A 57,671-nucleotide genomic window follows, 5' to 3' on the forward strand; every position below is an offset into this window, starting at 1 on the left:
ATTTCCACCACGGTCGGCAGAGGACCGTCGGATGCGACGACTGCCCGACCGTCGGCATCGTGTCCGGTCACCACGCGACGAATCGCTGGAAAGCTCATGCTGCTGCCTCCACGTCGGTGTCATCGAAAATCGCGACGGCGCGCGTCCACCCTGCCGACGCACCGCGAATCTTGTGCGGGAAGCAACTGATCGTGAAGCCGGTCGGCGGCAAGGCCGTGAGGTTGTGCAGCTTCTCCAGATGGCAATAGCCGATATCGCGCCCCGCCTTGTGCCCTTCCCAAATCAGCGACGTATCGCCCGTTTCCGCGATCTTTTTCGCGGTATAGGAGAACGGTGCATCCCAGCTCCATGCATCCGTGCCGGTCAGGCGCACGCCACGCTCCAACAGGTACATGGTCGCTTCGTAGCCCATGCCGCAGCCCGCATTGACGTAGTCGTCGTGCCCGTAGCGCGATCCGGCCCGCGTGTTCACGACGACGATATCGAGCGGCTGCAGTTCATGGCCGATGCGCGCGAGTTCCGCCTCGATGTCGGCCGCCGTCGCGACGTAGCCGTCCGGAAAGTGCCGGAAATCGAGCTTCACGCCCGGCTGGAAGCACCATTCCAGCGGCACCTGATCGATCGTGATGGACGGTCGAGCCTCACCCAGGCTCGCATCCATCGTCGAGTGGAAATGCCAGGGCGCGTCGAGATGCGTGCCACTGTGGGTCGTCAGCGTGACCCACTCCGCGGCGGCAGCTTCACCGTCGGGATAGTCCTCGGGTTTTGTACCCGGCAGCATCGCCATGAATTCGGGCAGCGTGTCGCCGTGCTTCTGATAGCTGATCCTCGGCGCGAGCGGCGGCGGATCGGAGAGAACGTCGTTCTCGAGATAGATGGAGAGATCGACGAACCGTCGAACGGGTTTCATGTTCAGACTCCTTGGGATGGGGAACCGCGATCGAGCCGCGAGAAGCAGACCGCCGCAGCGGTGGCGATCAGCACTGCAGCGAACCCGAGGCTGCCGTAGCCGGACTGCTTGACGAGCGTGCCGCCGAGCACCGGGCCGATGGCGGCGCCCGTCATCAGCATCGCCGGCGTCGCGGCCACGGCGCGGCCGGTGCGGTCGATGCGCGCCAGCATGCCGAACGCGAAGGTGTGGGTGAAGATCATCACGGCGGCAAAGACCGAGGTGGCCGCCGCGTACGGCACGAACGCCGCGCTTTGCGTGATGACCAGCGCCAGCGCGGCCTGCACAACGGGGCCCGCCTGCACGACCTTGCGGCCCGGCACGCGCGTTTCGAGCAGTCCCGCGACGGGAGCGGGAAACAGGTTGACGATGCCGAGCGCGATCAACGTCGCGATCACGGCGCTCAAACCGAATCCGCGATCGAGGCCGATACGCTGGACAAAACTGAACAGCATCGACTGCGTCAGCGCCATGCAGCCGACGCCTGCCATGCCGAACCAGACGACACGCTCGAAGCGAGGCTCGCCGCCGGTTGCCGCGCTGCCGCGCGCTTGAAGCGACGGAAACGCGAGCGCGCAGGCGATCGCGGCAACACCCATCACGCTCGCAAAAACGTGAAACAGCATCGGGCCGCCATGCGTTGCGATCAGTCCCGGCACGGTGCCGAGAAACGCGATAGCGAAGATGCCGAGCGCGAGGCCGGAGATCGCGAACAAACGATGCGGATTGCGGCTGCGCCCGACGGTGCCGTGCGTGAAGCTCAGGCCGCATCCGACAGCGACGCCCGCGACGGCATGCAGCGTCGCCAACATCAGGTAGCGATCAACCGGCACGGACGTGATGCCGACGAACGCGCCCGCCGCGATGCCGAAGCCGACGGTCGACATCGCGCGCGCCGGCAGGCGATTCAAGCGCGGCGAGAAAAAGACGCTGCTCAGCACGGCACCGGCCAGGAACAGCGTGGCGAGCAGGCCCGCCTTCTGGGGATCGAGCCGATACGCACCGATCAACGTGCCGACCCAAACCGGCAAGGCCACCAGATCGACCATGCCGGCGCAATGCGCGAGCATCAACGCAACGGTGCCGAACGCGCCAAGCCGCGTCGTGTCGGTCGATATCGACCGGTCGGCAGGTGCCGGCGTCGTGGGGGAAAGGTTCGTCTCCATCGTACCTCCGCTTGCGTCAGATAGGCCGCGCGAGACTCATATGCGTCTCGTGCATGATGCGCCGGTGTTCCTCCTTGTCGCCGCCGCCAATCTCGATCTCACCAAGCCGCCCGGAGTTTTCCACCACCATGCGGCAGCGCTCCCAACGACGCGCCTGGAATGCCTGCAAGGCAGCCTCCACCGTCGCACCGCGCCCCAGCTCTTCGGCAAGCACGATCGCATCCTCGATGCCTATGCCCGCGCCCGCCGCCATATGCGGCGTGGTCGCGTGCACCGTATCACCGACGAGCACCACCCGTGAGCTGAACCAGGGCGCCGGCAGCAGCAGGCTTTCCAGCGGACGGTAGTTGACGTGCGATTCGGTGCCGATCTGCGCGCGGATGGACCGGATCAGCGGCACGTCGAACATGGCCAGCAACTCGGACAGCATGCGCGGCCATTCGGCGGGATCGATGTAGTCGTTGGTCGGCCTGTCCTCGGTGACGAAGACGTACATTTCCTCCCGGGAAACCGGATTGACACCCGCCTTGATCCGGTGCCCCAGCCACATCGTCGCGCAAGCGATCTCCGCCGGTCGCGGCACCACGGCGCGCCACACGCCCTGGCCCGTATAGCGCGGCTTCGGCGCATCGGGAAACGCCGCTGCGCGCACTTTCGAGTAGAGGCCGTCCGCGCCCACCACGAGGTCGTAGGTACCGTGCGTGCCGTCCGTGAACGCCACGTCCACTTGTTCGCCGCGCGGCTCGATCCGCGAGAAGGTGCAGCCGAGCTTCACGCGCACGCCTGCGGCGCGTGTCGCCTTGGCGAGAATATCGGCCAGCACCGGGCGCATGATCGCGCCGCCGCCAGGAACGTCCTCGCCGGCCACTCGCGGAGTCGGCAGCACGCCGATCGACTGGCCGCCGGCCGTGTACAGATTCACGCCGTCGCCGCCGTGGCCGCGTTCGAAGAAGTCGTCGAGCACGCCGATCGTGCGCAGCGCGCGCAACGTGGGCCCGCCAATGCTGATGCCGGCACCGTACGAGCGCCAGCCCTGGTCGATCTCGACGAGGTCGACAGTGAGGCCGAGCTTCGCGCACTGGATCGCCGTCGCCATACCGGAAAATCCGCCGCCTATGACGAGGACGTGTTGAAGAGGGGCTGCCATCTGGATGTCTCCTTGTTATGCCTGGTGTGGGCGTGTCATGTCGCGATCAGCACGATGGTGCCGTCGCGCGTCACGTCGATCTCGACGGGTGTCAGCCGCTGACCGAGGCACGGGCCGAGTACGCACTCACCGCTTGCGATGTCGAACTGCGCCCCGTGCGCGTGGCAGACGATTCGGGTGCCGTCACCGTTCAGGTAGGCGTCCTTGCGCCAGGCCATCTGCGTTTCGCCGAAAAAGTGCGGACACGCATCGCGATATGCACGAACCTGCGCGCCGTACCGCACGACAAAAAGCGTGTCGTGCCCCTGCCCATCGGGATCGAAGCCGCGCGCGCCGGGATCGGGCAGATCGTCGACGCTGGCGAGTCGAATGCGATCGGGATATGTCTCGGACATGACGGAACGATGCTCGCCGTCAATCCGACTTCGCCGCGGCCGCCCCCGGCGGAGAACCGCCCGGCGCCCACTTGTCGCGATGCTGGAACAGGAACAGTTGCGACGCGTCGGCACCCATCGGCGCCTCGCGCGCGTTCCATGCATCGTCGTGCAGATCCATGTCGGCGTCGTACTCGACGTGACAGCCGAGCGGGCTGTTGAAATACCAGAACCAGTTCGAGCCGAACCGATGACGCCCCGGCCCCCAGAACGACTGGTAGCCCTTCGCGACGAACCGCGTGCCCGCCTGCAGCACTTCGGTCGGTCCGCCCATATGGAACGTGAAATGCTCGCAACCCTTCATGAAAGGCGGCGTCTGAATCATGAAGAGCGTGTGATGGTCGAGCGTGCCGGCCGGCTGCAGGAATGGCCCGACGCCCGTGAATCGGTCGGTGCAGCGAAAGCCGAGGCGCTCCACATAGAACGCTTCGGCCTTCGCCGCATCCGGCACGAAGTAGACGACGTGCGAGAGCGTGCGCGGAGTCAGCACCGCGTCGTCGCTCACGGCCACGATGTTCGGCGCGCGCTGCGCAGGCGCGCCCGGCGCATTCACGGGCTCGGCGGCCAAGGCGAGCGGACGGCGCCTGGTGACCTGGAAGCCGATCGCAAAACCCATGTCGTCGAGCGATTCGATCGATCCGTCGGCGAGCGTGCGCACTTCGCGGTCGCGGCACAGTTCCGCCGCGATCGCGTCGATCGTCGCGGCATCCGCGACGCCGTAAATCGTCTTGCGCAGCATGCTTGCCGTGCCGAGCGCAGGCGGCAATGCCGGATCGTCGCGGCGAGCGATGTCGATGCCCGTTCCGTCGAGTGCCTCGAAACGGCCGCCGGTATTGTCGCTGCGCACCGGCAGCAGCCCGTAGTCAAGCAGATATTGGCTGCAGGCGGCGACGTCGTCCACGCCGAAGACCAGCGTATCGGGTCCGATGATATTCATGAGATGTGCGTGCTTGAGATGGGTGAATGAGTCAGAGCGAGGTGCGTCCGCCGAGCGTTTCGGCGATCCAGTCAGCGATGAAGTGCCCCGCGTTGATCGAGTTGTCGAAGCTCGAATGCTGGACGCCGCCTTCGCGCTCGGTGAAGATCTTGAGCTCGCGCTTGGGGCTGTTCACGAGTTGCTCGTACGTGCGATGAGCCCAGGCGACCGGGATCTGCGAATCCTGCGAACCATGCGTGACGAGGAACGGCACTTTGATACGATCGAGCACGCCGTCGAGATGCACGTCTTCGGCGATGCGCATGAAGTCGTCGATATCCTTCGCGCCCCAGACCCAGCAGACATGCTTCCAGTAGTGCGGCACCGGGAAGTTGCCTTCGCGCTGCAGGCGTTTTTTCTGGACGTCGCGCCAGTCGTGGTTGGCGCCCCACACCACACCGCAGGCGAAACGCGGCTCGAACGCGACTGCGCGCGGGCAGTAGTAGCCGCCGAGCGACACGCCCTCCATGCCGATCCGCTTCGGATCGACGTCGTCCCGGCCTTCGAGCCAGTCGACGATCTTGCTCGCCCAGACTTCCGAGTTGTATACGGCATTCAGGCCGTGCAGCCGCAACGCTTCGCCGGTACCGGGCTGGTCGACAATCAACGACGACACGCCGCGCGCGGCCAGCCAGGCCGGCAAGCCCACGAAGTACTTCATTTCCTTGGTCGAATCGAGCCCGTTGACCTGCACGAGCAGCGGGCTGCGCGCGTTGGCGTTCTTCGCTTTCACAAGGAGTCCGGACAGATGCGTGTCGCCGGACGGAATGGCGACGCGCTCGCAGTTTTCTCCAGAGAGTGCGATGCCATTGTCGAACGTATCGAGCGAGCGTTGGTAAAGATCGATACGCCCCGGGGCATCGTGCGCGAGCATGCGCTCGGCCGTGATCAGATAGATCGCGGCACGCTTGTACTTCTCGCCCGCCGACAACCGCCGCCCCCGGGCCTCGTCGTCCTGCGCGAGATCGCAAAGGCGATCGGCCTTCTCGACCCACGCTTCGCGAAACGCACGCGTGCCGTCGGCGTCCGGTTGCCTGGCCGCTTCCTGGAGCGGCCCACACATCTCCTCGATTTCACCGATGCGCGCGCCCATTTCGATGGCGAGATTGACGGACAGATTCCAGACGTAGTTGGTAGGAAAGTATCGGAACATGCTGATTGCCTTGATTGAAATTGCGTATTGCTCGATGACGGCGCCGATGACCGGTTCTCGCGCGCAGTCCGGCGCGCGACACGATGCTCAGCCCTTGTGCCCGAAGCCGGCCCACAACGGGATGGCGATGTTCAGCCACACACTGCTGCTCTTCGCCGTGTTTGCGGCATAGATGCCTTGCTGATAATTGAGGTTGACGTTCCAGCTTCTCGCGTCGTACACGATCGACGGACCGATACCGAAGGTCCGCATGCGATTGCCAACGCTCACGCCGCCGGCCTTGTCGTCGCTGAACTGGTTCAGGTACGCGCCGACCACGCCGAGTTTCCACGGGCCGAAGTTCCAGCCTGCGTTGAACTCCGCGACATAACCGTCGCCCGAGCTGTAGTCCGTCGTGCCGTTCTTCAGATTGAGCAGGAAGCGGTTTGCGAGCGCGACGTCGATTCCGTTGGGAACGTTGTAGCGAATCGAGATCACCGGCTGCACCGAGGTGTAGCCCACCGCGACACTCGACTTGACCGGGCTATAGGAACCCGTCTCGAATGCAACGTCGATGCCCGACGCAATCGCCAGGTTCGGCGAGAGATTCCATTGCAGCAACACGGGCGTCAGCGTGATGTTGGAGAGGCCGTTCTGCGTGCTCGACTGCCCGAACACGGTGCTGTGCAATGACACAACGGGAATGACCAGCTGCGTATAGACGTTTGCGCCGAGCAGATGGAACGGATACGCCGCCAGCAGACGCGTGGTTTCCGAAAACACCGACGTATGGAACGGAATCGGCAGTTTCTTGCCGTCGTTGCCATAGAGGCCGTTCGCAAAGCTGTAGTTGAACTGTTCGAGTGCGAACAGGCCGGGGATCGGCGGCAGGTTGGCGATATTCGTCCCCACCGCGCCGGCCGGATACGGTGAAACGCCGCCTTCGAACGCCAGTGCATCCTTCATCGAACCCGTCGCCAACACGGCGCAACCGACAACGGCTGCGATCAGTTTCGTGGACATGCTGTCTCCTCTTCCTGGAGGCGCGTTTGCGCCGCCTGGCATCTCTTTTAGTAGTGGAAAGCGCGGTGCAGACGGCCGAGGTACAGCGGTACGCTCGATCCGAAAATGACCTGACGCTGGCCTCCCGATACGATGCGCGGGCTGCCGTCGCGTCGAGATGTGGCTAGGTTAGGACAGGCTGATGTATGCTAAAAATGGATTCGATCCATTGCCGCTATCGACGGCATCAATACTTTCAGGTTAAACCCTGATATCGCATACGGCGCGGCCACGCGGTAGCGAAGAGGAGAACGGAGACAGCGCGCATGCGGTTCAACAAGCTCGACCTCAACTTGCTCGTGGCGCTCGACGCGCTCCTGAGCGAACAGAACATCAGCCGTGCGGCCGAAAAGATCCACCTGAGCCAGTCGGCGATGAGCAACGCGCTTTCGCGGTTACGCGAATACTTCAACGACGAACTGCTCGTGCAGGTCGGTCGCAAGATGGAGCCGACGCCGCGCGCCGATGCGCTCAAAGACGCCGTGCGCGACATCCTTGTGCGCGTCGACGCGACGGTGGCGGCTCAGCCCGAATTCGTGCCGGCGCACGCGAACCGGCTGTTCCGCCTGTTCGTTTCGGACTACACGATGACGACGCTCATGCCGCACCTGTTCGCGCTCGCTTACAAGGCAGCACCCGGCATCCGCTTCGAGCTGCGCCCGCAAATCGCGTATCCCCACCGCTTGCTGGAACGCGGTGAAGCGGATCTGCTGATCATCCCCAAGGAGTATTGCTCGACCGAGCATCCGGCCGAGGTATTGCTCGAGGAAACCTACTGCTGTGTGATGTGGAGCGACAGCCCCCTCGCGCAAGGCGAGATGACGAACGAGCGCTACATGGCGGCCGGGCACGTCGTCGTGCAGGTCGGCGACGCACAGGCGGCGATCGAAGACTGGTTCATGCAGCGGCTCGGCGTTGTGAGGCGGGTCGAGGCGAGCACGTACAGCTTCGTGTCGCCGGCGCACCTGCTGGCCGGCACGAACCGGATCGCCACCATGCACCGGCGGCTCGCCGAAGAAGCCGCGCGCAGCCTGCCGATCGTGCTGCGCGAGGTACCGGTGCCGGTCCCGACGATGGAGCAGGCGATGCAATGGCACAAGCACCGAACCTCGGACCCCGGGCTCACCTGGTTGCGCGGGCTGCTGAAAGAGGCTGTCGCGAAGATGGACGAAGGGCGCCATGACGCTCGCTGAGCCGGCTCACGCCGGCCTGGCTTCGGCGAGAACGAAGGGATCCCCGTGATTGGCCGCGTATCGACGCGGCGCAGATGCCTGCAACCGCCCTTGTTCACGCTCGACAGCGGTTGGCGTACGGAAGTGATGCTGGCTGCGTCCACCGAGAGATAGGGCACGACAACCACTACCGCATGGGAGCCGTCTCGCTCGCCTTGGATGCCGATCCGCTCTGCCTTAGCGACAAACGACACCGGCGTGCCCATGGCCGCTCGAAAATACGCGTTTACGGAAGCTATGCAAAAATCTTTCGACCCGTAAACGTATGACCAAAGCCATGAGTGACACGCTGCAGGAACAGCATGCAGCGGCAGATCATGCAATGCGCAACTGGACCTTCGAGAGGCAAGGTCCGGTCCGGATCGGTTCCGATGCGCACATGCAGATGTTCTGCCGCATGCTGCTCGACACACACAATCCGTACAAGCCGGCAGTAATCGACTGGCCGGCGCTCACGCCCGCCGAGCTCAAACGGCTCACGTCGCTGCCGATCTGGGACATCGCGGTGCAGACCGAAGGCCGCGCATCGATCCGCGTGGCCACCTATGCGGCGACGATCGGCGATCCGCTGCTGCGCCGCGCACTCGAGATGGACGGCGGCGAGGAAGGGCGCCACAAGGTCGTGCTGTCGAAGCTCGTCGAGGCATACGGCATCCGGCTCGCCCCCGAGCCGGCCTACCCGGCGCCGAAAGATCCCGAGTGGTGGTGGATCGTCACGGGCTTCAGCGAATGCATCGACAGCTTCTTCGCGTTCGGCCTGTTCCGTTCCGCGCAGCGCTCCGGCTATTTCCCGCCCGAACTCGTCGACACCTTCGAGCCCGTGATCCAGGAAGAAGGCCGCCATATCCTGTTCTTCGTGAACTGGTACGCGTGGTACTGGCGTTCGCTCCCGTGGTGGCGCCGGCCGTGGTTCTTCGCGCGGGTCGCGGCCGTGTGGGTGCATTTGATCCGGGAGCGCATCGGCATCGCGCGCGGCATCGATTCCGACGGCGTCGCGCGTGACGCGAACTTCCCGGCGACCGGCACCGCCGATATCGGCGATGCGCTCAACCCGCGCGAGCTGATCGAACTGTGTCTCGCCGAGAACGACCGGCGGATGGCCGGCTACGACAAGCGCCTGCTGCGCCCGATGTTTGTGCCGCGCATGGCGCGGCTTGCGCTGCGGTTTCTCAAGAAGTAAAGGCCACCGCGCCGGGCGGAAGTCCGGTTGGCCCGGTTGTCCGGTCGGGCAACCGGGCAACGCCTTCGTCGACGCTCAAAACCTCGGGCCGCCGAATTCAACCGGGATCCGGGCGTCGGCAACGGCATCGCCAGCATCCGGCCGTGCAGCAAGCGATACGCGACGATCGACGCATCCGTCCCGTTCGGTGGCCCGCGCCCGGGTCGCGTTCGAACTTCGCTGCGCGGTCGTTGCACTTCCATGGCGAGCCGCGTTACTGGGCTACCCCGTCCGCCGTCCGCTCGAGGCCGCCCCATCGCATCCGGTGTGGAACCTTGCCGACTGCAGAGCCCTGCCGGATGTGGCGCGCCGGACACACTCACTCCCGCCCTTTTTTCTTCGGCGCTTGGGCGCACGCGGACAAATTGTCACACCCAGGATTTGACGATTCGGGGACATGGCCGACGGCACCGGACAGCCTCTTTAACAACCTGTCGCCGCCAGACGCACCATCGACGCAGATCACGCCTGCCTGACGGATTTGCCCCGTCGCTGAACCCCATTCGATTGTCACAGTCGCGGAAATAGTCAATAGGACAAATTCGAAAGGTGAATGCTGACGATCCGATCCACCGCGTTGTAGCACTTTTTTACAAATTCGACGCACCGACCGGCCCGAAACGCCCGTCACTCGGGCTATCGCAGCGGACCGGACGCGCAAATCAGCACAGCCCGACGTTCGACATTTCAAATTAAATTGATTTAAAGATAATCCGAAAAATCAATTAAAAGCCAACAAATAAATATTCAATTAACAAGTTAACAAGATGGGGGTCGCATTATCCAACCTAACACCAAGAAACATTACAATCTCGAAACTTCCACCCACTCCGCAAACGTTTGCTATTTCATTTGTCTTACAATTCGGCGATTCTGTTGTGTTACCCACCGCACAAAACAAACATAACACCATGATTTTTATACGAAAAATCATGAAAGGCGCCGCAGTTCAAAACCATTCACTAAACATTCTTACGTCTTACAAATACATTCTGAGTCAATGCATCAAAACACGACCCATTAACCATCCTTTAACTTTCCAAACGCTCTATTTATCACTTTTTATCAATCTGAAAAATCCGCCTCCAATAAACTCCGCCCATCAATTTTGAGATTCGCGCGAGCGCACGGAGTATTCCTCTAACAAAAGAGACCGGTGTGTGGCGTGCATATTTGGAGGTAGCTGGACATGAACCGCACATACCGCTCGATCTGGAACGAATCCCTCGGCGCGTGGGTTGCTGCATCGGAACACGACTCGGCACGGGGCAAGCCAAACAAGTCGGCCGTCGTGAAGGCCGTCGCGGCCGCGATCATGGTCGCCGGGGCGGCCGGCGGCAACGTCGCCTACGCGCAGTGCTCGACATCCGGCTATAGCGCCGGGGGCGGCAATTCGACCAGCTCGACGTCGATCGCCATCGGCTCCGGCTCCTTCGGCTCGTGCGTGCCGGGCCAAAGCCCGACCGCCTCCGCCGGCGGCGCGATTGCTATCGGCGCGAACTCACCGACCAACACGGTCGCCAGCGGGTCCAACTCGACGGCATTCGGTACGGGGTCATCGGCCACCAACACCGCATCGTCCGCATTCGGCCAAGGTACGTCGGCAACCGGTCAGTTCGCCACCGCCGTCGGCAGCGGCACGAAGGCAACCGGCAACTACGCCACCGCGATGGGTAGCACCAGCGCGGTCAACGGCATCCAGACACTCGCGTCCGGCGCCGGCTCGACGGCGATCGGCAGCAACTCCACCGCTGGCGCGCAGGCGACCGCACAGGATTCGATCTCGATCGGCGGCCAATCGTCGGTCACCTCGAGCGCAACGTCCGGCATCGCGATCGGCCGCGGTGCGACGACGAACGGCGCATACGGCATCGCTCAGGGCGATGGCGTCGTTTCCGGTGCAACCGGCCAGAACGTCGCCATCGGCTCGTCGGGCACGACCGCCGACAGCGGTTCCGCGACGGGCGGCGCCGTGGCGATCGGTCGTTCGCAGACGGCCAGCGGCGACGGCGCGGTCGCGCTCGGCACCAGCAACTCGGCAAGCGGCACGGGCGCGGTCACGCTCGGCAGCGGCAACTCGGCAAACGGCACCGGCGCGGTTGCATTGGGCAGCGCCAACAGCGTGACGGGGGCGGGTTCGGTCGGTATCGGCAGCAGCGCCAAGTCGACTTACGCGGGCTCGACCGCGATCGGCGCTTCGTCGTATGCGGGCGGCGCTTCGGCACCGGCTTCCGCTTACGGCAACGGCAGCTCCGCGACGGCGAACTATGCGACCGCGATCGGTGTCAATGCCAGCGCAGCTGGCGGCGGCAGCGTGGCGCTTGGCGTGGCCACCGCAAGTGCGCTCCAGAGCGTGGCGATCGGCCAGCAATCCACGGCTTCCCAGGCCGGAAACATTTCGATCGGTTCGTTTGCGACGGCCAGCGGCAACGGCAATGCGGTCGCGATGGGTTACCAGTCGACGGCTTCGGCCGGCAACGCGATGGCGCTCGGCTACCTGTCGACGGCCAACGTGGCCAATTCCGTTGCCCTTGGCAACAACTCGGCAACGATTGGTGCGGCGAACACGGCGACCGGCGGCACCGGTTCGGTCAGCTCCGCCACGATCGGCAGCCAGACGTTCGGCAACTTTGCCGGCGCAAGCGCTGCCAACGGCGTCGTCAGCGTCGGTACGGCGGGCAACGAGCGCCGCATCCAGAACGTGGCCGCTGGTCTCGTCACGTCGACCAGCACCGATGCGATCAACGGCAGCCAGCTCTACTCGGTAGCAAGCACGACGACGTCGAGCATCACGAGCCTGTCGACGTCGGCTTCGACCGGTTTGTCGTCGGCGAATAGCTCGATCACTTCGCTGTCGACTTCCACGTCGACGGGTCTGTCGTCGGCTACCAGCTCGATCGGTTCGTTGTCGACCGGCCTCTCGTCGACCAATAGCTCGGTCACGTCGCTGTCGACTTCCACGTCGACGGGTCTGTCGTCGGCTACCAGCTCGGTCGGCTCGCTGTCGACTGGCCTCTCGTCGACCAATAGCTCGGTCACTTCGCTGTCGACTTCCACGTCGACGGGTCTGTCGTCGGCTACCAGCTCGATCGGTTCGTTGTCGACTGGCCTCTCGTCGACCAATAGCTCGGTCACTTCGCTGTCGACTTCCACGTCGACGGGTTTGTCGTCGGCTACCAGCTCGATCGGTTCGTTGTCGACCGGCCTCTCGTCGACCAATAGCTCGGTCACTTCGCTGTCGACTTCCACGTCGACGGGTCTGTCGTCGGCCACCAGCTCGATCGGCTCGCTGTCGACTGGCCTCTCGTCGACCAATAGCTCGGTCACTTCGCTGTCGACTTCCACGTCGACGGGTTTGTCGTCGGCTACCAGCTCGATCGGTTCGTTGTCGACGGGTCTTTCGTCGACCAATAGCTCGGTCACCTCGCTGTCGACTTCCACGTCGACCGGTCTGTCGTCGGCCACCAGCTCGATCGGCTCGTTGTCGACGGGCCTTTCGTCGACCAATAGCTCGGTCACCTCGCTGTCGACTTCCACGTCGACGGGTCTGTCGTCGGCTACCAGCTCGATTGGCTCGTTGTCGACCGGCCTGAGCTCGACCAACAGCTCGGTCACGTCGCTGTCGACCTCCACCTCGACGGGTCTGTCGTCGGCTACCAGCTCGATTGGCTCGCTGTCGACCGGCCTCAGCTCAACCAACAGCTCGGTCACTTCGCTGTCGACTTCCACGTCGACGGGTTTGTCGTCGGCTACCAGCTCGATTGGTTCGTTGTCGACCGGCCTGAGCTCGACCAACAGCTCGGTCACGTCGCTGTCGACCTCCACGTCGACCGGCCTGAGCACGATCACGACCAAGACGAACAACCTGGGCACCAGCACGGCGGCGGCACTCGGCGGCGGGTCCACGTACGACCCGACGACCGGGACGGTTTCCGCGCCGGCGTACACGACCTATAACGCGAACGGCACGACGTCGACCGCCAACAGCGTCGGCTCGGCGATCAACAACATCAACAGCCAGGGCATCAAGTACTTCCACGCGAACTCGACAGGCGCCGACAGCACCGCGACCGGCACCGACGCTGTCGCCATCGGCACCGGCGCCGTCGCCGGCACGAACAACTCCGTCGCACTCGGCGCCAACTCGGCGACGGCCGCGGCCAACCCCACGAGCAGCGCAACCGTCAACGGCGTTACGTTCAGCGGATTTGCCGGCGCCACGCCGGTCGGCACCGTCAGCGTCGGCGACCTCAACAAAGAACGGCAGATCACCAACGTCGCCGCCGGTCGGGTGACCGGGACCAGTACCGACGCGATCAACGGTAGCCAGCTCTATTCGGTCGCCCAAGCGGTTGGTAGCGCGACCAGCGCCATTTCATCGCTGTCGACTTCGACCTCGACGGGTCTGTCATCGGCCAACAGCTCGATCGGCTCGCTCTCGACCGGCCTCTCGTCGACCAATAGCTCCGTCACGTCGCTGTCGACCTCGACCTCGACGGGTCTGTCGTCGGCTACCAGCTCGATCACCTCGCTGTCCACGTCGACCTCGACGGGCCTGTCGTCGGCTACCAGCTCGATCGGCTCGTTGTCGACGGGCCTTTCGTCGACCAATAGCTCCGTCACTTCGCTGTCGACCTCGACCTCGACGGGTCTGTCGTCGGCCAACAGCTCGATCACCTCGCTGTCCACGTCGACCTCGACTGGCCTGTCGTCGGCTACCAGCTCGATCGGCTCGTTGTCGACGGGCCTTTCGTCGACCAATAGCTCGGTCACCTCGCTGTCGACCTCGACCTCGACGGGTCTGTCGTCGGCTACCAGCTCGATCACGTCGCTGTCCACGTCGACCTCGACGGGTCTGTCGTCGGCCAACAGCTCGATCACGTCGCTCTCGACCGGTCTCTCGTCGACCAATAGCTCGGTCACTTCGCTGTCGACCTCGACTTCGACGGGCCTGTCGTCGGCTAACAGCTCGATCACCTCGCTGTCCACGTCGACCTCGACGGGTCTCTCGTCGGCTAACAGCTCGATCACGTCGCTCTCGACTTCGACTTCGACCGGCCTCTCGTCGGCTACCAGCTCGATTGGCTCGTTGTCGACCGGCCTTTCGTCGACCAATAGCTCGGTCACTTCGCTGTCGACCTCGACCTCGACCGGCCTGTCCTCGGCGAATAGCTCGATCACCTCGCTGTCGACGTCGACTTCGACGGGTCTCTCGTCGGCTAACAGCTCGATCACGTCGTTGTCCACCTCGACTTCGACGGGCCTGTCGTCGGCTAACAGCTCGATCACCTCGCTGTCCACGTCGACCTCGACGGGTCTCTCGTCGGCTAACAGCTCGATCACGTCGCTCTCGACTTCGACTTCGACCGGCCTCTCGTCGGCTACCAGCTCGATTGGCTCGTTGTCGACCGGCCTTTCGTCGACCAATAGCTCGGTCACTTCGCTGTCGACCTCGACCTCGACCGGCCTGTCCTCGGCGAATAGCTCGATCACCTCGCTGTCGACGTCGACTTCGACGGGTCTCTCGTCGGCTAACAGCTCGATCACGTCGCTGTCCACCTCGACTTCGACGGGCCTGTCGTCGGCCAACAGCTCGATCGGCTCGCTCTCGACCGGTCTCTCGTCGACCAATAGCTCGGTCACCTCGCTGTCGACCTCCACGTCGACGGGTCTGTCGTCGGCCAACAGCTCGATCACGTCGCTGTCCACCTCGACTTCGACGGGCCTGTCGTCAGCCAACAGCTCGATCGGCTCGCTCTCGACCGGTCTCTCGTCGACCAATAGCTCGGTCACCTCGCTGTCCACCTCGACTTCGACGGGTCTGTCGTCGGCCAACAGCTCGATCACGTCGTTGTCGACCTCGACCTCGACCGGCCTGTCGTCCGCTAACAGCTCGATCACCTCGCTGTCCACCTCGACTTCGACGGGCCTGTCGTCGGCCAATAGCTCGATCACGTCGTTGTCGACTTCCACGTCGACCGGCCTCTCGTCGGCTACCAGCTCAATCGGTTCGCTGTCCACGGGCCTCAGCTCGACGGATAGTTCGGTGACATCGCTGTCGACTTCCACGTCGACCGGCCTCTCGTCGGCGACCAGCTCGATCGGTTCGTTGTCCACGGGTCTCAGCTCGACGAATAGTTCGGTGACGTCGCTGTCGACCTCGACCTCGACGGGCCTCTCGTCGGCTACCAGCTCGATCGGTTCGCTGTCCACGGGCCTCAGCTCGACGGATAGTTCGGTGACGTCGTTGTCGACTTCCACGTCGACCGGCCTCTCGTCGGCTACCAGCTCGATCGGTTCGCTGTCCACGGGCCTCAGCTCGACGAATAGTTCGGTGACTTCGCTGTCGACCTCGACCTCGACGGGTCTCTCGTCGGCAAACAGCTCGATCACGTCGCTGTCCACGTCGACCTCGACGGGCCTGTCGTCGGCTAACAGCTCGATCGGCTCGCTCTCGACCGGTCTCTCGTCGACCAATAGCTCGGTCACGTCGCTGTCGACCTCGACCTCAACGGGGCTGTCGTCGGCCAACAGCTCGATCACCTCGTTGTCGACCTCGACCTCGACGGGCCTGTCTTCGGCCAACAGCTCGATCACGTCGCTGTCCACGTCGACCTCGACGGGCCTGTCGTCGGCCAACAGCTCGATCACGTCGCTGTCCACGTCGACCTCGACGGGTCTGTCGTCGGCCAACAGCTCGATCACGTCGCTGTCGACCTCGACGTCGACGGGCCTGTCTTCGGCTAACAGCTCGATCACCTCGCTGTCGACTTCGACCTCGACGGGCCTGTCTTCGGCCAACAGCTCGATCACGTCGCTGTCCACGTCGACCTCGACGGGGCTGTCCTCAGCTAACAGCTCGATCACGTCGCTCTCGACTTCGACCTCGACGGGCCTGTCGTCGGCCAACAGCTCGATCACCTCGCTCTCGACGTCGACCTCGACGGGCCTGTCGTCGGCCAACAGCTCGATCACGTCGCTGTCGACTTCCACGTCGACCGGCTTGTCGTCTGCCAACAGCTCGATCGGTTCGCTGTCCACGGGCCTCAGCTCGACGGATAGTTCGGTGACGTCGCTGTCGACCTCGACCTCGACCGGCCTCTCGTCTGCCAACAGCTCGATCGGTTCGCTGTCCACGGGCCTGAGCTCGACGGATAGTTCGGTGACGTCGTTGTCGACCTCCACGTCGACCGGCCTCTCGTCGGCAACCAGCTCGATCGGTTCGCTGTCCACGGGTCTCAGCTCGACGAATAGTTCGGTGACTTCGCTGTCGACTTCGACCTCGACCGGTCTCTCTTCGGCGAACAGCTCGATCACTTCGCTGTCGACTTCGACCTCGACCGGCCTCTCGTCGGCCAACAGCTCGATCGGTTCGCTGTCCACGGGCCTCAGCTCGACGAACAGTTCGGTGACTTCGCTGTCGACCTCGACCTCGACGGGTCTCTCGTCGGCCAACAGCTCGATCACCTCGCTGTCGACCTCGACGTCGACGGGCCTGTCTTCGGCCAACAGCTCGATCACCTCGCTGTCGACTTCGACCTCGACGGGCATCAACTCGCTGTCCACCGGCCTGAGCAGCACGAACAGCACGATCCTGTCGCTGTCCACGTCGACGTCGACCGGCATCGGCTCGCTGTCCACCGGCCTGAGCAGCACGAACAGCTCGGTGTCGTCGCTGTCGACCTCGACCTCGACCGCGATCAATGACGCGAAAACGCACTACTACAGCGTCAACGACAACGGCGTGCAGCAAGCCAACTACGACAACAAGGGCGCGACGGGCATCAACGCCCTCGCAGCCGGCGTGAACGCTAGCGCGGCAGGCAACAGCAGCGTGGCAGTCGGCGACGGTTCGAACGCGCAGTCGGCAGGCGCGGTCGCCATCGGCCAGAACGCATCGGCAACGGGCGGCAAGGCCGTGTCGATCGGCTCCGGCAACACGGCAACCGGCGACGGCGCGGTCGCGATCGGCGACCCGAGCATCGCTACGGGTACCGGCGCGGTGGCGATGGGCGCGAACGACACGGCGACCGGCAACGGCGCAGTGGCGCTCGGCAACGCGAACACGGCCAACGGCGCGAGCGCACTTGCACTCGGCAGCTCGAACCAGGCCACCGCGGACAACACGATCGCGCTCGGCAACCAGGCCACGGCAAGCGCCACCGGCGCGCAAGCGTACGGCTCGGCAGCGCAGGCAACCGCGGCCGACGCACTGGCCTTCGGCACGAACGCACAGGCCAACGTCGCCAACTCGATCGCACTCGGCGCGAACTCGGTCACGAGCGCCGCGAACCCGACGTCGAGCGCCACGATCGGCGGCGTCACGTACCCGTTCGCAGGCGGCTCGCCGGTCGGCGTGGTGAGCGTCGGCGCACCGGGGGCGGAACGCCAGATCACGAACGTCGCCGCGGGCCGGATCTCGGCCAGCAGCACGGACGCGATCAACGGCAGCCAGCTCAACGCGACGAACAACGCGATCAACACGCTGTCGACGTCGACCGCGTCGAACGTCGCATCGCTGTCCACGGGCATCAACTCGCTGTCCACCGGCCTGAGCGCGACGAACAGCAACGTGGCCTCGCTGTCCACGTCGACCTCGACCGCGATCAACTCGCTGTCGACGGGCCTGAGCACGACGAACAGCAACGTCAACTCGCTGTCGACGTCGACCTCGACGGGCATCGGTTCGCTGTCCACCGGCCTGAGCACGACGAACAGCAACGTGGCCTCGCTGTCGACCGGCGTGACGAACATCAACAACCAGTTGAACCAGTTGTCGACGACACTCAACAACAACACGACGCGTGCGGCGAACAACAACGGCGTGGCGGCCGACATGAATGGCACCGGCACCGACCACCCGACCGTCACCGCCGGCTCGAACTCGGTGGCGATCGGCGCGAATTCGACGGACGGCGGCCGCTCGAACGTGGTGTCGGTCGGTAGCGACACGCAGCAGCGCCAGATCACGAACGTCGCGCCGGGTACGCAAGGCACCGACGCGGTGAACGTGAACCAGCTGACGCAGGTGCAGACGACGCTGTCGACGGCACTGTCGGGCCAGCAGGCGCAGATCAACTCGCTGGGTTCGCAACTGCAGCAGACCGACCAGATGGCGAAGCAGGGTATCGCGGCCGTCGGCGCGATGGCATCGATCCCGCAGCTCGATCGCGATGCCAACTTCGGGATGGGCGTGGGTACGTCGACCTTCCTCGGCCAGAAGGCGATGGCGGTCAACATGCAGGCTCGCATCACGGAGAACCTGAAGGCGTCGATCAACGGCGGCTTCAGCGGCGGTCAGAAGGTGATCGGCGCCGGCATGCTGTACCAGTGGAAGTAACGCGTCGCGCCGCCAGGCCGCCCGGCACGCCAGCCGGACGGCCCGCGGCGGCCCCGACGGCCGGACGAGCCCGCCGCGCCACCCGCGGCGGGCTTCAGTCAACCCAAGCATTGAGGATGTAACCGTGAACAAACTCGCTCTTGCGCTCGCACTCTCCGCAACGGCCCTCGCCGCGTGCTCCACCGCATCCGGCCCGACCTTCAGCGCCTCCGAACTGCAGCCGCGCGACGGCGTGCGCACCTTCCAGGTGGACTGCCACGGCCTGCTGTCGGGCCCGGAGACCTGCATGAAGGCCGCCCGCAAGATTTGCGGCGAAGAGCCCGTGCGCGCCGTCGACTCGGCCCGCGCGCTGCGCGACAAATCGGATCCCGCGACGCTCGTGTTCCAGTGCGGCGCCGCACCGGCCGAGGCGGCTTCGGCCCCGGCCGCCGCGCCGGCGGCTGCCACCGTCGAACAGGTGAACCTGTCGGGCGACGCGCTGTTCGCGACCGACCACGCGACGCTCGCCCCGACCGCGCGCGAATCGCTCGACCGGTTGCTGAGCGAGCGCGCCGACCATACGTACTCGCAGGTGAGCGTCACCGGCTTTACGGACTCGGTGGGCAGCGACGACTACAACCTCGCGCTGTCGAAGCGCCGCGCCGAATCCGTCGCGGCGTACCTGAAGGCGCACGGCCTGAAGACCGACTCGCTGACGGTCACGGGTCGCGGCAAGGCCGATCCGGTCGCGTCCAACGCGACGCCGGAAGGCCGCGCCAGCAACCGCCGCGTCGAAATCCGCCTGCAGCACTGAGCGGGCCGCCGCCGCGCGCGGCGCCCCGGTCCGGCCGGCCGCCGGCCCCGCACCCGACCTCCGCCGGACCACCCCGGGCGCCGCTTCGCCGGTGCCCGTTTCCGTTGGCCGGCGGCTATGTCAAAGTTCGTCACGTCCCGCCAAAACCGGTGGTTTCCGTGCCACAATCGCCGCAGACAGTCGCCGGGGCAGCCTGCCCGAATCGCACGCCGTGCCAGGCGTGCCCGACGACACGCCGGATACCGGCTGCCGCCCTCGCGAACCAGGTCGCCCGATTCGCCCGCCGCGGCGCACCGGCGCACATGCAACCATGACGATCCACGGCGCGCCGCTTCCGGGCCAGACGCTCGACGCGATACCCGGACGCACGACGCCGCAGAGGAAACCAACCGGTGACGGACATCAATGAGGCCGCCTCGGGCGGCACCCGCAAGCAACGGCCGGCAGTCGGCATCTCGCTGTTTGCGCGCGACGGCCAGGCGATCTGGGAAAACGGCATACACCAGAACATCGCGTTCCTCGCGATGATGCTCAAGCGCTCGGATCGCGTCGGCCCCGTCTACTTCCTGAACGGCGGCGACGCCAGCGCGCTGCCGGCCGGCCTCGAACTCGACGGCCTCGACATCCCGCTCGTGAAGCCCTCCGACGTCACGCACGAACTCGACGTCGTGATCGAAATGGGCGCGCAGTTGCCGGTGGAATGGCTCAGGCACATGAAGGCGCTCGGCAAGAAAATCGCCGCGTTCTTCTGCGGGCACGTGTATGCCGGCCTGTGCGAAACGCCGATCTTCGGCAAACCGTCCGGGCACATCTTCAACGGCGCGCCGTTCGACGAAGTGTGGCTGCTGCCGCAATACGACAAGACGGCCGCGCCGATGCTGCAGACCATCCTGCGCGCGCCCGTCCACCTGATGCCGCACATCTGGTCGCCGTACTTCCTCGATCGCCGCGTCGCCGCGCTCGCCGCGGAAGGCGCGACGTTCGGCTATCGGCCGGGCCGCCGCCCGTGGCACCTGGCGACGCTCGAACCGAACATCTCGGTCGCCAAGTCCTGCCACTACCCGATGCTCGCGTGCGACGAGTTCTACCGCACGCGCCCGGACGCGGTCCAGCACATGTTCGTCGTGAACTCGTTGCACATGAAGGAGCATCCGACCTTCGTGCACTTCGCGAACAGCCTCGACCTCGTGCGCCAGCACAAGGCGACCTTCGAGCCGCGCCTCGACCTGCCGGGCTTCATGGCGCGCCATGCGGACGCGGTCGTTTCGCACCACTGGGAAAACGGGCAGAACTACCTGTATTACGACGTGCTGTACGGCGGCTACCCGCTGATCCACAACTCGACGCTGATCGGCGACGCCGGCTATTACTACCCGGACTTCGATTCCGCGGCAGGCGGCCGTGCGCTGCTCGAGGCCTGGCTGCATCACGACGAACGCCTCGACGACTACCGCGCGAAGGCCGGCCGGCTGCTGCAGTCGGTCTCGCTCGAAAACCCCGCGAACCTCGACGCGTTCGTCTCGCGTCTGGTCGCCTGAACCGGAGCATACGCATGTCGGACTCCAATGCCCGTCAAGCGCCCGGCGAGGGCAAGCGTCTCGTCGTCGGCGTATCGCTGTTCGTGCGCGGCGCCGGCCAGTCGCTGTGGGAAAACGGCATTTTCCAGAACTGCCTGCTGCTGATCCTGCTGCTGCGCCAGTCGCCGCTTGTCGCGGAAGCCGTGATGGTGAACGGCGGCGAACAGGTCGCCGATCCGCAGATGATGCTCGGCGAATGGGACGTGCCGCTGCTGTCGATGGACGAAGCGCTGCAGCGCTGCGACGTGCTGATCGAAATGAGCGCGCAGTTCGGCGCCGACTACCTGCGCGCGTTCCGCGAGCGCGGCGGCAAGGTCGTCACGATGCGGGTCGGCAACGACTACGTGATCGACATCGAACGCGCGATGTTCGACAAGCCGTCGGGTTTCCTGTTCTCGGGCGCGCCGTACGACGCCGTGTGGACGATCCCCGAATTCGAGCGCACGTGCCTGCACTATTACCAGACGGGCCTGCGCGCGCCCGTCACGATCGTCCCGCACATCTGGCACCCGATGCTGTTCGACAAGGCGCGCGCGACGCTCGGCGCCGGGCTGTCGTTCGGCTATGAGCCCGGCAAGCCGCGCTGGCGCGTGACGATGTTCGAGCCGAACATCTGCATGGTGAAGACGAGCGTCATCCCGATGCTGGTGGCCGAGGAAGCGTATCGCGCGAAGCCTGATTTCCTCGAGTTCGTGCGCGTGTGCAACACGCTGCACCTGAAGGAACATGCGACGTTCGTCCACTTCGCGAAGAGCCTCGACATCGTGAACCACGGGATCACGACGTTCGAAAGCCGCTATGCGGTGTACGAGTTCATGGCCGCGTACGGCGATGCGGTGGTGTCGCACACGTGGGAAAACGCGCAGAACTACCTGTACTACGAGCTGCTGTACGGCGACTATCCGCTGATCCACAACTCGCCGTTCCTCGGCAAGGCCGGGTATTTCTATCCGGACTTCGACTGCCAGGCCGGCGGCCGCGCGCTGCTGAAGGCGTTTGCCGAACATGATGCCAACCTCGAGGCGTACCGCGAGCAGTCGAGGCACGTGCTCAGCGCCGTCAGCATCTACAACCCCGAGAACGTCGCCGCCTATACGGACGCGATCGCCACCCTCTATCGCGACGCGTGACGCGCCGCCCTTTCCGGACTCCGACATGAATGCACGCACGCCCCTCACCCGCGCCAAATGGCTGATCGGCTTCGCCGCCGCTTCGATCGCGATCGGCGCGCACGCGCAATCGACCGGCCCGTCGGCCGACACGCTGCTCAGCGACTCGGCCGCGGTGCTCAAGCAGCTCGACGCCGGTCAGTTCGGCGCGGTGTGGACCGACGCCGCCCCGTTCGTGAAGGCGCGCATCAAGCAGGACCAGTTCGTCGCCGACACGCAGCGGGCGCGCCAGGGCGTCGGCCCGGTCAGCCACCGCGAGTGGACGCAGATCACGCGTATCCACTCCGTGAATGCCTCGACGACACCCGACGGTTTCTACGCGAACGTCGCGTACACCACGACGCTGGCGAATGGCGAAACCATGTTCGAGAAGCTGAGCTTTCGTCTCGACGACGGCCAGTGGCACCTGACCGGCTACGTACCGTACAAGTCGCCGAGCGGCACGCCGTAATCCGCGCATCGTCCGCACCACGGAGCACCTGATGAAACTCAATGTCGCGATAACGATGAACGTGCAACGCGACGCGACGCAGTCGATCTGGTACAACGGCGCGAATCAGCACTGCGTGTTCCTGTACATGCTGCTGAAGCAGTCGCCGCTGATCGGCGAGGTCTGGCTCGCGCACGACGACGGCATCACCGACTATCCGCAAGCGCTGATGATGGACGCGTTCGGCGACGCGCTGCGGCCGCTGTCGGCCGTCGTCCACCAGACCGACCTGCTGATCGAAATGAATGCGTTCGTCGATCAGACCCACACGGATGCCGTGCGCCGGCGCGGCGGCAAGTGCGTGTCGTACCGCTTCGGCAACGACTACGTGATCGCGGTCGAGACGATCAACTTCGAGAAGAATCAGTGGCGGCCGAACCCGAACCGCGTGCAGTTCGACGAGATCTGGACCAACCCGCAGCACATGCACACGTGCGCGGCATATTTCCAGGCCGTCTATCGCGCGCCGGTAATCGAGCTGCCGCACATCTGGTCGCCGTATTTCATCGAGCGCAGCCTCGACGCCGATCCTGAACTGAAGGCGCGCTTCGGCTATCGCAACCACGGCACCGCGAAGCGCATCGCGTTCTTCGAGCCGAACCTGAACGTCGTGAAGAGCTCGATCGTGCCGATGCTCGCCGCGAACGCGTGCTATGTCGAGCATCCGGAGCTCGTCGAGCACGTGTTCATGACCAACACGTTCGACAAGAAGGAAAACGTCGCCTTCAAGCATCTCGCGCTCGGGCTCGAGATGGTGCGCGACGGCAAGGCAACCGCCGACGTGCGCGCACCGTTCGTCGCGTGGGCCGCGCATCACACCGACATCGTCGTGTCCCATCACTGGGAAAACGGTCTCAACTACCTGCTGTACGACGCGCTGTACGGCAACTACCCGCTCGTGCACAACTCGCCGTTCCTGCGCGACGTCGGCTACTACTACCCGGACTTCGAGATCTTCGATGCGGCGCGTGCGATCGCGACCGCCGCGCAGACGCATGACGGGCGGCTCGACGACTACGCGGCCGCGGCCCGCCGCTGCCTGCATCACGTCGACACGCTCGCCGAGCACAACGTCCACGCGTATTCCGCGCAGATCCGGCAGCTGTTCGACGGCCGCGCGCTCGGCTGACCTCATTCGTCCACGCTACCTACCGTCCATGAATCAGACCGTCCGCAATTTCGTCGTGATCGATTCGATTCACGGTCCGTTCGTCATCAACCGGCACTGCGCATATCAAGCCGAGGCGCTGATCAAGACCGGACGGCCGCACATCCAGCACGAGCTCGACGCGATCCTGCAGGTGATCGACCAGTTGCCGGACGATGCGATCGCTGTGGACGGCGGCGCGAATGCAGGGCTCGTGTGCGTGCCGATCGCGCACCGGCTGCGCGCGCGCGGCGGCCGCGTGTATGCATTCGAGCCGCAGCGCACGCTGTTTCATGCGCTCGGCGGCACCGTCGCGCTCAACCAGCTCGACAACCTCCATCTGCTGAACATGGGTGTCGGGGGCGTCAACGGCACGATGAAAGTGCCCGACGTCGATTACGGGCAGGCCGCCGACTTCGGCCAGGTCTCGCTCGTCGACGCGCGCACGGAAGGCGGCACGCCGACGCCGGTCGTCACGCTCGATTCGCTCGGCCTGCCACGACTGGATTTCCTGAAGCTCGACGTCGAAGGGATGGAGATCGACGCGCTGCGCGGCGCGCGCCGGCTGATCGAGACGCACCTTCCGTGGTGCTGGGTCGAATACTGGAAAGTCGGCGAGGCGCCGATCATCGCCACCTTTGCCGGCCTCGACTACACGTTCTACCGGGTCGACCCGCTGAACCTGCTTTGCGTGCCGAACCCGCGCTGGGATCCGCAGCGGCTGACCATCGCGATCGAGCAGGTCACGATCGAAGCGACGGCCGATGACGACACGCACCACCCGCCAGCGACCGCCGCCGACACCGACGCGCCCGAAACGAACTGGAACCGCGCGCTCGACCACGAGTCGCGCTGCGAGTGGGGGCATGCCATTGCCCGCTGGCAGCGCGCGCTCGGCCGCGGGCTCGACGACGATGCGATCGCACTGCAACTCGCGTCGTGCTACGGCTTCGCCGGTGCGCCCGATGCCGGGCTGGCGGCGCTCGAACGCTTCGGCGATCCCGCCGCGCTCCCCGACGCGGCGCGCGGCCGCATCGAGCTGGCCCGTTCGGCGCTGCTGCTGCGCGCCGGCCGGCGCGACGAGGCCGCCCGTGCCACCATCTCCAGCGAAAACGTGCTGACGGCCGCGCAGTTCGGGCTGCCGACGGAGCGGCTCTACCAGGGCCAGCCGCTGCAAGGCAAGCGGCTGCTGGTGCTCAGCTACGGCGGCGTCGGCGACCAGCTCCAGTACGCGCGCTACCTGGGCGCACTCGACACGCTCGGCTGCACGAGCGTGACCGTCGTCGTGCCGGACGCGCTGACCGGCCTGCTGCGTCACACGTTCCCGCACCTCGAATTCATCGGTGCGCACGGCGCGTGGGTCGACACGTCGCAGATCGCGCACGACTACTGGTGTTCGTTCCTGGTGCTCGCTGCGCAGTTCGGCTACGCACCGGCGCCCAAAGGATCGGCGGCCGCGTACCTGTCGTGCCCGCCCGAGCGCGCGGCCGCGTGGCGCGAGCGCGTGGAGCGCGACGGCCATCCCGCCGGCACGCGCCGCATCGGGCTCAACTGGCGCGGTCGCGACGAAAGCGACGCGCGCTTCCATCGCGCGGCCAGCCTGCGCGACCTCGCGCCGTTGACGCGGATGCATGGCCACGCCGCGTACTGCATCAACCGCGACCTGTCCGCGCAGTCCGAGCAATCGGACCTGCCGGTGACGTTCCCGCACCAGGCGATCGGCGATTTCAGCGACCTGGCGGGGCTGATGCTGGCGCTGGATGCCGTGGTGACCACCTGCACCGCGCACATCCATCTCGCCGGCGCGCTCGGCGTGCCGGCCGTGCTGCTGCTCAGCCCGAAAGCCGACGCGCGCTGGGAAACCGGCTCGCGCACCGCGCTCTATCCGGGCATCCGGATCGTGCGCGCCGCACGCGTCGGGCAATGGGACGACGCGGTCGACCGCGCGATGGCGTTCGTGCTCGGCGGATTCGGGAAGGATTGATCGACGGGATGCGGATCGGGGCCGCGGCGTGCGGATGATGTCGACGCGGGCCGTGCGTCTCGCGCGGTGGCCCGTGACGGGCGTGAACAGGCGCTAGACCAGTACCCGATCGCCGCTCTGCGCGGCGAACGTACGGCCATGCCGCCGCCCCATCCGCGCGAGCACCGCGAAGCAACGCGCCACCGGCCGGCTGGCGCCGCCGGACTGCTTGACGAGGCTGTCGGATACGCCACGCGCGATGGCCGAATCGTCGCCGCACGCGCCCGCGATGACGGCCGCGTAATAGTGCCGCGCCGCCAGCTCGCGGCCACCGGCGTCGAGCGGCGTCATTCGCTGAATCCGGCGCGCAATGGATTTCAGGCCGTCGAGGTACGGCGCGACGTCGATCGGCACATCGGTCGATTCGGCGCCCAGTTGCCACAGCATGTCGGCCAGCTCGGTGATCGCGACGAGGTCGCGCGCACCGGTCGCCTGCGTGCCCGTTCCGCCTCCGGCCTTCGTGCCTGCCATGCTCAACCCCTTTGCGATTCGTCCCGGCCACGCGCCGATCACGCCCGACATCGGCGTGCATCCGGCACGCCACCTCGCCTGTTCCCGCGCCGTCACGCGACGGCCGGCGACCGCCACGAAAAACGGATGCCCTGCGCCCAGGCGACGCCCGCATCCACGATGATCTGCCGGTCGACCTCGCTCTCCACGCCCTCGACGACGACGTGCCGCGCGCCTTCATGCGCGAACGCGATCAGCCGGCGGAACTGGTAACGCCCGATCGCGTTGCGCTTGATCAGCGACAGGATCGACCGGTCGAGCTTCACGATGTCGGGATTGCCGACCACCAGGTTGTTCAAAGCACTGAAGCCGACACCGAAATCGTCGATCGCGATGCGGCACCCGGCTTGCCGGAAGCGGTTCACGAACGAACGACCCGCGACAGGGTTCAGCGGCCCCGTCTCCGTGATCTCGACCACCAGGCGCGCCGCGACCGACGGCTCGCGCTCGAGCCGCCTGAAGATGGCCAGCCACGCGTCGTCGACCACCGCGCTCGCTGCCGCCACGTTGCAGCCGTAAACGGCAGCCGGATCGGCGCGCAGTGCGTCAATCGCCCGGCCGACCACGAGCCGGTCGAACCACCGCATCAGCCCGAGCGCCTCGAGGCGCGGCAGGAACGCGGCCGGCGGCAGCGCATCGCGCTCGCCCCACCGCAATCGCGCCAGGCACTCCTGATACAGCACACCGCCCGACAGGTCGGCCCGGCACACGGGCTCCTGCGCAAACCCGAGCCGGCTTTCCACGAAACTGCGTACCGACGCGAGGTCGGGATGATCGTCGGGGGCGCCGAACACGAGATCGATTTCGTCCCGATTCACTTCCCGATTCGCCTCCAGGCGAGCTTCGACCGCATTCATCCGGCGCTCCGGCAAATGGCGAGCCGCCGATCGCGGCTCGACCTCAAGAAACATGCGGAGCATGACGTGCTCCGCCGCCTACCCGGCCCATCCTGTTATGTCGATCTTTTCCGGGAGCGTACTTTTCGCTTCGGCGCGCCGTCAAATTCGATATTTTCAACGATATTCGGTTACCTGAAATACACCATGTACGCGCGATACCGACTGTGCGACAGGTCACACTAGCGCAAATTGCGGAACCCGACGCAGATGCTGTTTATTATCTTCTTCTAAACAATCTTTCCCGAATCAATTGTCCGGCAATTTACGGGCCACGAAATCGGGATATTCTCAATTGATCAGACCAATACCGGCCCGCGAAGTACTGCCCGCTTCCGCGGCCAAGCTCATCTCGGAGGCCTGTTGCGGAGGCCTTTCGCCCGATTTTCCTTTCGCTGAAAATCGGCCGCCGTGCGCCATTCGATCACTGCAGCATTCAATTTTCCCGTTTCAAACTAATTATTAAATTTATAAACGGAATCAAGTCGCCTCGAATCGATAATACCAAGTTAATTCATATGACGATTATCAATTGAACCATTTTTAACAATCTTAAATACTTGTTAACCTTTAAAATGATTTCCGACGGACTTCCCTCGGAGCCGTCAGATTCGTGCCTTCAAAACCGTCGAACCGTTCGGGTTCGGCGGTTTCTTTTTTAACGGCACCATTTCGTCAGACATTAGGGCGGGACAATCCCGATGGCGGGATTCGGCGCGACGGTGTGCGTCGCCCGAACGATCAGGCCTCATGCGGCCGATGCGCCGACCAGGTTCGCGAGCAGCGCATCGTATTCGGCGATGAGTGCCGGATTGGCCGACGTATAGCGGCGGAGGATCTCGCGCTGGCGCCGCGTGTACGCTTCCCAGTCGTCGTCGTGCGTATGCAGCGCGCGCAGCAGCACATCGGCGCCTTGCTGCACGTCGTTGTCCGGATAGTAGTAGCCGAGATCGGGCGCGAGGCTCGCGTTGTGCACGAGCGGATAGCCCTGCCAGCACACGTCGAAATAGAAATAGTTGAGCGGGTTCGACCATTGGTGCGACACGACGATATCGGTCAGGTCGGCCAGGAACAGCGGCGTATCGAAGCGCCCGACGAAGCTCGCCTTGCCCGCGCGCACGATGTCGAGGTAGTTCATCAGCATCACGAACTCCGGGCTGTCGTGTGCGAGATGGAGGGCATTCGTCACGTGCGTGAAGCAGATCGCATCGGGGTCTCGCCGATACGCTTCGTCGATGATCAGCATCGGATACACGCAGAACTTCACCACGTCGTGGTTCGGCTCCATCACCGTCAGCCGCTTGCCGGGCTCGCTGCGCGGCCGGTATTCACCGTGCTCGGGCAGCGGCGCGGCGCGCGCACTCAGGAACATCGGATCCCACACGAACGGCACGACGCGCCCCGGGCAGCGGCGCAGCGACTGCAGGAACGGCAGCGACGAAGGCGCGATCTGCGGAATCGCCCACACCTCGTCGTAGCCGCGGTTGATGAACAGCGAATCCCACAGCCGGCGGCCGAACAGCATCGACTCCATCACGTTGATGTACTCGACGCCGCAGCAGTAGCTGACGAGCTTCGCGCCGCGCGCCTTCAAATACGCCGTCTGCTCGCCGTTGACCTGCCCGCCGAGCTCGATCACCACGTCGAGCGAATCCTTCATGTCGTCGAACGTGCGCGTGTCGAACACGTTGCGATCCCACGGCAGCGCATCGGTGAGCGGCACGTCGGTGGTGTTGACCAGCGTCACGCGGTAGCCGTGCGGCGACGCCATCAGCAGCTTCGCGAGAAACAACGCGTTCTGCTTGATGCCGTTGATCCACAGGCTTTCGTCGGGGGCGCGCAGTCCGATCGTGATACCGATGCGCAGGCCGTTCAGGACAGGAGACGTCATCGTCGGCAGGATGGAAGGTTGGATGGGGAGGGAATGGACGCAGTGTAGCGCGCGATGCGCCGCCCGCGTCAAGCGGCGCGGCGGCGGCAAGCCGGCATTCTAGCGGAGCGCCCGCCCCATACTGTCAGGGATGGTCAGCGCGCGGGGCGGCCGCGCAATTCCGCCGGATCGCTGTGCGATACTCGTGCCACCCGACGCCAGTTGGCCGGATTGTTCGGGCATTCGAACGGGCGACAGACGGGCTTGCCGAGCCGCGATCAAAAGAAGGGCTGACGAAATGGAACACAATGCCGCGCAAGTCTTCCAGAAGATCCACGACGAAAAGGGCTGGCACTCGCAGGAAAGCGTGTCCGGGTGGGGATCGGAGCTGAAAAACACCGCGCAGATCATTCGCGAGCTGCCCGGGCTGCTGGGCCGCTACGGGGTGCGCTCCATGCTCGACGCGCCGTGCGGCGATTTCAACTGGATGCGCCATGTCAACCTCGACGGCATCGACTACATCGGCGCGGATATCGTGCAGACCCTCGTGACGGCCAACCAGGCGACGTGGACTTCGCCGAGCCGTCGTTTCGTGCATCTGGACCTGCTCCGGGATCCGTTGCCGGACGCCGACCTGATCCTGTGCCGCGACTGCCTGTTTCATTTTTCCCATGCGGACGTGTTCCGCGCCTTCGAGCGCTTCTCCGCAACGAAAGCGCGCTACCTGCTGACCACGACCTTCATCTACCGCAGCTATCCGCGCAACGCGAACATCGCGACCGGCCAGTGGACGCCCATCAACCTCGAGATGGCGCCGTTCGATCTCGATCCGCCGCTGACGCTGCTGGTCGAGGGCAGCAACGAATCCGTCATCTACGGGCCCGACATCGGCACGGTGCCGATGTCCGATCGCTGTCTCGGACTCTGGAGCATGGACAGCGTTCGCGAGCGGCTACGGCGACCGCTGCCGGACCTTCCGGGCGCGCAATGATCGTCATCAGCCACTTCGGCCAGGCCGCACCCGCGAGCCTCGAGAATCACCGGCAATACGCGCAGGCGCACGGCTATCGCCACGAAATCGTCGACGCCTCCGCGATGCCGCAGGCGCTGCCGTTGCGGCCGCTCCATCGCTACGAATCACTGCTCCATGTGCTGCGCGGCGCGCAGCCCGACGAACTCGTGCTGCTGCTCAGCGAAGATGCGGCGATCATCGAGCCCGTCGCGCTCGACCGCCTGATGAGCGGCCGAGACATGCTGTTCGTCGACGCGTTCGCGCCCCCATTGCCGCAGGTCGACGTGCAGATCTGGCGCAATACGGCGGCCGTGCGGGCGATCGTGATGCAGCTGGTGCAGCGCTGCAAGCTCGGCAGCGAACCGCGGCTGACCTCGGAGGCCGCGCTGTTCGCGGCGCTCGACACGCATCACTACATGACCCCGATCGACGGGCTGTATCCGGTCATGCCGACCAGCCCCGACCTCGATCCGATGTGGAGCCGCGAACCGACGTTCGCGATCAGCATCGACGACACGCCGCACGATCCCGAACGGAAAGGCACGACGCCCCGTTTCCGCGACACGCTCGTGGCATACATCAATCGATGCCAGGCCGCCGGCCGGCCGATGTTCTCGTTCGATCACGCCGCCGCCCATACGCCGGACGAAGCCGCCGAGCGCAGCACCTACAATCCTGGCAGCCCGATCGCGTTGATGACGCTCTACACGCCGAACATCGGCAGCTATGCGCGCGTCGCCGAACGGAATTTCCGGCGGTACTGCGACACGCACGGCTACACGCTCTACGTGCATCGCGACGTTCCGGCCGAGATCGGCCTGAACGCGACCGGCAACTGGTTCAAGCCGTGGCTGCTGCATGCGTACCTGCAGCATCACGAATGGGTCGTGTGGCTCGATGCCGACGTGCTGATCGCGGACCAGCAGAAAGCGCTGGCGCCGCTGCTCGAAGGGCGCGACTGGCTGCTCGCGCACGACCTCGGCCAGTGGGCGTTCAACTCGGGCGTGATGGCATTCCGGCGCACCGGGCGCAACGACGCGATGCTGCGCGACATGATGACGACGATCACCGCGCTGCACGACCGGTCGAGCGTCTATGCGAGCGACGGCGACCAGCTGCATTTCATTCGCGCGATGGAGCGCGACGGGCAATTGCACGGCGAAGGCGTGGCCGATCTCGTCAGCTTCAACACGCCCTGGCTGTTTCGCCGCGCGGACAGCTACATCGTGCATTACTACGGAATGTGGTCCGCGATGCGTGCGCTGATGATGGCGCACGACGACGGCGTGCTGGGCTGACGCAGAGGTTCGAAGCGGCACAACCCGCTGGATGACTACAAACAATTTCCCGAGCGACGGCGCTCATCGCGTGCCGGCAAGCCGCCGGCACGCACGGCCTACGGTCAGATCGCCGTAATCGTCGGCGCGACGGCGGCCGGATCGGTGAGGCTGGGCTTGCCGGTTTCGACGTGCCCCGCGATGCGGCGCGTCCATCCGGCGTTCCCCGCCACGGCGAACTGCAGGTCGTACCAGTGGCTGCTGCACGACAGATCCCAGCGCGCCTCGACGCGCTGCCCTGCCGGCACCGTCAGCGTGCGCGGTGCGCCACCGTACGCGACATCGGTGGCCGTGACCGTGAGCGTGCCGGTGCCCGCGTTGGCGATCGTCACGTACACGTCTCCGTTGGCCGTGTCGTAGCACGGCGTGATTTCAGGCTTCGCGCCGGCATCGGCCGCGGCCGACCCCGCGAAACGCCGGAAATAACCGTTCGGCCCCCACACGCTCACCAGGTAGTTGCCGTTCGCGTCGAGCGCCCACGTATCGGTCAGCTGCTTGCCCGCTTCGACCGTATAGCGGCGCGGCATCGCGGTCGCATCCCCCGTATAGACCCAGAAGTGCGCGCCCTGCGTGCCGGTATTCGCGAACGTCAGCGCGTAGCCCTGCGCCTGGAGCTGGCCGGTCACATGCAGTTCGTACGGCAGCGCGCGCGCCGGCCGCGTGCCGGGTTCCTGCGCGCTCACGACCTGCTGCGCGGTGCTGGCCGGCGCGGTCTGCGACGACGCACGCGAGCACTGCAGGTCCGCCTGCGCGACATACGCTTGCGTGCTCGGCAGGGTCGGCAGCGTGGCATCCGATTTCGAGAAGTCGAGCGCCGACGTCAGGTCGCCGCAGATCGCGCGGCGCCACGGCGAGATGTTCGTTTCCATCACGCCGAAGCGCTTCTCGATGAATTGCAGCACCGACGTGTGATCGAAGACCTGCGAGCAGACGAAGCCGCCCTTCGACCACGGCGAGACCACGAACATCGGCACGCGCGGGCCGAGGCCGTACGGCAGGTTGTCGGCCGTGTACGTGCCGGTCTGCGTCGAGGTCACGACGTTGTGCCGCTCGAGCGACACGTCCACCGTACTCATGCCGGAGCCCGGCAGCGTCGGCGCCGACGGCGGCACGACGTGATCGAAGAAGCCGTCGTTCTCGTCGTACATGACGAGCAGGACCGTCTTGCTCCAGACGTCCGGATTCGACGTCAGCGCATCGAGGATCGTCGACAGGTAGTACGCGCCGTACAGCGGCGTGAACTTCGGATGCTCCGAATACGCGGCCGGCGGCAGCAGCCACGATACCTGCGGCAGCGCGTTCGCCTGCACGTCGGCCTTCAGCTGCGTGATCGGGCGCGTGCTCATCCCGCGCGTCTGCAGCGACGAACCGGCCGGCGCATTCACGAAGTTGTCGAAGCACGCGAGCATGTTCGTGCCGTAGTTGCCGGTGAAGTTGTCGAACCCGGTGCCCTGCTGGTAGATCTGCCACGAGATACCTGCTTTCTCGAGGCGCTCCGGGTAGGTCGTCCAGCTGAAGGGCGGCAACTTGATCTTGTCGAACTGGTTGTCGATGTAGTCGGTGTTGTCGAGCAGCGGGCCGCCGCCCGTGCCGAGCGGGTCGACCATGCCCGTCATCAGGTACATGCGGTTCGGGTGCGTATTGCCCGGAATCGAGCAGAAGTAGTTGTCGCACACCGTAAACGCATCGGCGAGTGCATAGTGGAACGGAATGTCGTCGCGGACGTGGTAACCCATCGTCATGTTCGACTTCTGCACCGCCCATTGATCCGCGCGGCCGTTGTCGATCGCGCCGTGCGCCGTCGCCCACGTATGCGGCAGGCCGCCGATACATTGCGCGTTGACGCCCGGGTCGGTCGTGTCGTAGCGGAACGGCGCGATCACGCTCGTCTTGTCCTCCTGACGCGGCTGGAACCATACCGGCTTGCCGTTCGGCAGCGTGACAGGGAAGCGGTCGTTGTAGCCGCGCACGCCGCTCAGGTGACCGAGGTAGTGGTCGAACGAGCGGTTTTCCTGCATGAACACGACGATGTGCTGGACATCCTGGATCGTGCCCGTGACGGAATTCGGCTCGATCGCCAGCGCCTTGCGGATCGATTCGGGCAGCAGTGCGGTGGCGGCGGTCGCACCGGCGAGGCCGGCGGAGAACTTCAGAAAGTCGCGTCGCGAATGGATGGCCATGCTGGTTGCTCTTGATTGGATTTCTGGTGGAAACGGCCGGGATCAGGAAGCGGGCGAGGAAGCAGGTGCGGTGAATCCGGGCGGGCAGTGCATCTGCGCGGTGGCGACCACGCCGCCGCCGCAAGCGGCCTTCTGCTGTGCGACGGGTGCGGCGGGTGCCGTCACGTCGTCGTTGCAGGCGCCGAGGAGTGCGGTCAGCGCGATCAGACCAGCGACCGCGAAGGGCCGTAGGGCCGAGTTTCGCATAACGTCTCTCCGTGGAGGTGACGACGTGACCCAGGCGCGGGTGCGCACCGGTCATATCGACGGCGAGATGCTAATTTCAGCGTGTTACACGACGGTGTCGCGTCAAGAGGCGGGCGGCGTGCACGCAAATAGCGGCACGTGTCGGGGCGGAAGAGAGTGCGAAACGTAATGCAATAGAAAGATTCGCATTACTTCGTTTTGCCGTAGCGATCGAAGCAGGTCCGTCGCCATCCCGGTTGTGAAACGAATCGCGAAGCTTCCTTGACGGGCCGGCAACCGCAGCAGCCGGCCCGCATACGGTGAAACAGGCGGCGCTCAGCCTTCCGCCATCATCAGCAATTGCGCGCCATCCGAAACCTGGTCGCCGACGCCGTACAGCACTTCCGCGACCACGCCCGCGCTCGGCGCGCCGATCGTGTGCTCCATCTTCATCGCTTCCATCACGATCAGCGGCGTACCCGCTTCGACCTTCTGGCCGGGCTCGACCAGCACGGCGATCACCTTGCCGGGCATCGGCGCGGTCAGGCGGCCACCACCCTGCTCCGCGTCACCCGCATGCGCGAGCACGTTGCGCCATTCGAACGTCTCGGCCGCGCCCTGCGTGAACACGTGGAAGTGGTCGCCGTCCGCATACACGCGGCCGCTGCTGCGCACGCCGCCGAGCGTCACGTCGAAATCGAGCGGCGTGGCGCCCCGCGTCCACACGAACGGTTGCGCGGCGGCGTCGCCGATCGCGAGGCGCGCAACCGCGCCGTCGTCCTCGTACGTGACCGTCACGTCCGCTTCGCGTTCGGCCGCGTGCCATTCGAGCGTACGGCGATAGCCGCCGTTCAGCCGCCAGTCCGGCAGCTCGCCCCACGGCGACGCACCCTGCGCGGTCGCGCCGCGTTCGCGTGCAAGCAGCGCCGCACACGCGAGCGCAAGCATCGCGCGCGGCGGCTCCTGCGGCGCGAACAGCGTGTCGTGGTTGCGCTCGATCAGGCCCGTGTCGAGATCGGCCGTCGCGAACGGTGCGCACGCAACGATCCGCTGCAGGAACGCGGCGTTCGTATGCAGGCCGACCACTTCACAGGCACGCAATGCGCGCAGCATCAGGCTCAGCGCTTCCGCACGGTCCGCGCCATGGACGATCAGCTTCGCGATCATCGGATCGTAGAACGGCGTGATCGCGTCTCCTTCGCGCACGCCGCTGTCGACGCGCACCGATGCCCCGATCGCGAACTCGACGCCGGCCGGCAGCCGCAGGTGCTTCAGCGTGCCCGTCGACGGCAGGAAGCCGCGCGCCGGGTTCTCCGCATAGAGGCGTGCCTCGAGCGCATGGCCCCGCACGTGCAGTTCGTCCTGCTTCAGCGGCAGCGGCTCGCCGGACGCAACGCGCAGTTGCCACTCGACGAGATCGAGCCTCGTGACCATCTCGGTGACCGGATGCTCGACCTGCAGGCGCGTGTTCATTTCCATGAAGTAGAACGCTTCGCCCGTCATGATGAATTCGACGGTGCCCGCGCCGACGTAATTCACCGCACGCGCGGCCGCGACGGCCGCCTCACCCATCGCCTGGCGCACGTCGTCGTGCAAACCGGGCGCCGGCGCTTCCTCGAGCACCTTCTGGTGACGGCGCTGCACCGAGCAGTCGCGGTCGAACAGGTACACGGTATTGCCGTGCGTGTCGCCGAACACCTGCACCTCGACGTGGCGCGGGCGCGTCAGGTATTTCTCGATCAGCACGCGATCGTTGCCGAAACTGCTCGCGGCTTCGCGCTGGCACGACGCGAGCGCCGCCGGGAAATCGTCGGAGCGCTCGACCACGCGCATCCCCTTGCCGCCACCGCCCGCGCTGGCCTTCAGCAGCACCGGATAGCCGATCGCGTCGGCTTCGCGATGCAGGTTGGCCGCGTCCTGGTCGTCGCCGTGATAGCCGGGTACGAGCGGCACGGCCGCCGCGTGCATCAGCGCCTTCGCGGCGGCCTTCGAACCCATCGCCGCGATCGCGTCGACCGGCGGCCCGATGAAGACGATGCCGGCCGCTTCGCACGCATGCGCAAAATCTTCGTTCTCCGACAGAAAGCCGTAGCCGGGGTGGATTGCCTGCGCGCCGGTGGCGCGCGCGGCTTCGATGATGCGCTCGATGCGCAGGTAGCTGTCCGCGGCGGCCGAGCCGCCGATGTGCACGGCCTCGTCGCACGCGGCCACGTGCTTCGCGTTCGCGTCCGCGTCGGAATAGACGGCGACGCTCGCGATCCCGAGACGTTTGCACGTCGCGGCGACGCGGCACGCGATTTCGCCGCGGTTGGCGATCAGAATCTTGTCGAACATGGCTTCGGTGTCGTCCGGAAAGAGGGGGTCACGCGCGCTGCGCGATCATTCACGCCACGACGGCGTGCGCTTTTCGAGGAAGGACGCGATCCCTTCGCGCGCTTCCGCGCCGGCGCGGGTGCGCGCGATCCAGTCGGCGGTCTGCTCGATCAGCGTCGCGTCGAGCGGGCGGCCGGCCACGTCGGCGACGAGCCGCTTGCACGCCTTCACCGCGTCGGGGCCGTTCGCGACGAGCGTCTCGGCCAGCTTCGCGACCGTGTCGTCGAGCGCCTCGGCGGGCACCGCGTCGTGAATGAAGCCGAGCGACGCCGCACGCGTGCTGTCGAACACCTCGGCCGTCGTGAAGTAGCGGCGCGCCGCGCGCTCGCCCATCGCGCGCACCACGTACGGCGCGATCGTCGCGGGGATCAACCCGAGCCGCGCTTCCGACAGGCAGAACTTCACGCCGTCGGCGGCAATCGCGATGTCGGCCGCCGCCACCAGGCCCACGCCGCCCGCATACGCATCGCCATGCACGCGGGCGATCACCGGCTTGCCGCAGCGATGGATCGCCTCGAGCATCCGCGCGAGCTTGCGCGCATCGGCACGGTTCTCGTCGTCCGAGTAACCGGCCATCTTCTTCATCCAGTTCAGGTCCGCGCCCGCGCAGAACGCCGCGCCTTCCGCGGCGAGCACGATCGCGCGCACGCCTTCATGCGCGTCGAGCCATTCGAACGCGGTGGTCAGCTCGGCGATCGTCGTCTCGTTGAACGCGTTGCGCACGTCGGGACGCGCGAGCGTGACGGTCGCCACGCGGCCGGCTTCGCTTACCTTGATCGTTTCGTATCGCATCGTTCAGCCCTCCCGGCCGTTACATGCGGAACACGCCGAAGCGTGTGTCTTCGATCGGCGCGTTCATCGACGCGGCGAGGCCGAGGCCCAGCACGTCGCGCGTCTGCGCGGGATCGATCACGCCGTCGTCCCACAGCCGCGCGCTCGCGTAATACGGATGGCCCTGGCGCTCGTACTGATCGCGGATCGGCTGCTTGAATGCGTCCTCTTCCTCGGCCGACCACGAACCGCCCTTCGCCTCGATGCCGTCGCGGCGCACCGTCGCGAGCACCGACGCGGCCTGCTCGCCGCCCATCACCGAGATGCGCGCGTTCGGCCACATCCACAGGAAGCGCGGGCCGAATGCGCGGCCGCACATCCCGTAGTTGCCGGCGCCGAACGAGCCGCCGATGATCACCGTGAACTTCGGCACCTTCGCATTCGACACGGCCGTCACCATCTTCGCGCCGTGCCGCGCGATGCCTTCGTTCTCGTACTTGCGCCCGACCATGAAACCCGTGATGTTCTGCAGGAACACGAGCGGGATCTTGCGCTGGCAGCACAGCTCGATGAAATGCGCGCCCTTCACCGCCGATTCGGAGAACAGGATGCCGTTGTTCGCGACGATCCCGACCGGGTGGCCCCAGATGTGCGCAAAGCCCGTGACGAGCGTCGTGCCGTAGCGCGCCTTGAATTCGTCGAACTCGGAATCGTCGACGATGCGCGCGATCACCTCGCGCACGTCGAACGGCTTGCGCGTATCGACCGGAATCACGCCGTACAGGCTCTTTGCGTCGTAGCGCGGCGGCTTCGGCTCGCGCAGCGCCACCGGCGGCGCGATCTTCGGTGCGAGGTGGCTGACGATGTTGCGCGCGATCGACAGCGCATGCGCGTCGTTCTGCGCGAGATGGTCGGCCACGCCCGACAGGCGCGTATGCACGTCGCCGCCGCCGAGATCCTCGGCGCTCACTTCCTCGCCGGTCGCGGCCTTCACCAGCGGCGGGCCGCCGAGGAAAATCGTGCCCTGCTCCTTCACGATGATCGACTCGTCGCTCATCGCCGGCACGTATGCGCCGCCGGCCGTGCACGAACCCATCACGACGGCGATCTGCGCGATCCCCGCCGCCGACATCGTCGCCTGGTTGAAGAAGATGCGGCCGAAGTGGTCGCGATCGGGAAACACGTCGTCCTGGTTCGGCAGGTTCGCGCCGCCCGAATCGACGAGGTACACGCACGGCAGCCGGTTTTCAGCGGCGATCTCCTGTGCGCGCACGTGCTTCTTCACGGTGACCGGGTAGTAGGTGCCGCCCTTGACCGTCGCGTCGTTGCACACGATCACGCATTCGCGGCCGGCGATCCGGCCGATCCCCGTGATGACGCCTGCGCCCGGCGCGTCGTCGTTGTACATGCCGTTCGCCGCGAGCTGCGAGAACTCGAGGAACGGCGCGCCCGGATCGAGCAGTTGCGCGATGCGGTCGCGCGGCAGCAGCTTGCCGCGCGACAGGTGCTTGTCGCGCGCGGCCTGCCCGCCGCCTTGCGCGAGCTGTTCGATCTTCGCGCGCAGGTCGGCGACGACCGCCTCGAGCGCGGCGGCATTCGCTCGGAAGTCTTCCGAGCGCGGGTTCAGTTTCGATTCGATGATCGGCATCGACGGAGCTCCGTTCGCGTGACGTGGGGCGTTACATCGTTTCCGCGAACAGCTCGCGGCCGATCAGCATCCGGCGGATCTCGCTCGTGCCGGCGCCGATCTCGTACAGCTTCGCATCGCGCCACAGGCGGCCGACCGGGTATTCGTTGATGTAGCCGTTGCCGCCGAGGATCTGGATCGCCTCGCCGGCCATCCACGTCGCCTTCTCGGCCGTGTAGAGGATCACGCCCGCGCAGTCCTTGCGCACCTGGCGAATGTGGTCGCTGCCGGCCGAGTCGAGATGGCGGCCGACCGCGTACAGGTATGCGCGGCAGGCCTGGAACGTGGTGTACATGTCGGCGACCTTGCCCTGGATCAGCTGGAATTCGCCGATCGCCTGGCCGAACTGCTTGCGGTCGTGGATATACGGCACCACCGCGTCGAGGCACGCGGCCATGATGCCCGTCGGGCCGCCCGACAGCACCGCGCGCTCGTAGTCGAGGCCGCTCATCAGCACCTTCACGCCGCCGTTGAGCTGGCCGAGGATGTTCTCCTCCGGCACTTCGACGTCCTGGAACACCAGCTCGCCCGTGTGCGAGCCGCGCATGCCGAGCTTGTCGAGCTTCTGCGCGACCGAGAAGCCCTTCATCCCCTTCTCGACGATGAACGCGGTGATGCCGCGCGAGTTGGCTTCGACGTCCGTCTTCGCGTAGACGACGAGCGTGTCGCAATCGGGGCCGTTGGTGATCCACATCTTCGTGCCGTTCAGCACGTAGCGGTCGCCGCGCTTGTCGGCGCGCAGCTTCATGCTGACGACGTCGGAGCCGGCGTTCGGCTCGCTCATCGCGAGCGCGCCGATGTGTTCGCCCGACACGAGCTTCGGCAGGTATTTCTGCTTTTGCGCTTCCGTGCCGTTGCGGTGGATCTGGTTCACGCACAGGTTCGAGTGCGCGCCGTACGACAGGCCGATCGATGCCGATGCGCGCGAGATCTCTTCCATCGCGACCATGTGCGCGGTGTAGCCCATGTTCGCGCCGCCGTATTCCTCGGCCACCGTCATGCCGAGCACGCCGAGATCGCCGAACTTCTTCCACAGATCCATCGGAAACTGGTCGGTGCGGTCGACCTCCGCCGCGCGCGGCGTGATTTCCTTCGCCGCGAACGTCGCGACGGCGTCGCGCAGCATCTCGATGTCTTCACCGAGCATGAATTGCACACCGGGCAGGTTGATCATGTCTCCTCCGTCTCCAGAAAGTGTGTGGCACCCACCGATTTCTGAGTTTCGCTCAAATCGAATGAATACCTGGATTCATTGACTAATACTGCGGAAATTTTGCACAGTTTCGCGCCTCGTCGGGTTTGGCGTCAATAGTTTTTTGAGTGACACTCAGATATCATGCCGAGATGACAGCCGCTACCGCCGACACCATGACCGCCACCGTCAAAGCCGACCGCGCCGATACCTCGCGCGCGCCCGCCGGGCGCAAATCCCAGCAACGCGTGCAGGACATCCTGCGCGCCGGCCGGGAAGTGTTCGCCGAAAAAGGTTACGAGCATGCGACGGCCGCCGAGATCGCGCAGCGCGTGGGCGTGTCGGAGGCGACCGTGTTCAGCTATTTCCGCGGCAAGCGGGAGCTGTGCGCGCGCGTCATCGCGGATTGGTACGACGAAAACATCGCCGCGTTCGAGGCAGGGATGCCGCAGGACGCATCGGTGCAGCAGCAGTTCGCGTTCATCGTGCGCACCCACCTGCGGCTGATGCTGGTGAACGGCACGGGCCTGTGCGCGCTGGTGCTGTCGGAAGGCCGCGCGAAGCAGCACGCGCTGAGCGACGAGCTCACCGCGCTGCAGCGCCGCTACACCGCGCCGCTGATGGACGTGCTCGCGCGCGGCCAGGCGGCCGGGCAGGTGCGCACCGACCTGCCGCTGAGCCTGCTGCGCTCGATGGTGTTCGGGCCGGTCGAGCACGTGCTGTGGGATGCGATCCTCGGGCACCGCAAGCTCGATACGGAAACGACGGCCACGCAGCTCGTCGACATGCTGTGGGCCGCCGTGCAGCCGCCGGCGCCGGAACAGGCGGCGCTCGTGCGTTTCAGGAACGAAGTGGCGGAAGCCGTGCGGCGGCTGGAAGGCGAAAGCACGCGCGGGTGACGCGGGGCGGGCAGCGCGCCCGCCGCTTCCCCGCCGCTGCGGGGTTCGAGGGCGTTACGACTCGTCGCCGACGCGCAGCGGCGCGCGGCTCTGCTCGTTGTTCAAATGGACGAACTTGCGCAACAGGCGCATCAGTTCCTGCGAATCGTCCTCTCCCATTCCGTCGAACAGGCCGGCACGCAGTTCCTTCACCGACGGAATCAGGTGCGTGAGCAGTTCGACGCCCGCCGGCGTCAGCAGCAGGCGGCGCTGCCGCCGCGGCAGCACTTCGCGCACGATCAGCCCTTTCGCTTCGAGCCGGACCGCGAGATCCGCGGTCGTCGACGTGTCGAGCGCGACCCGCTGCGCGAGTGTCACCTGATCGAGCCCCGGGCACTCGTACAGCATCCGCAGGACCGCGTACTGCACCGGCGTCACGTCCCGGCCCAGCTTCTCGTAGAACATCGCAACCGCGATCTGGTGCGCGCGCCGGATCAGGTGCCCGGGTTCGTCGTACAGATCGAGCGGAAAAACCGGCAGGTCGGCGGGATTCGTTTTTTCCATGAATGAGTCGATGACATAAGCGGCGCATGCCGGTTGCACGCGCCGACGGCATGACGCTGCCTCGCGCCATTTCCCGGGAAAACCAGTATACCGCCCGCCTTGCTCCAGCCAATCTCGATGAGTACACTGAATCTCATTCAGTACACGGAATGAAGAGATGCCGCGTACCGGCGGCATCGACCTGAAGGAGACGACGAACGTGTTTCTCAAGAATGCTTGGTACGTGGCATGCACGCCCGATGAAATCGACGGCAAGCCGCTGGGCCGCAAGATCTGCAACGAGTCGATGGTGTTTTACCGCGCGGCGGATGGCCAGGTCGCCGCGCTGGAGGATTTCTGCCCGCACCGCGGTGCACCGCTGTCGCTCGGATTCGTGCGCGACGGCGTACTCGTGTGCGGCTATCACGGGCTGGAAATGGGCTGCAACGGCAAGGCGGCCGGCATGCCGGGCCAGCGTGTCGGCGGCTTCCCGCCGATTCGCAGCTTTCCGGCGATCGAGCGGTACGGATTCATCTGGGTCTGGCCGGGCGATGCTGCGGCAGCCGATCCCGCCAGACTGCCCGCGCTCGCGTGGGCGGAAGACCCGGCCTGGGCCCACGGCGGCGGCCTGTATCACATCCGCTGCGACTACCGGCTGATGATCGACAACCTGATGGATCTCACGCACGAGACCTACGTGCATGCGTCGAGCATCGGCCAGAAGGAAATCGACGAAGCGCCGCCGAAGACGACGAGCCACGGCGACGAAGTCGTCACGAGCCGCTTCATGGAGAACGTGATGCCGCCGCCGTTCTGGCGGATGGCGCTGCGCGGCAACGGGCTCGCCGACGACGTGCCGGTCGATCGCTGGCAGATCTGCCGCTTCACGCCGCCGAGCCACGTGATGATCGAAGTCGGTGTCGCGCATGCGGGCCACGGCGGCTACGACGCGCCGGCCGACCTGAAGGCGTCGTCGATCGTCGTCGATTTCATCACGCCCGAGACGGACACCTCGATCTGGTACTTCTGGGGGATGGCGCGCAACTTCCGGCCCGACGATCACGCGCTGACCGCCGAGATCCGCGAAGGCCAGGGCAAGATCTTCGCCGAGGATCTCGAGATGCTCGAGCGCCAGCAGCGCAACCTCGAGCAGTGGCCGGACCGCAAGCTGCTCAAGCTCAACATCGACGCGGGCGGCGTGCTGTCGCGCAAGGTGATCGAGCGGCTGCTCGCCGACGAGAATGCGTCGAGCCCGCAGCGGCCCGTGATTCCGGTCGCGCAGATCAAGGAGGCGTCATGAGCGCCGTGACGCTGACGGTTCGGGTGGCCCGCAAGTGGCAGGAAGCGCGCGACATCTGCGGCTTCGAATTCGTCAGCGATGACGGCGCGCCGCTGCCGCGCTTCGACGCCGGCGCCCATATCGACGTGCATCTGCCGGGCGGGCTCGTGCGCCAGTATTCGCTGTGCAGCCACCCGGAGCACGGCGATCGCTACCAGATCGCGGTGCTGCGCGATGCGGAAGGTCGCGGCGGGTCGCGCGCGATTCACGACGCAGTCCGGCAAGGCGATACCGTGCGGATCGGCCTGCCGCGCAACCAGTTTCCGCTCGCGCCCGACGCGCCGCACCACCTGCTGCTCGCAGGCGGGATCGGCGTCACGCCGATCCTCAGCATGGCGGAACGGTTGCACTCGTCCGGCGTCGCGTTCGACATGCATTACTGCGCGCGCTCGACCGACCGCATGGCATTCGTCGAGCGGATCAACGCGGCCGGGTTCCGCGATCGTGCCCGCTTCCACGTCGACGACGGCGCGCCCGAGCAACGCTTCGACCTGGCCGCCGTGCTCGCCGCGGCGCCCGAAGGCACGCACCTGTATGTATGCGGGCCGCGCGGCTTCATGGATGCGGTGCTGAACGCCGCGCGCGAGCGCGACTGGGCGGAAGCGCGACTGCACTACGAGTTCTTCGGCGGCGCGGTTGCGGCGTCCGGCGCGGATCGCGCGTTCCAGGTGCGGATCGCGAGCAGCGGCCAGGTGATCGACGTGCCGGCCGAATGCACGGTCATCGCGGCGCTGGCGGCAAACGGCGTCGACGTGCTGACGTCGTGCGAGCAAGGCGTCTGCGGCACGTGCTTGACACGCGTGCTGCAAGGCGAGCCCGATCACCGCGATGCGTACCTGACCGACGAGGAAAAAGCCGCCGGCGACCAGTTCATGCCCTGCTGCTCGCGAGCACGAACCGACCTGCTGGTACTCGATCTGTAGACGGATACGCCCGACACGAGGCGGCCGACCACAATACTGGAGACGATCAATGGAGCAACATGCCGGGCCATCAATCAATACTGCTAAATTCCCGGTCGGCCGATGGTGGGTCGCCGCGCTGTCGACCGAACTGACGGACAAACCCATCGCCCGCACGCTGCTCGGCCATCCGGTCGTCCTGTTCCGGTTGCCGTCCGGGGAAGTCGGTGCGCTGGAGGATCGCTGCTGCCACAAGTCGCTGCCGCTGTCGTGCGGCTCGCTCGAAGCGCGCGGCCTGCGCTGCGGCTATCACGGCCTGCTGTTCGACCGCGGCGGTGCATGCGTGGAGATTCCAGGGCAGGACCGGATTCCGGCCACGGCATGCGTGTCGTCGTATCCGGTGCAGGAGCAGGACGCGATCGTATGGATCTGGATCGGCGCCGACGCGCACGCTCGACCGACCTGCGCGCCGCCGCGGTACGCGTTCCATACGGATCCGCAATACCGGTTCGGCGGCGGCCATTACCATTACGACGCGCCGTATCAACTGATTCACGACAACCTGATGGACCTGAGCCACCTCGGTTATGTCCATCTGAAGACGATCGGCGGCAACGCGCCGCTGCACATGAGTGCGGAAACCCGCGTCAGCAGCGACGGCGACACGGTGACGCTGGTTCGCCGGATGCCGGATTCCGTCCCGCCGCCGACCTACACCGCTGCATGGCCGTTCGCGGCCCGCGTCGATCGCTGGCAGGAAATCGAGTTCCACGTGTCGCACATCCGGATCTGGACCGGCGCGATCGACGCCGGCACCGGCGACCTGCACGACCCGGCGCGCGGTGGCTTCCACATGCGCGGCTTCCACGGCATCACGCCCGAGACGGAAACGACGACGCACTACTTCTGGACCGTCGCGACCAATCCGCAACACGACGTCGAGCGGGTCGCGCAAACGGTCATCGAGCAATCCGCGGCGACGTTCGACGAGGACAAGGCCGTGATCGAAGCGCAATACCGGAATCAGCTGCGCTTTCCGGATCGTCGCCAGCTCGACATTCACGTCGACGCGGGCCCCAATCGTGCGCGGCGCGTGATCGAGCGGCTGCTGCGGCAGCCCGAACCCGCGTAAGCATCCTGCCGGCGCACCAGCGGTGCCTGCCGGCCGCAGCGGGAGGTCTCCGGGAATGCCCGTCAGCCCGCGCATTCGCTTTCATCCCATCCGTTTCAGCCGGCTTCGATGTCATTCCATTTGATTAGTCATACTACTTTATGAAGGATCTTTGACGTGAGCGCAAATATCCGCAATACGATCGACGAATCCCCGATGAGCGCGTTCCAGACGATGGCGGTCACGGCCTGCGTCGTGCTGAACATGCTCGATGGCTTCGACGTGCTGGCCGTCGCGTTCGCCGCGCCGCACCTGGCGGCCGAATGGAAACTGAGCGGCAAGGAAATCGGCCTGCTGCTGAGTGCCGGTCTCGCCGGCATGGGCATCGGCTCGGTGCTGATCGCGCCGCTGGCCGACCGCGTCGGCCGCCGCCGCATCATCCTGCTCTGCCTCGCCGTGATCTCGACCGGGATGCTCGCCTGCGCGGCCACGCACAGCACGCTGCAACTCGCCGTCGCGCGTGCGTACACGGGGCTCGGCATCGGCGGCATGCTGGCGAGCCTGACCGTCATCAGCGGCGAGTACGCGTCGAACAAGTGGCGCAGCGCCGCGATCGGCATGCAGTCGACCGGCTACGCGATCGGCGCCACTGCCGGCGGCGTCATCGCCGGCTACTTGCTGTCGACCTGGGGATGGCGCAGCGTGTTCGCGTTCGGCGGGATCCTGACCTTGCTGGCGATCCCGATGGTGCTCGCGCTGCTGCCGGAATCGCTCGATTTCCTGCTGGCGAGGCGCCCCGACGACGCGCTGCAAAAAATCAACCGCATCCTCGCGAGGATGAAGCGCGCACCGATCGACGCACTGCCGAGCGCGACCTCCGCCATCGACACGGCGAGCCCCGCGTCGAGCTGGACAGCCGTGCTGCGCGCACCGCTCGCGCGCCGCACGATCGCATTGTGGATCGCGTTCTTCCTCGTGATGGGCAGTTTCTACTTCGTCGTGAGCTGGACGCCGAAGCTGCTGGTCCAGGCCGGGCTGTCGGCGTCGCAGGGCGTCACCGGCGGCGTCCTGCTCAACCTCGGCGGCATTGCGGGCGCCTCGCTCTTCAGCCTGCTGTCGACGCGTTTCGGCCTGCGCAACCTGCTGGGCGCGACCCTGCTGCTCGGCGGCGCGCTGATGGTCGTGTTCGGCGCGAACACCGGCTCGCTCGGCATCGGGATGACCGTCGCGGTGTTCCTCGGCGCGGTGATCAATGCGTGCGTGGCCGGCATGTATGCGCTGTCGCCGACGCCATACCCCGCCGAAATCCGCACGACAGGCATCGGCCTCGCGGTCGGCATCGGCCGCCTCGGCGCGATTCTGTCGCCGATGACGGTCGGGGCGCTGCTGGACGACGGCTGGTCCGTGCCCCATCTCTATCTCGCGTTCCTCGTGCCGATGGCCGGCGCGGCAATCGCCGTCGCCGTAGCGGGCTCGCGTGCCGCGGCACCGCACCGGCAACGCGACCCGGCGATGTCGTAACACGCGACGCGCGCAGTCTTGCCGATACCCGCCGGCATCCCGGACTCGTCCGGGTCACCATAAAAATCGATAAGTACATCTATATACTGTTTGGAGACAGCCATGAAAACGAAACTGGGCGTCGCGCTCGCGACGGCAATGGCGCTGGCCGGGCCGGCCTGCGCGCAAAGCAGCGTCACGCTGTACGGGATCATCGATACCGGCGTGTCCTACTACAACAACGCCGCGCACGGCGGATCGTTCACGGGCATGCCGACGCTGACCGGCGAGGTGCCGTCACGATGGGGATTGAGAGGCACGGAGGATCTCGGCGGCGGCTATCAGGCCTTCTTCGTCCTCGAAAACGGTTTCCAGCCCGGCACCGGCGCATTGAACTACGGCGGGCGCCTGTTCGGGCGGCAGGCGAACGTCGGCGTGAACAGTCCGTTCGGCGCGCTGACCCTCGGCCGCCAGATGAACATGTCGATGATCGTGCTGACCAATGCCGACGTGATCGGCCCGTCGATTCACTCGATGGCGGATTTCGATTCCTATCTGCCGAACGCGCGCAGCGACAATGCGATCGGCTACAAGGGCACGTTCCACGGCGTGACGCTCGGCGCCACCTACAGCTTCGGCCGCGACGCGGCCGGGCCGGCAGGGCCGTCAGCGACGGGCTGCGCCGGACAGGTGCCCGGCGACATCGTCGCCTGCCGCCAATACACGGCGATGCTCGCGTACGACGCGAGCAACTTCGGGATCGCCGCGTCGCACGACGTGATGCGCGGCGGCGGCGGCGCGCTCGCCCCGCTGAACAATCCGGCGTACACCGACACGCGCGACATCGTCGCCGGCTACGTGAAGATCGGCCCCGCGAAACTCGGCGCAGGGTGGATCCGCCGCAATCTCGCCGCGGCCGAACACCTGCAGGCCGATATCGTGTTCGCCGGCGGCACGTACTATGCGACGCCCTACTTCGCGCTCGACCTTCAGGGCGTACGCTACCTGCAACGCCGCGAAAACAGCGAAGGCGGCACGAATGCCACGCTGCTCGTCGGCCGCGCGAACTATTTCCTGTCGAAGCGGACGACCGTCTACACGTCGGTGGGCTACATGTTCAACAGCACGCTGGCGGCGAACGCGGTCGCCGCCAGCGGGACGGTCGGGACCGGGATGAACCAGCTCGGCGTGATGGCCGGCATCCAGCAGAAGTTCTGAACGCCGGCCCCCGCGCCGGCGCGGGGTCAGTTGGCGAGCCGGCAGTGCGAGAGCTTCAACCCCGGCAGCACCGGCGCATCGATATAGCCTTCGTTCACGCAGCTAAAGCGGAACGCTGCCGACGTGACGAATGGCTTGATCTCGCCGCCGGGAAATTTCGGCTTCAGCGCATCTTGGTCGGCCACGTCGAAATGCGTGTCGAACTGCTCGCCGTCCTTCGTCAGCGCGCCGAAATAGGTGCCGCCCGGATCGCTGCCCATCCGGATCACGGCGCCGACGAACACGAGGCGCTTGCCGTCGTACTTCGTCTTCGCGGCGGCCATGTCCTGCGTATAGGCCTCGATCACGGCGCCGTAACGCGCGTCGATCGCGGGGTCGTTGTCCGATGCGGCGAAGGCGGTCTGGTGAACGCCCGCCAGCATCGTGCACGCCGCAAGCGCGGCCGCCGCGAACGGCGCGGAAATCTTCTTCATGGGTGGTCTCCCGTCTAGCGTGGTGGTTGAAGTGACCGAAGCCCGGCGCAACGCCCGCTGCCCGGCGCAACGCCCGATAAATTCGCTTCCGTGGCTTTAATCGTTCGAATGGCGGAACACGGCTGCGATCACATCTTCACCCGCGTGGTCGTGCGCGGTGCGCAGCGTCGCGCTGAACGCGACGTGACAGGGAAATGACATGGTGCGGCCCCCGGCTCTCTCATTGAATTTCACTGCTTCTGATTTTGGTCGCTACGGTAGCAGACGGCCAACGGCCCGGCAACCGGGGCCCGCATGTCGCCGCTCATTTCATTACAATTGCAAATGATTCTCATTACATATATTATTCGCGTCCCGGTCGTGGCAAAACGCTGTGGCCCGCACCCGATCCTTAGCACTCCGTCTCGCACCGATTCATGCCATCCCGCCGACCACCCCGCCGCGCCCGGACCCTGCGCCCGTGGCGCACGAGCCTGCCTGCCCTGATCACCCTGTGCGTCGCGAGCGGCACGCATGCGTCCGCCGCCGAACGCGCCGACGCCGAGCCCGCCGCCTCCGCCTCCGCCACCACGCCCGCGCCACCGGCCGCGCGCGAACTGCCGGCCATCAGCGTCAGCGCATCGGCAACCGCCGATCCGACGGTCGGCTATCAGCCGCGCACCACGAGCATCACGGGCGGCGACAACCGGTCGATCAAGGAAATTCCGCAATCGGTCGCAGTGGTCAGCAGCAGCGTGATGCAGGACCAGCAGGCGCGCTCGCTCGACGACGTGCTCGGCAACATCAGCGGCGTCACGCAAACGAACACGCTCGGCGGCACGCGCGACGCGTTCATCAAGCGCGGCTTCGGGTCGAACAACGACGGCTCCGTGCTCGTCGACGGCGTGCGCACGCCGGTGCTGCACAGCTATCTGGCCACGATCGACCGCGTCGAAGTGCTGAAAGGCCCGGCGTCGCTGCTCTACGGGATGCAGGATCCGGGCGGCGTGATCAACCTCGTCACGCGCAAGCCGGAAGACACGTTCGGTGGCTCGATCTCGGCCTCCCGCACGAGCCACGGCGGCAGCAGCGCGACGTTCGACCTCACGGGCCCGCTCGGCCACCCGGGCCAGGTCGCCGGCGGCACGCTCGCGTTCCGGCTGACCGGGCAATACGACACGAGCCGCTACTGGCGCAGCTTCGGCCGCCAGCGCGACGCGCTGATCGCGCCCGCGCTGTCGTGGCACGACGCGAACACGTCGATCGACGTCAGCTACCAGTACGTCGACTACACGACGCCGTTCGATCGCGGCACCGTGCTCGTGAACGGCCAGCTCGACGATGCGCTGCGCTATCGCCGCTACGAGGAGGCGTGGTCTCAGAGCAGCGGTATCCAGGAAACGCTGCGTGCGCGCATCGAGCACCGCTTCTCCGATGTGTGGCGCGTGCGTGCGACCTACGGCTGGGGCCGCGACCGCTACGATCAAACCATCACTCGCGCCACCGCGTTCAACAGCGCGACCGGCGCACTGACGCGCTCGTCCGACGCGAACCTCGGGCGCAACGATTCCGACCAGATCGCGACCCTCGGCCTGCTCGGCAACGTGACGCTCGCCGGGATGAACCACGCGATCTACATCGGCGGCGAATACGAGCGGCAGCGCAGCTTCCGCGGCGACACGATCCGTGGCAAGGCGACCAAGGGCTTCAACCTGTACGACCCCGTGTACGACCTGCTCGCACCGGGCGGCATACCCATCCCGAAGCAAAGCGATTCGCGCTCGGTGGTGCATGCGTATTCGATGGTCGTGCAGGACTCGGTGAAGCTCACCGATCGCCTCACCGCGGTGGGCGGGCTGCGCTGGGAAAACTGGCAGCAGGAATCGGGGATGGGGCGGCCGTTCGTATTCGCCGATCGTTCGCGCGGCACCGTGTGGCTGCCGCAGTTCGGGCTCGCGTATGCGCTCACGCCGGCGCTGACCGCCTATGCGAACGTGAGCCGCTCGTTCAAGCCGAACGTCGCCACGAACGTCGCGGCGCCGCTCGCACCGGAATACGGCCGCGTGCTCGAGGCCGGGCTGAAGTTCAGCCTGAAGCCGGCGATCACCGGCACGCTCGCGGTCTACCAGATCGACAAGCGCAACGTCGCGGTCACGGTCGGCGACCTCACGTCGACGATCGGCACCGCGCGCTCGCGCGGGATCGAGCTCGACGTCGCCGGGCAGATCACGCGCCACCTGAGCGTGATCGGCAGCTATGCGTACACGAATGCGACCGATCGCGACAGCAACACGCCGCTAACGAACGTTGCGCGCCATACGGGCAGCCTCTTCGCGGTATACGACACGGCGATCGCGAACCTGCCCGGCCGCTGGCGCTTCGGCGGCGGCGCACGTCTGGTCGGCAAACGCTCCGGCGACACCGCGAACAGCTTCACGCTCCCCGGCTACGTGACCGTCGATGCGTTCGCGGCCTACGAAACGACGATCGGCAAGTTCCCGACGCGCTTCCAGCTCAACGTGAAGAACCTGCTCGACAAGACCTACTACCCGTCGAGCAACAACAACCTGATCATCGCGGTCGGCGAGCCGCGGCTCGTCACGCTGACGACGACGGTGTCGTTCTGATGGTGTGACGTTCCGATGGCCTGATGCGTGCGTGGGCCGGCCGGCAAGCGGCGGCCCACGTTCAACGCCTGCATCGACAGGCACGCTCTCGTCGCGGCCCACTCGTTCCACTATTTGCCGCGATATCCGCTAAGACCGCGACCTGCATTCGTTTCCGAGTGCGACTCACGCTCCAGACTTGACCGCATTGTCGGACTGATGCTCGTCAAAGAGGAATGCCATTCTTGTTCTGCAACCAGGCAATCAACTTGGTGAAGCAAAGCATCCATGCCCTTTTGCTGGCGCGACCCAACGACATCGGGATGCGTCGGCCATCAGAAAGCCGAACGAGTACGAAAAATTCTCTCACTCAATAAATTCCTGTCCGATTTTTGCGCCAAACCACGAAACAGGCACCCCTCATATGCGTTAATGCGGAGCATCCCGATGCCTTGACACCCCCATCAAGGAAATTTTTCGCACTCCACTTATACCGCCTCACATGACGAACTCGACGCATGTTCGCGACATAGAGAAATATTTGATCAAAGCGATGCCGATGACAGAAAGTATCGGATTCAGCATTAGATCATTCTCTAAATTAAAAGTAGAAATATCCGCGCCACTCGATAAAAACATCAATCATTGCGGCACTGCATTTGGTGGAAGCATCAGTGTCCTGGCAATCCTGTCCGCGTGGTGCCTGGCATGGGCCAATGTGCGAGACGAGTCCTTCGAAGGGGACGTCATTATATGTAGCCACAGCATCAAATTCACAAATTCGATTTCCGGCGACATCCACTCCGTCTCAGATTCAAGGCATTCCGATTGGCAGGATTTCCGACGAAAAATTGCGCGAAGAGGTAGCGCTAAAATTGATGTGACGTCCCGCATTTATTCCAATGAAATTGAGGCCGCCACATTCTCTGGATCATTCGCGTTTATAAAAAGATAGACACTTTACGTATCCTGACCCGCCAGTCAGAGCTTCCAGGATTCGTTAACGACGGCGGCAATTTCGCGCGCGCTGCGATGAGCAACGACGACGTGCCGCGCTGCACGTTTCCAACGACCGCGCCGGGCTTCGGCTAATCGGTGTCCTGCGCAACACCCCGCGCCGCCCTCCACACGCCTCCCCGCCGCCGTTTCACCGCCTGCAAAAACGCATTCGAGCGATGCAATTCCGCCCGCTCCCGAACCGCATCGCACACCGTATGATCGCCCCGGCCTTTTCCCAAGGCCGCCCAAAATGCGTCGCCCTGACCATCAGGCCACGCGCTCCGCCATCACTACGCAGCGAACATGTCCCACTTCTCACTCATCCTCGTCGTCTCCCTGTTGAGCGCCTTCGGCCTGATCGCGTCCGACGTCTACCTGCCCGCGATGCCGTCGATGGCCCACGAGTTCTCGATCGGCGCATGGCAGATGCCGCAGACGGTATCGGCCTACCTGATCGCGCTCGCCTGTGCGCAGCTGTTCTACGGCCCCCTCTCCGATCGATGGGGACGCAAGCCGGTGCTGACCGTCGGCATCCTCCTGTACATCCTCGGTTCGACCGGCTGCGCAAACGCAGGCGGTTTCGCAAGCTTCCTTGGCTGGCGGGTGCTCGAAGCGCTCGGCGCGGCGTCCGGCCTCGTCATCGGCCGCGCGATCATCGCCGACACCTGCGACAAGAAGGCCTCCGCGAAGGTCTACAGCATCGTGTATCCGCTCGTGTCGCTGTCCCCGGCGATCGCGCCCGCGATCGGCGGATATCTGGCGGCGTGGTTCGGGTGGCGGAGCGATTTCATGTTCGTCGCCGGGTTTGGCGTTGCAGCGCTCCTGCTCGTCCAGCTGCTTCTGAAGGAGACGCGGCCGGCCATCACGCCAGGACAACATCGCGTCGCGCCGCTGGCCGGCTTCGCCGACGTGCTCGGGGATCGGGCATTCATCCGGTACACGCTCGTCGCCTGCGCGATCTATTGCGCGTGGTTCGTCTACCTGACGCAGTCGCCGTTCATCTTCTCAAGCCTGGGCCTGTCGGAACAGCAAAGCGGCTGGCTCTATCTGCCGCTGACCGCCGGCATCATTGCCGCCAACATGATCTCGCGCCGCATGCTCGACCGGATGTCGTACGACGCGATCGTCGTCGCGGGCGTCGGTTGCTTCGTGGCCGGCGGCATCGCGTTCGCCCTGTGCGAGTCGTCGCATGTCAAAGGCATCATCGCGATCGTCTTGCCGATGTTTCTCGTCAGCCTGTCGAACGGATCGTCGCTGTCGCTCGCCGTGTCGGGCGCCATCGCGAGCGAACATGGGCGCGCAGCCACGGCGTCGGGGCTCGTCGGCTTCTTCCAGATCGGCAGTGCGTCGCTCGCGGCCACCGTGTCCAGCGGCCTGCTCGGTACCGGCAGCCACGTGCTGGCGACGGCCATCCCGTTCTTCGCGATCGTCGCGGCGGTCGCGATCGTACCTCGCTGGTATGCCGCACGGCGCACGCTGTCGATGCGCAAGACCCCGCCGCGTTAAGCGCAAGGCACTGTCCCGGTGTGAGTCCGACCGCTCGCTATCGATAGCGGTCGAACGAAGCGGCGATCTCGGCGGTGACGGCCCGAACGCGCGCCGTCCGATTCAGGTCCGTATGCGACACGAGCCAGACTTGGTACGGCGCGGCTCTCGACTTGCCGGGCCAGATTCGCACGAGCGAATCATCCCCTTGCGCCATGTACACCGGCAGTTCGCCGATGCCGATGCCCGACCGGATCGACGTGGCCAGCATCAGGCTCGAACTCACTTGCGCAACGATGCGCCCGCGTTCCATCGACTCGCCGCACAGCGTGTCGCCCTGGTTGGACGTGATGGAAGGTTGATAGACGACCAGATCATGGCCGTCGAAAGCAGACCCGATCGTGGGCACGCCATATGCATCCAGATACTCGCGACTCGCGAACAGCCCGACCTCCCACTCCGCCAGCTTCCGGCGGACGAGATCGGGGTTTTCCGGCATCACGGTTCGAATCGCGAGATCCGCGTCACGCCGGGTCAGGTTGAGCACCTGTACCGACGTCGTCAGGACCACCTGTATCGCAGGGCATTTCAGTCGCAACGACCGTATCGCCGGCAGGACGAAATCCATCGCGAGGGAATCGGTCGTCGTCACGCGGACCTCGCCTTCGAGCCGGTCGTCCGAACCGTGGACGCGACGCTCGAAGTCGCTCGCCGCCTGCTCCATCGCTTCCGCGGCCTGCAGCGAATGCTCGCCGACCTGCGTCACGACATAGCCGGACGACGTCTTGAGAAACAGCTTCGCGCCCAGCGCCTTCTCGAGCGCCATCAGCCGTCGCCCGACGGTGGCCTGATCGACGTCGAGCACGGCAGCGGCTTCGCGCAGCGTCCCGGCGCGATGGACTGCCAGAAAAACGCGGGCATCGTCCCAGTTCATGAATGACGCTCTCTCGGTAAGGCATGGTTGTATTGGTTGGCCGCAATTATACAAGTCGCCTTACCCACCCGATTTCAATAATCAGGTTTCCATATCAATGGAACGGTATCGTTCGACAAGCGCGAAATCCAGGCCGTGCCGTACGCGACCGCACGGCCTGCACGTTCACGGATGCCAGCGATACACGATCATGCTCGTGCCGTTGTAGTTGTCCTTCGTGATCACGTATTCGCCGGTCGAGCGCAGGTATGCGCGGATCCCGTACATCGAGTCGACGTCGTTGCCGACGTCCATCGCCGACGTGTTCGAGTTCGTCAGCGTCGTCACGAGCGCCCCCGTGTTGAGATCGAACACGTCGACGTTCGGCACGGTGTGCACGTAGCCGACGAACAGGTAGTGGCCGGCCGCCGCGATCGACTTCGGGTTCGCACTGGTCAGGTTGATCACCGGGTTCGGTGCGGTCGTGTTGCCGTTCTTCCAGCCGTGATAGACCTCGATGTGCCCGTTCATCGCGGTCCAGTCCCAGTTGTTCGCGAGGCCCTGTGCGAGGATCATCGTGTCACTGTCCGCCTGGTAGATGATCCGCGTGGTCGGCGCCACGGTGCTCGGCACGGGCGTCGTCACCGGCTTGCCCCATGACGGCTTGCCGTTCGCATCGAAGCCCGTCATCGGGTAGCGGGTAATCGCGTTGGAGCCGTTCAGCCCGGCCCACACGTCGCCGTTGCCGTCGATGTCGAAACCGGTCGTGACCTGCAACGTCGTGTTGAACGGCTTGCCCGGCAGCGAGCCGGCCGGGTTCGCTATGTAGCCGGTCGCCGGCGTGAAGTAGTAGAAATTGAAGTTGCCGGGGTTCTGGCCGGACGCGACGAGAATCCGGTTGCCGCCCACCATCACGAGCTGGCCGAAGTGCTGGCCGCGCTGGTAGTCGTTCGTGTCGAGGCGCGGGTCCTTCGGATAGGTGAACGGGTCGACCGTGTTCGCGACGAACGTGCCGCCCGCCGAGCCCGTATAGACGTTGTTGCCGCTGTAGAAGAACGCGCCGTCGGTCGCCGGGTCCGGCGCGGCGATCGCCTCGAAGTTCAGCGCCTGCAGCTTCCATTGCAGCGCGCCCGTCGGGCTGTACGAATGAAGATCCGTGCTGCCGTTGCGCCCGAGATCCCAGCCGCCGCCCCACGCGTTGTTGAGCACGTACAGGTTACCGCCCGAATCCTTGCCGATGCCGACCACGCGCGTGAAGCGCTTGTCGCCGACCTGCCCCTTGATGCCCGAGGTCGTGTCGAGATAGCCGCCCTGCACGCCGAACGTGCCGACCTGCTGCGGCAGCCCGGCGAGACTGTAGAGCTTGATGTTCATGTCAGGGCCCTGGTCGCCCACCAGCAACTGCCCCGTCGACGCGTCGAAATACAGCGCCGACGGCCGCGCGCCGGCCGCCATCTGGATCGTGTTCAGCAGCGTGCCGGTCGCGCTGTACTGCACGACCGCGCCCGCGCTCATGCGCGCGACCCACAGATTGCCCGCCGCATCGAGCGCCAGCGCGCCGGGACCGGTCACGGCGATGTCGCGCTGCCAGACGCCGTCGGTCGTATAGACGCGCACACGGTTGCCGTAGAAATCGCTCGCATACAGCAGGTTGCCGGCCGTCGCGAGGCCGGTGATCACGTCCGGGTTCGGGAGGCCCGTCCACGTGCTGACCGGGATACGCAGGTCGCGCTGGTTCGTGCTGCGGTTGTAGCGGCCCACCGAGCCGCTGCCGAAGTTGCGGTTGTAGCCGAGCGCGACGAAGATCGACGTCGCGTTGCCGGTAATCGCGCCGCCCTGGAATTCGTCGTGGATGCCGATCGTGCCCATCGGCTGACCGTTCTGGTAGAGCGCGACGCCGCCCGCGTTCTCGTCCCAGCGCGACGACGTGTAGATCACACCCTCGGGCGCGACCCACATCGAGCGCGCGGCATTGCCCACGTGCTGGGCCAGCGTGCCGTACGTGTTCGCGAGCCAGTCGGTCGAATAGGTCACCTGCGCGTGACTCGCCGGCGCCAGCATCGCCATGCACATTCCCAGCAACGCCGCCCGAATTTGTTTCATTGACATGAATAATGCTCCCGAACGTTCAATTGTCGACACTGTAAATCGCGGCGCATGAAATATTGGTGATTCCGGCTAAAACGCATTCGCCGTCACCCCCGAATTATTCACGCCGTCCTTTTTACCCTCCGGCGCTTTTCCGTCAACGATGGTCAAACCCGCTCACCGCGCCGCGACGGCTTGCCGGCCGCACGGTCTGGGTGCTTTTTCCCCGGCATTTTCTTCCGGATCGTTCAAGGCAAACGCGTCATTTTTTCTGAAATATCCGCATTGCCTTTTTCATTCCCCCGGAAATGGGCTCGATGATTACAAATCGAAATTAAAATGAAAGAGAAAAAATATTATCCGGCGCGATCGCGTCGTCGCGATTCAGCGCAGCGGCATGTGGCATGCGGCGAGCGGAAAGGAAGAACAGGGAAAAGACAGGGGACACCGCGCGCCGGCCGTGCCGGCACGCGGCCGCGATCGTTCAGTTCGCTTCGTCGAGCGTCGGGCCGTCCCACCCGTCGAGGAATTTCGGCAGCGCATCGACGACGTCGATCACGCTGTGCCGGTAGAACAGGTGCATCGTCGGCCGCAGGTCGTCGGGCAGTTGCCCGCCGTGCGCACGCGCGGCCAGGCTGTTCGGCACGACACGCATGCCGAGCCGGTTGGTGCCGCACACGATCTCGCCGCACGACGCGCAGTACGTGCGCGACATCGACTTCGACGGATGCGGGAACGTCGCGCTTGCGCCTTCGACGGTAACCTGCTCCGGCGGCCACGCGGTCGCCGACAGCACTGGCGTGCCGTAAAAATCGCGGCAGGTCGCGCAATGGCAGTTCGCGCGCGCCGCCGGCTCGCCGCGCAGCGTCACGGTGACGGTTCCGCACAGGCAACTCGCGGAATGCGTTCGGGTCATGTCGTCTCCTCCAGGAAAGGAGGCGACAGTATAGGAGCCTGCGTGCAACGTTGCCGGCATCGGCTGCGGGCAACGTTGCGGCCGCAACGATCGCTGCGCGTCAGAACTTCTGGCGCAGGCCGAGGCTGACGATGGCCTGCGAGCGCGAATCGGACGAGTGGCCGTTCGCCTTGTCCGATACCGACGCCGTCGCGGCCACCGGCCGGCCCAGCGCGTCGAGCGTCATGCCCGATGCATGCTGGTACGCGCCGAGCAGGTACACGCTGGTGCGCTTCGACAGGTCATACACGGCGCCAAGCGTGACGTTGTGATACTGCGCGCGGTCGTCCACGCCGTCGACGTCGCTGCCGCGCGTGTAGCTGTAGCCGGCGAACAGTTGCGTCTGCGGGCGCACGTTCCAGCGCGTGAACACGCCCGCGACGTTGAACGTCGCGTGGCCCGTGAACAGCGACTGGCCGCCGCTGCGGTACTGCACGTTGCTGTAGTTCACGCCGACGACGGCCGGGCCGAAGTCGTAGGTCGCGCCGGTCGCGATGATCTGCTGCGACTGAGCGCTCGCATAGCCTTCGTTGATCGACGAGTTGAACAGCCCGTCGTCGGTGCTCTGCCACTTGCCGGCCGTCGGGTCGGCCGCGCCCGTCTTGCTGTTGTCCGAGCGCTCGTAGCCGACGCCGACCCGCAGCGGCCCCGCCGCGTAGGCGGCGCCGACGCTCCACGTGTTGCGCTGCTTCATGCTGCCCGGCTGGCTGCCGAAGCCGTACAGCGCGCCGAACGTGAAGCCCGAGTAGCTGGCGCTCGTGTACTTGATCGAG

General features: G+C 65.6%; 43 protein-coding genes (2 of these 43 only partly in view). 20 read left to right on the forward strand and 23 right to left on the reverse strand.

All coding sequences use genetic code 11. The features are described from left to right. From LXE91_RS23140 to LXE91_RS23175, 8 genes are all read right to left on the reverse strand, one after another. Window positions 1-98 carry the start of a cupin domain-containing protein gene (locus LXE91_RS23140; RefSeq protein ID WP_039346667.1) on the reverse strand. It extends 499 nt beyond the left edge of the window, so the window shows 98 of its 597 coding nt (coding positions 1-98); its start codon is at window positions 96-98; the stop codon falls past the left edge of the window. Then, the gene (locus LXE91_RS23145; protein WP_039346669.1) at window positions 95-910 is read right to left on the reverse strand and encodes a cyclase family protein; all 816 of its coding nucleotides are present in this window, start codon (window positions 908-910) and stop codon (window positions 95-97) included. Before LXE91_RS23145 ends, LXE91_RS23140 begins: the two co-directional genes overlap by 4 nt. Window positions 911-912: 2 nt before the next feature. Then, the gene (locus tag LXE91_RS23150; RefSeq protein ID WP_082139587.1) at window positions 913-2,115 is read right to left on the reverse strand and encodes an MFS transporter; all 1,203 of its coding nucleotides are present in this window, start codon (window positions 2,113-2,115) and stop codon (window positions 913-915) included. A gap of 16 nt (window positions 2,116-2,131) precedes the next feature. Further along, window positions 2,132-3,262: an FAD-dependent oxidoreductase gene (locus LXE91_RS23155; RefSeq protein WP_039346671.1), complete on the reverse strand. Its 1,131-nt coding sequence runs from the start codon at window positions 3,260-3,262 to the stop codon at window positions 2,132-2,134. Window positions 3,263-3,297: 35 nt separating this feature from the next. Then, window positions 3,298-3,657: a Rieske (2Fe-2S) protein gene (locus LXE91_RS23160; RefSeq protein ID WP_039346672.1), complete on the reverse strand. Its 360-nt coding sequence runs from the start codon at window positions 3,655-3,657 to the stop codon at window positions 3,298-3,300. Between the two features lie 19 nt (window positions 3,658-3,676). Further along, window positions 3,677-4,633: a VOC family protein gene (locus LXE91_RS23165; protein WP_039346674.1), complete on the reverse strand. Its 957-nt coding sequence runs from the start codon at window positions 4,631-4,633 to the stop codon at window positions 3,677-3,679. Window positions 4,634-4,664: 31 nt separating this feature from the next. Beyond that, the gene (locus LXE91_RS23170; RefSeq protein WP_039346676.1) at window positions 4,665-5,825 is read right to left on the reverse strand and encodes an alpha/beta hydrolase family protein; all 1,161 of its coding nucleotides are present in this window, start codon (window positions 5,823-5,825) and stop codon (window positions 4,665-4,667) included. 87 nt (window positions 5,826-5,912) lie between these two features. Next, window positions 5,913-6,827 (reverse strand): SphA family protein, encoded by a 915-nt coding sequence (locus LXE91_RS23175; protein ID WP_039346677.1) that lies wholly within the window; start codon window positions 6,825-6,827, stop codon window positions 5,913-5,915. A 305-nt stretch (window positions 6,828-7,132) separates the two neighbouring features. On the opposite strand from LXE91_RS23175, the gene LXE91_RS23180 reads away from it, so the two are divergent. The 9 genes from LXE91_RS23180 (at window position 7,133) to LXE91_RS23220 (ending at window position 25,817) form a co-directional block, all read left to right on the forward strand. Beyond that, window positions 7,133-8,059 (forward strand): LysR family transcriptional regulator, encoded by a 927-nt coding sequence (locus tag LXE91_RS23180; RefSeq protein ID WP_039346679.1) that lies wholly within the window; start codon window positions 7,133-7,135, stop codon window positions 8,057-8,059. Window positions 8,060-8,375: 316 nt separating this feature from the next. Beyond that, window positions 8,376-9,278, forward strand: coding sequence for a hypothetical protein (locus LXE91_RS23185; RefSeq protein ID WP_039346701.1), 903 nt, complete (start codon window positions 8,376-8,378; stop codon window positions 9,276-9,278). Between the two features lie 1,228 nt (window positions 9,279-10,506). Further along, window positions 10,507-18,657 (forward strand): ESPR-type extended signal peptide-containing protein, encoded by an 8,151-nt coding sequence (locus LXE91_RS23190; RefSeq protein WP_135370741.1) that lies wholly within the window; start codon window positions 10,507-10,509, stop codon window positions 18,655-18,657. A 124-nt stretch (window positions 18,658-18,781) separates the two neighbouring features. Then, a complete protein-coding gene (locus LXE91_RS23195) occupies window positions 18,782-19,450 on the forward strand; it encodes an OmpA family protein (RefSeq protein WP_039339605.1) in 669 nt (222 codons plus the stop codon). Between the two features lie 392 nt (window positions 19,451-19,842). Then, window positions 19,843-20,988: a DUF2827 domain-containing protein gene (locus LXE91_RS23200; protein WP_046544122.1), complete on the forward strand. Its 1,146-nt coding sequence runs from the start codon at window positions 19,843-19,845 to the stop codon at window positions 20,986-20,988. Between the two features lie 14 nt (window positions 20,989-21,002). Then, window positions 21,003-22,157 carry a DUF2827 domain-containing protein gene (locus tag LXE91_RS23205; RefSeq protein WP_039339610.1) on the forward strand — a complete coding sequence of 385 codons (1,155 nt, stop codon included), beginning with the start codon at window positions 21,003-21,005 and terminating at the stop codon, window positions 22,155-22,157. Window positions 22,158-22,182: 25 nt separating this feature from the next. Beyond that, window positions 22,183-22,647 (forward strand): DUF4019 domain-containing protein, encoded by a 465-nt coding sequence (locus LXE91_RS23210; protein ID WP_039339612.1) that lies wholly within the window; start codon window positions 22,183-22,185, stop codon window positions 22,645-22,647. Between the two features lie 31 nt (window positions 22,648-22,678). Beyond that, window positions 22,679-23,815, forward strand: a complete 1,137-nt coding sequence (locus LXE91_RS23215; protein ID WP_039339615.1) for a DUF2827 family protein — start codon at window positions 22,679-22,681, stop codon at window positions 23,813-23,815. A 28-nt stretch (window positions 23,816-23,843) separates the two neighbouring features. Further along, a complete protein-coding gene (locus LXE91_RS23220) occupies window positions 23,844-25,817 on the forward strand; it encodes an FkbM family methyltransferase (RefSeq protein ID WP_039339617.1) in 1,974 nt (657 codons plus the stop codon). Between the two features lie 93 nt (window positions 25,818-25,910). Here LXE91_RS23220 and LXE91_RS23225 read toward each other — a convergent pair whose 3' ends face one another. From LXE91_RS23225 to LXE91_RS23235, 3 genes are all read right to left on the reverse strand, one after another. Beyond that, window positions 25,911-26,327 (reverse strand): hypothetical protein, encoded by a 417-nt coding sequence (locus LXE91_RS23225; protein WP_039339757.1) that lies wholly within the window; start codon window positions 26,325-26,327, stop codon window positions 25,911-25,913. A gap of 92 nt (window positions 26,328-26,419) precedes the next feature. Continuing rightward, window positions 26,420-27,223 (reverse strand): EAL domain-containing protein, encoded by an 804-nt coding sequence (locus tag LXE91_RS23230; protein WP_039339621.1) that lies wholly within the window; start codon window positions 27,221-27,223, stop codon window positions 26,420-26,422. 787 nt (window positions 27,224-28,010) lie between these two features. Next, a complete protein-coding gene (locus LXE91_RS23235; protein ID WP_039339623.1) occupies window positions 28,011-29,153 on the reverse strand; it encodes a DUF2827 domain-containing protein in 1,143 nt (380 codons plus the stop codon). 184 nt (window positions 29,154-29,337) lie between these two features. Here LXE91_RS23235 and LXE91_RS23240 point away from each other — a divergent pair, with 184 nt between their 5' ends. Next, window positions 29,338-30,123 (forward strand): class I SAM-dependent methyltransferase, encoded by a 786-nt coding sequence (locus tag LXE91_RS23240; protein ID WP_157644947.1) that lies wholly within the window; start codon window positions 29,338-29,340, stop codon window positions 30,121-30,123. Next, window positions 30,120-31,442: a glycosyltransferase family protein gene (locus LXE91_RS23245; protein ID WP_039339625.1), complete on the forward strand. Its 1,323-nt coding sequence runs from the start codon at window positions 30,120-30,122 to the stop codon at window positions 31,440-31,442. Before LXE91_RS23240 ends, LXE91_RS23245 begins: the two co-directional genes overlap by 4 nt. Before the next feature lie 104 nt (window positions 31,443-31,546). Here the strand turns inward: LXE91_RS23245 and LXE91_RS23250 are convergent, their stop codons facing one another. The 6 genes from LXE91_RS23250 to LXE91_RS23275 form a co-directional block, all read right to left on the reverse strand. Continuing rightward, on the reverse strand, window positions 31,547-33,661 hold the full coding sequence (locus LXE91_RS23250; protein ID WP_046544123.1) for a phosphocholine-specific phospholipase C: 2,115 nt from the start codon (window positions 33,659-33,661) through the stop codon (window positions 31,547-31,549). 42 nt (window positions 33,662-33,703) lie between these two features. After that, window positions 33,704-33,907 carry a hypothetical protein gene (locus LXE91_RS23255; RefSeq protein ID WP_039339629.1) on the reverse strand — a complete coding sequence of 68 codons (204 nt, stop codon included), beginning with the start codon at window positions 33,905-33,907 and terminating at the stop codon, window positions 33,704-33,706. Window positions 33,908-34,222: 315 nt separating this feature from the next. Next, the gene (locus LXE91_RS23260; RefSeq protein WP_039339633.1) at window positions 34,223-36,220 is read right to left on the reverse strand and encodes an acetyl/propionyl/methylcrotonyl-CoA carboxylase subunit alpha; all 1,998 of its coding nucleotides are present in this window, start codon (window positions 36,218-36,220) and stop codon (window positions 34,223-34,225) included. Between the two features lie 45 nt (window positions 36,221-36,265). Then, window positions 36,266-37,051, reverse strand: coding sequence for an enoyl-CoA hydratase/isomerase family protein (locus tag LXE91_RS23265; RefSeq protein WP_039339635.1), 786 nt, complete (start codon window positions 37,049-37,051; stop codon window positions 36,266-36,268). Window positions 37,052-37,070: 19 nt separating this feature from the next. Then, window positions 37,071-38,678: a carboxyl transferase domain-containing protein gene (locus LXE91_RS23270; protein ID WP_039339637.1), complete on the reverse strand. Its 1,608-nt coding sequence runs from the start codon at window positions 38,676-38,678 to the stop codon at window positions 37,071-37,073. Between the two features lie 31 nt (window positions 38,679-38,709). After that, window positions 38,710-39,891, reverse strand: coding sequence for an isovaleryl-CoA dehydrogenase (locus tag LXE91_RS23275; protein WP_039339638.1), 1,182 nt, complete (start codon window positions 39,889-39,891; stop codon window positions 38,710-38,712). Between the two features lie 170 nt (window positions 39,892-40,061). Between LXE91_RS23275 and LXE91_RS23280 the strand changes: the two genes are divergently transcribed. Continuing rightward, entirely contained in the window at window positions 40,062-40,808 is a 747-nt protein-coding gene (locus tag LXE91_RS23280) for a TetR/AcrR family transcriptional regulator (protein ID WP_039339639.1), read from the forward strand. 54 nt (window positions 40,809-40,862) lie between these two features. Here the strand turns inward: LXE91_RS23280 and LXE91_RS23285 are convergent, their stop codons facing one another. Beyond that, window positions 40,863-41,351 carry a MarR family winged helix-turn-helix transcriptional regulator gene (locus tag LXE91_RS23285; protein ID WP_039339640.1) on the reverse strand — a complete coding sequence of 163 codons (489 nt, stop codon included), beginning with the start codon at window positions 41,349-41,351 and terminating at the stop codon, window positions 40,863-40,865. A 199-nt stretch (window positions 41,352-41,550) separates the two neighbouring features. Between LXE91_RS23285 and LXE91_RS23290 the strand changes: the two genes are divergently transcribed. The 5 genes from LXE91_RS23290 (at window position 41,551) to LXE91_RS23310 (ending at window position 47,400) form a co-directional block, all read left to right on the forward strand. Then, window positions 41,551-42,630 carry an aromatic ring-hydroxylating oxygenase subunit alpha gene (locus tag LXE91_RS23290; protein WP_039339762.1) on the forward strand — a complete coding sequence of 360 codons (1,080 nt, stop codon included), beginning with the start codon at window positions 41,551-41,553 and terminating at the stop codon, window positions 42,628-42,630. Further along, the gene (locus LXE91_RS23295; protein WP_039339641.1) at window positions 42,627-43,592 is read left to right on the forward strand and encodes a PDR/VanB family oxidoreductase; all 966 of its coding nucleotides are present in this window, start codon (window positions 42,627-42,629) and stop codon (window positions 43,590-43,592) included. Before LXE91_RS23290 ends, LXE91_RS23295 begins: the two co-directional genes overlap by 4 nt. Window positions 43,593-43,641: 49 nt before the next feature. Beyond that, window positions 43,642-44,703: an aromatic ring-hydroxylating oxygenase subunit alpha gene (locus tag LXE91_RS23300; protein WP_039339642.1), complete on the forward strand. Its 1,062-nt coding sequence runs from the start codon at window positions 43,642-43,644 to the stop codon at window positions 44,701-44,703. Between the two features lie 156 nt (window positions 44,704-44,859). Next, entirely contained in the window at window positions 44,860-46,203 is a 1,344-nt protein-coding gene (locus LXE91_RS23305) for an MFS transporter (protein WP_039339643.1), read from the forward strand. A 102-nt stretch (window positions 46,204-46,305) separates the two neighbouring features. Continuing rightward, window positions 46,306-47,400 carry a porin gene (locus LXE91_RS23310; protein WP_039339645.1) on the forward strand — a complete coding sequence of 365 codons (1,095 nt, stop codon included), beginning with the start codon at window positions 46,306-46,308 and terminating at the stop codon, window positions 47,398-47,400. A gap of 26 nt (window positions 47,401-47,426) precedes the next feature. Here LXE91_RS23310 and LXE91_RS23315 read toward each other — a convergent pair whose 3' ends face one another. Further along, window positions 47,427-47,873 carry a hypothetical protein gene (locus LXE91_RS23315; protein ID WP_039339646.1) on the reverse strand — a complete coding sequence of 149 codons (447 nt, stop codon included), beginning with the start codon at window positions 47,871-47,873 and terminating at the stop codon, window positions 47,427-47,429. 416 nt (window positions 47,874-48,289) lie between these two features. Between LXE91_RS23315 and LXE91_RS23320 the strand changes: the two genes are divergently transcribed. The 3 genes from LXE91_RS23320 to LXE91_RS23325 all read left to right on the forward strand — a co-directional run bounded on the left by LXE91_RS23320 (window position 48,290) and on the right by LXE91_RS23325 (window position 52,963). Next, a complete protein-coding gene (locus tag LXE91_RS23320) occupies window positions 48,290-50,479 on the forward strand; it encodes a TonB-dependent siderophore receptor (protein WP_039339648.1) in 2,190 nt (729 codons plus the stop codon). A 538-nt stretch (window positions 50,480-51,017) separates the two neighbouring features. Next, on the forward strand, window positions 51,018-51,413 hold the full coding sequence (locus LXE91_RS43755) for a YiiD C-terminal domain-containing protein (RefSeq protein WP_349824335.1): 396 nt from the start codon (window positions 51,018-51,020) through the stop codon (window positions 51,411-51,413). A 347-nt stretch (window positions 51,414-51,760) separates the two neighbouring features. After that, window positions 51,761-52,963 carry a multidrug effflux MFS transporter gene (locus tag LXE91_RS23325; protein ID WP_039339649.1) on the forward strand — a complete coding sequence of 401 codons (1,203 nt, stop codon included), beginning with the start codon at window positions 51,761-51,763 and terminating at the stop codon, window positions 52,961-52,963. 37 nt (window positions 52,964-53,000) lie between these two features. On the opposite strand, the gene LXE91_RS23330 is transcribed toward LXE91_RS23325, so the two are convergent. The 4 genes from LXE91_RS23330 to LXE91_RS23345 all read right to left on the reverse strand — a co-directional run. Continuing rightward, the gene (locus tag LXE91_RS23330; protein ID WP_039339650.1) at window positions 53,001-53,876 is read right to left on the reverse strand and encodes a LysR family transcriptional regulator; all 876 of its coding nucleotides are present in this window, start codon (window positions 53,874-53,876) and stop codon (window positions 53,001-53,003) included. 165 nt (window positions 53,877-54,041) lie between these two features. After that, entirely contained in the window at window positions 54,042-55,964 is a 1,923-nt protein-coding gene (locus LXE91_RS23335) for an SMP-30/gluconolactonase/LRE family protein (protein ID WP_039339651.1), read from the reverse strand. A 463-nt stretch (window positions 55,965-56,427) separates the two neighbouring features. Then, a complete protein-coding gene (locus tag LXE91_RS23340; RefSeq protein WP_039339652.1) occupies window positions 56,428-56,859 on the reverse strand; it encodes a GFA family protein in 432 nt (143 codons plus the stop codon). A 100-nt stretch (window positions 56,860-56,959) separates the two neighbouring features. Then, window positions 56,960-57,671, reverse strand: partial view of a porin gene (locus LXE91_RS23345; RefSeq protein ID WP_039339654.1) — the 3' portion only. Its footprint extends 482 nt past the window's final position; 712 of the gene's 1,194 nt are visible here — the last part of the coding sequence; the start codon falls outside the window, past its right edge; it ends in the stop codon at window positions 56,960-56,962.

The organism is Burkholderia contaminans, from assembly GCF_029633825.1.
Classification (GTDB): domain Bacteria; phylum Pseudomonadota; class Gammaproteobacteria; order Burkholderiales; family Burkholderiaceae; genus Burkholderia; species Burkholderia contaminans.

Bases quoted from the DNA above. Each gene is read 5' to 3' on its own strand.
- LXE91_RS23220 (WP_039339617.1), top strand. From the start codon at position 23,844: ATGAATCAGACCGTCCGCAATTTCGTCGTGATCGATTCGATTCACGGT.
- LXE91_RS23330 (WP_039339650.1), bottom strand. From the start codon at position 53,876: ATGAACTGGGACGATGCCCGCGTTTTTCTGGCAGTCCATCGCGCCGGG.
- LXE91_RS23165 (WP_039346674.1), bottom strand. From the start codon at position 4,633: ATGAATATCATCGGACCCGATACGCTGGTCTTCGGCGTGGACGACGTC.
- LXE91_RS23250 (WP_046544123.1), bottom strand. From the start codon at position 33,661: ATGGCCATCCATTCGCGACGCGACTTTCTGAAGTTCTCCGCCGGCCTC.
- LXE91_RS23145 (WP_039346669.1), bottom strand. From the start codon at position 910: ATGAAACCCGTTCGACGGTTCGTCGATCTCTCCATCTATCTCGAGAAC.
- LXE91_RS23340 (WP_039339652.1), bottom strand. From the start codon at position 56,859: ATGACCCGAACGCATTCCGCGAGTTGCCTGTGCGGAACCGTCACCGTG.
- LXE91_RS23260 (WP_039339633.1), bottom strand. From the start codon at position 36,220: ATGTTCGACAAGATTCTGATCGCCAACCGCGGCGAAATCGCGTGCCGC.
- LXE91_RS23185 (WP_039346701.1), top strand. From the start codon at position 8,376: ATGAGTGACACGCTGCAGGAACAGCATGCAGCGGCAGATCATGCAATG.
- LXE91_RS23225 (WP_039339757.1), bottom strand. From the start codon at position 26,327: ATGGCAGGCACGAAGGCCGGAGGCGGAACGGGCACGCAGGCGACCGGT.
- LXE91_RS23155 (WP_039346671.1), bottom strand. From the start codon at position 3,262: ATGGCAGCCCCTCTTCAACACGTCCTCGTCATAGGCGGCGGATTTTCC.
- LXE91_RS43755 (WP_349824335.1), top strand. From the start codon at position 51,018: ATGACAGAAAGTATCGGATTCAGCATTAGATCATTCTCTAAATTAAAA.
- LXE91_RS23270 (WP_039339637.1), bottom strand. From the start codon at position 38,678: ATGCCGATCATCGAATCGAAACTGAACCCGCGCTCGGAAGACTTCCGA.
- LXE91_RS23285 (WP_039339640.1), bottom strand. From the start codon at position 41,351: ATGGAAAAAACGAATCCCGCCGACCTGCCGGTTTTTCCGCTCGATCTG.
- LXE91_RS23180 (WP_039346679.1), top strand. From the start codon at position 7,133: ATGCGGTTCAACAAGCTCGACCTCAACTTGCTCGTGGCGCTCGACGCG.
- LXE91_RS23150 (WP_082139587.1), bottom strand. From the start codon at position 2,115: ATGGAGACGAACCTTTCCCCCACGACGCCGGCACCTGCCGACCGGTCG.
- LXE91_RS23275 (WP_039339638.1), bottom strand. From the start codon at position 39,891: ATGATCAACCTGCCCGGTGTGCAATTCATGCTCGGTGAAGACATCGAG.
- LXE91_RS23215 (WP_039339615.1), top strand. From the start codon at position 22,679: ATGAAACTCAATGTCGCGATAACGATGAACGTGCAACGCGACGCGACG.
- LXE91_RS23265 (WP_039339635.1), bottom strand. From the start codon at position 37,051: ATGCGATACGAAACGATCAAGGTAAGCGAAGCCGGCCGCGTGGCGACC.
- LXE91_RS23210 (WP_039339612.1), top strand. From the start codon at position 22,183: ATGAATGCACGCACGCCCCTCACCCGCGCCAAATGGCTGATCGGCTTC.
- LXE91_RS23190 (WP_135370741.1), top strand. From the start codon at position 10,507: ATGAACCGCACATACCGCTCGATCTGGAACGAATCCCTCGGCGCGTGG.
- LXE91_RS23205 (WP_039339610.1), top strand. From the start codon at position 21,003: ATGTCGGACTCCAATGCCCGTCAAGCGCCCGGCGAGGGCAAGCGTCTC.
- LXE91_RS23245 (WP_039339625.1), top strand. From the start codon at position 30,120: ATGATCGTCATCAGCCACTTCGGCCAGGCCGCACCCGCGAGCCTCGAG.
- LXE91_RS23175 (WP_039346677.1), bottom strand. From the start codon at position 6,827: ATGTCCACGAAACTGATCGCAGCCGTTGTCGGTTGCGCCGTGTTGGCG.
- LXE91_RS23160 (WP_039346672.1), bottom strand. From the start codon at position 3,657: ATGTCCGAGACATATCCCGATCGCATTCGACTCGCCAGCGTCGACGAT.
- LXE91_RS23300 (WP_039339642.1), top strand. From the start codon at position 43,642: ATGGAGCAACATGCCGGGCCATCAATCAATACTGCTAAATTCCCGGTC.
- LXE91_RS23310 (WP_039339645.1), top strand. From the start codon at position 46,306: ATGAAAACGAAACTGGGCGTCGCGCTCGCGACGGCAATGGCGCTGGCC.
- LXE91_RS23280 (WP_039339639.1), top strand. From the start codon at position 40,062: ATGACAGCCGCTACCGCCGACACCATGACCGCCACCGTCAAAGCCGAC.
- LXE91_RS23320 (WP_039339648.1), top strand. From the start codon at position 48,290: ATGCCATCCCGCCGACCACCCCGCCGCGCCCGGACCCTGCGCCCGTGG.
- LXE91_RS23295 (WP_039339641.1), top strand. From the start codon at position 42,627: ATGAGCGCCGTGACGCTGACGGTTCGGGTGGCCCGCAAGTGGCAGGAA.
- LXE91_RS23235 (WP_039339623.1), bottom strand. From the start codon at position 29,153: ATGACGTCTCCTGTCCTGAACGGCCTGCGCATCGGTATCACGATCGGA.
- LXE91_RS23170 (WP_039346676.1), bottom strand. From the start codon at position 5,825: ATGTTCCGATACTTTCCTACCAACTACGTCTGGAATCTGTCCGTCAAT.
- LXE91_RS23335 (WP_039339651.1), bottom strand. From the start codon at position 55,964: ATGTCAATGAAACAAATTCGGGCGGCGTTGCTGGGAATGTGCATGGCG.
- LXE91_RS23230 (WP_039339621.1), bottom strand. From the start codon at position 27,223: ATGAATGCGGTCGAAGCTCGCCTGGAGGCGAATCGGGAAGTGAATCGG.
- LXE91_RS23255 (WP_039339629.1), bottom strand. From the start codon at position 33,907: ATGCGAAACTCGGCCCTACGGCCCTTCGCGGTCGCTGGTCTGATCGCG.
- LXE91_RS23325 (WP_039339649.1), top strand. From the start codon at position 51,761: ATGTCCCACTTCTCACTCATCCTCGTCGTCTCCCTGTTGAGCGCCTTC.
- LXE91_RS23315 (WP_039339646.1), bottom strand. From the start codon at position 47,873: ATGAAGAAGATTTCCGCGCCGTTCGCGGCGGCCGCGCTTGCGGCGTGC.